Annotated in this window: 43 protein-coding genes and 1 pseudogene; 23 read left to right on the top strand and 21 right to left on the bottom strand. The window is 45.1% G+C overall.

The features are described 5' to 3' along the window. Positions 1–382: 382 nt before the first annotated feature. On the bottom strand, positions 383–721 hold the full coding sequence (locus R8269_RS19960) for a hypothetical protein (protein WP_025500824.1): 339 nt from the start codon (positions 719–721) through the stop codon (positions 383–385). 231 nt (positions 722–952) lie between these two features. Here R8269_RS19960 and R8269_RS19955 point away from each other — a divergent pair, with 231 nt between their 5' ends. Next, entirely contained in the window at positions 953–1,537 is a 585-nt protein-coding gene (locus R8269_RS19955) for a flavodoxin family protein (RefSeq protein ID WP_318222645.1), read from the top strand. A gap of 63 nt (positions 1,538–1,600) precedes the next feature. Here R8269_RS19955 and R8269_RS19950 read toward each other — a convergent pair whose 3' ends face one another. Further along, on the bottom strand, positions 1,601–3,226 hold the full coding sequence (locus R8269_RS19950) for an ABC transporter substrate-binding protein (RefSeq protein WP_318222644.1): 1,626 nt from the start codon (positions 3,224–3,226) through the stop codon (positions 1,601–1,603). 141 nt (positions 3,227–3,367) lie between these two features. Here R8269_RS19950 and mpaA point away from each other — a divergent pair, with 141 nt between their 5' ends. After that, positions 3,368–4,078, top strand: a complete 711-nt coding sequence (mpaA, locus tag R8269_RS19945) for a murein tripeptide amidase MpaA (protein ID WP_017821883.1) — start codon at positions 3,368–3,370, stop codon at positions 4,076–4,078. A gap of 19 nt (positions 4,079–4,097) precedes the next feature. On the opposite strand, the gene R8269_RS19940 is transcribed toward mpaA, so the two are convergent. After that, positions 4,098–4,949 (bottom strand): SIS domain-containing protein, encoded by an 852-nt coding sequence (locus tag R8269_RS19940; RefSeq protein ID WP_021707579.1) that lies wholly within the window; start codon positions 4,947–4,949, stop codon positions 4,098–4,100. Between the two features lie 242 nt (positions 4,950–5,191). On the opposite strand from R8269_RS19940, the gene murQ reads away from it, so the two are divergent. From murQ to R8269_RS19925, 3 genes are all read left to right on the top strand, one after another. Beyond that, entirely contained in the window at positions 5,192–6,094 is a 903-nt protein-coding gene (gene murQ, locus R8269_RS19935) for an N-acetylmuramic acid 6-phosphate etherase (protein ID WP_017821881.1), read from the top strand. A gap of 28 nt (positions 6,095–6,122) precedes the next feature. Then, entirely contained in the window at positions 6,123–7,577 is a 1,455-nt protein-coding gene (gene murP, locus R8269_RS19930; RefSeq protein WP_017821880.1) for a PTS N-acetylmuramic acid transporter subunit IIBC, read from the top strand. 148 nt (positions 7,578–7,725) lie between these two features. Beyond that, positions 7,726–8,781, top strand: coding sequence for a porin (locus R8269_RS19925; protein WP_025768709.1), 1,056 nt, complete (start codon positions 7,726–7,728; stop codon positions 8,779–8,781). 208 nt (positions 8,782–8,989) lie between these two features. Here R8269_RS19925 and R8269_RS19920 read toward each other — a convergent pair whose 3' ends face one another. Beyond that, a complete protein-coding gene (locus R8269_RS19920) occupies positions 8,990–9,901 on the bottom strand; it encodes a LysR family transcriptional regulator (protein ID WP_262659792.1) in 912 nt (303 codons plus the stop codon). A gap of 88 nt (positions 9,902–9,989) precedes the next feature. Here R8269_RS19920 and catC point away from each other — a divergent pair. After that, positions 9,990–10,649 (top strand): annotated as a pseudogene (gene catC, locus R8269_RS19915) (type C chloramphenicol O-acetyltransferase). Positions 10,650–10,705: 56 nt separating this feature from the next. Here catC and R8269_RS19910 read toward each other — a convergent pair. From R8269_RS19910 to R8269_RS19895, 4 genes are all read right to left on the bottom strand, one after another. Continuing rightward, a complete protein-coding gene (locus tag R8269_RS19910) occupies positions 10,706–12,385 on the bottom strand; it encodes a DUF342 domain-containing protein (protein ID WP_258669829.1) in 1,680 nt (559 codons plus the stop codon). A gap of 228 nt (positions 12,386–12,613) precedes the next feature. Continuing rightward, positions 12,614–14,638 (bottom strand): tRNA(Met) cytidine acetyltransferase TmcA, encoded by a 2,025-nt coding sequence (locus R8269_RS19905; protein WP_318222643.1) that lies wholly within the window; start codon positions 14,636–14,638, stop codon positions 12,614–12,616. A gap of 105 nt (positions 14,639–14,743) precedes the next feature. Continuing rightward, positions 14,744–15,718 (bottom strand): ParB/RepB/Spo0J family partition protein, encoded by a 975-nt coding sequence (locus R8269_RS19900; RefSeq protein ID WP_318222642.1) that lies wholly within the window; start codon positions 15,716–15,718, stop codon positions 14,744–14,746. Positions 15,719–15,725: 7 nt separating this feature from the next. Beyond that, the gene (locus R8269_RS19895; protein ID WP_005374503.1) at positions 15,726–16,943 is read right to left on the bottom strand and encodes an AAA family ATPase; all 1,218 of its coding nucleotides are present in this window, start codon (positions 16,941–16,943) and stop codon (positions 15,726–15,728) included. 1,238 nt (positions 16,944–18,181) lie between these two features. On the opposite strand from R8269_RS19895, the gene R8269_RS19890 reads away from it, so the two are divergent. Next, positions 18,182–20,152 carry a replication initiator protein RctB domain-containing protein gene (locus tag R8269_RS19890; RefSeq protein ID WP_005374502.1) on the top strand — a complete coding sequence of 657 codons (1,971 nt, stop codon included), beginning with the start codon at positions 18,182–18,184 and terminating at the stop codon, positions 20,150–20,152. Between the two features lie 289 nt (positions 20,153–20,441). On the opposite strand, the gene R8269_RS19885 is transcribed toward R8269_RS19890, so the two are convergent. Genes R8269_RS19885 through R8269_RS19875 form a run of 3 tightly spaced genes read right to left on the bottom strand, consistent with a single transcriptional unit; the run spans position 20,442 to position 22,692 of the window. After that, positions 20,442–20,909, bottom strand: coding sequence for a transcriptional regulator (locus R8269_RS19885; RefSeq protein WP_256901204.1), 468 nt, complete (start codon positions 20,907–20,909; stop codon positions 20,442–20,444). Then, complete coding sequence (locus R8269_RS19880; protein ID WP_017821873.1) at positions 20,909–21,841, bottom strand: ATP-binding cassette domain-containing protein; 933 nt, start codon at positions 21,839–21,841, stop codon at positions 20,909–20,911. The genes R8269_RS19885 and R8269_RS19880 overlap by 1 nt, the downstream gene beginning before the upstream one ends. A gap of 2 nt (positions 21,842–21,843) precedes the next feature. After that, complete coding sequence (locus R8269_RS19875) at positions 21,844–22,692, bottom strand: ABC transporter ATP-binding protein (protein WP_318222641.1); 849 nt, start codon at positions 22,690–22,692, stop codon at positions 21,844–21,846. Positions 22,693–23,053: 361 nt separating this feature from the next. Between R8269_RS19875 and R8269_RS19870 the strand changes: the two genes are divergently transcribed. Both R8269_RS19870 and ribA read left to right on the top strand, forming a co-directional pair. Then, positions 23,054–23,251 (top strand): PA3496 family putative envelope integrity protein, encoded by a 198-nt coding sequence (locus R8269_RS19870; protein WP_005374493.1) that lies wholly within the window; start codon positions 23,054–23,056, stop codon positions 23,249–23,251. A gap of 238 nt (positions 23,252–23,489) precedes the next feature. Further along, on the top strand, positions 23,490–24,551 hold the full coding sequence (ribA, locus tag R8269_RS19865; RefSeq protein WP_017635221.1) for a GTP cyclohydrolase II: 1,062 nt from the start codon (positions 23,490–23,492) through the stop codon (positions 24,549–24,551). A 68-nt stretch (positions 24,552–24,619) separates the two neighbouring features. Here the strand turns inward: ribA and R8269_RS19860 are convergent, their stop codons facing one another. Next, complete coding sequence (locus R8269_RS19860; RefSeq protein WP_005374490.1) at positions 24,620–25,375, bottom strand: substrate-binding periplasmic protein; 756 nt, start codon at positions 25,373–25,375, stop codon at positions 24,620–24,622. Positions 25,376–25,443: 68 nt separating this feature from the next. Here R8269_RS19860 and R8269_RS19855 point away from each other — a divergent pair, with 68 nt between their 5' ends. The 3 genes from R8269_RS19855 (at position 25,444) to R8269_RS19845 (ending at position 28,504) form a co-directional block, all read left to right on the top strand. Beyond that, the gene (locus tag R8269_RS19855; RefSeq protein ID WP_005383197.1) at positions 25,444–27,342 is read left to right on the top strand and encodes an ATP-binding protein; all 1,899 of its coding nucleotides are present in this window, start codon (positions 25,444–25,446) and stop codon (positions 27,340–27,342) included. A gap of 100 nt (positions 27,343–27,442) precedes the next feature. Then, a complete protein-coding gene (locus R8269_RS19850) occupies positions 27,443–27,652 on the top strand; it encodes a DUF3283 family protein (protein ID WP_005374484.1) in 210 nt (69 codons plus the stop codon). 135 nt (positions 27,653–27,787) lie between these two features. Then, positions 27,788–28,504 (top strand): YebC/PmpR family DNA-binding transcriptional regulator, encoded by a 717-nt coding sequence (locus tag R8269_RS19845; RefSeq protein WP_005374482.1) that lies wholly within the window; start codon positions 27,788–27,790, stop codon positions 28,502–28,504. 72 nt (positions 28,505–28,576) lie between these two features. On the opposite strand, the gene rodA is transcribed toward R8269_RS19845, so the two are convergent. Continuing rightward, positions 28,577–29,659: a rod shape-determining protein RodA gene (rodA, locus tag R8269_RS19840; protein ID WP_005374481.1), complete on the bottom strand. Its 1,083-nt coding sequence runs from the start codon at positions 29,657–29,659 to the stop codon at positions 28,577–28,579. 393 nt (positions 29,660–30,052) lie between these two features. Between rodA and R8269_RS19835 the strand changes: the two genes are divergently transcribed. The 8 genes from R8269_RS19835 to R8269_RS19800 all read left to right on the top strand — a co-directional run bounded on the left by R8269_RS19835 (position 30,053) and on the right by R8269_RS19800 (position 37,371). After that, positions 30,053–30,721, top strand: coding sequence for a hypothetical protein (locus R8269_RS19835; protein ID WP_005383200.1), 669 nt, complete (start codon positions 30,053–30,055; stop codon positions 30,719–30,721). Positions 30,722–30,730: 9 nt separating this feature from the next. Continuing rightward, positions 30,731–31,429 carry an ABC transporter ATP-binding protein gene (locus R8269_RS19830; RefSeq protein WP_005428878.1) on the top strand — a complete coding sequence of 233 codons (699 nt, stop codon included), beginning with the start codon at positions 30,731–30,733 and terminating at the stop codon, positions 31,427–31,429. Continuing rightward, on the top strand, positions 31,417–32,685 hold the full coding sequence (locus R8269_RS19825; protein ID WP_258474548.1) for an ABC transporter permease: 1,269 nt from the start codon (positions 31,417–31,419) through the stop codon (positions 32,683–32,685). Before R8269_RS19830 ends, R8269_RS19825 begins: the two co-directional genes overlap by 13 nt. Beyond that, on the top strand, positions 32,678–33,463 hold the full coding sequence (locus R8269_RS19820) for an outer membrane lipoprotein-sorting protein (RefSeq protein WP_258474547.1): 786 nt from the start codon (positions 32,678–32,680) through the stop codon (positions 33,461–33,463). Before R8269_RS19825 ends, R8269_RS19820 begins: the two co-directional genes overlap by 8 nt. Positions 33,464–33,508: 45 nt before the next feature. Then, a complete protein-coding gene (locus R8269_RS19815; protein ID WP_258474546.1) occupies positions 33,509–34,837 on the top strand; it encodes a hypothetical protein in 1,329 nt (442 codons plus the stop codon). Further along, positions 34,838–35,860: a sensor histidine kinase gene (locus tag R8269_RS19810; protein WP_318222640.1), complete on the top strand. Its 1,023-nt coding sequence runs from the start codon at positions 34,838–34,840 to the stop codon at positions 35,858–35,860. A gap of 15 nt (positions 35,861–35,875) precedes the next feature. Continuing rightward, positions 35,876–36,667 (top strand): LytTR family DNA-binding domain-containing protein, encoded by a 792-nt coding sequence (locus R8269_RS19805; RefSeq protein WP_318222639.1) that lies wholly within the window; start codon positions 35,876–35,878, stop codon positions 36,665–36,667. Between the two features lie 68 nt (positions 36,668–36,735). Beyond that, positions 36,736–37,371 carry a DUF2268 domain-containing putative Zn-dependent protease gene (locus tag R8269_RS19800; RefSeq protein WP_318222638.1) on the top strand — a complete coding sequence of 212 codons (636 nt, stop codon included), beginning with the start codon at positions 36,736–36,738 and terminating at the stop codon, positions 37,369–37,371. A 397-nt stretch (positions 37,372–37,768) separates the two neighbouring features. Here the strand turns inward: R8269_RS19800 and R8269_RS19795 are convergent, their stop codons facing one another. The 4 genes from R8269_RS19795 to R8269_RS19780 all read right to left on the bottom strand — a co-directional run bounded on the left by R8269_RS19795 (position 37,769) and on the right by R8269_RS19780 (position 41,411). Further along, entirely contained in the window at positions 37,769–38,221 is a 453-nt protein-coding gene (locus R8269_RS19795) for a peptidylprolyl isomerase (RefSeq protein ID WP_318222637.1), read from the bottom strand. Positions 38,222–38,368: 147 nt separating this feature from the next. After that, complete coding sequence (locus R8269_RS19790) at positions 38,369–40,030, bottom strand: methyl-accepting chemotaxis protein (RefSeq protein WP_318222636.1); 1,662 nt, start codon at positions 40,028–40,030, stop codon at positions 38,369–38,371. A 175-nt stretch (positions 40,031–40,205) separates the two neighbouring features. Next, on the bottom strand, positions 40,206–40,592 hold the full coding sequence (locus R8269_RS19785; protein WP_318222635.1) for a DUF393 domain-containing protein: 387 nt from the start codon (positions 40,590–40,592) through the stop codon (positions 40,206–40,208). A 24-nt stretch (positions 40,593–40,616) separates the two neighbouring features. Beyond that, positions 40,617–41,411: a DUF4344 domain-containing metallopeptidase gene (locus R8269_RS19780; RefSeq protein ID WP_206949189.1), complete on the bottom strand. Its 795-nt coding sequence runs from the start codon at positions 41,409–41,411 to the stop codon at positions 40,617–40,619. An 862-nt stretch (positions 41,412–42,273) separates the two neighbouring features. On the opposite strand from R8269_RS19780, the gene gltS (R8269_RS19775) reads away from it, so the two are divergent. Continuing rightward, on the top strand, positions 42,274–43,509 hold the full coding sequence (gltS, locus tag R8269_RS19775) for a sodium/glutamate symporter (protein ID WP_005374448.1): 1,236 nt from the start codon (positions 42,274–42,276) through the stop codon (positions 43,507–43,509). 100 nt (positions 43,510–43,609) lie between these two features. Here gltS (R8269_RS19775) and R8269_RS19770 read toward each other — a convergent pair whose 3' ends face one another. Genes R8269_RS19770 through R8269_RS19760 form a run of 3 tightly spaced genes read right to left on the bottom strand, consistent with a single transcriptional unit; the run spans position 43,610 to position 45,665 of the window. Next, positions 43,610–44,440 (bottom strand): hypothetical protein, encoded by an 831-nt coding sequence (locus tag R8269_RS19770; protein WP_206949190.1) that lies wholly within the window; start codon positions 44,438–44,440, stop codon positions 43,610–43,612. Further along, on the bottom strand, positions 44,440–45,297 hold the full coding sequence (locus tag R8269_RS19765) for an ABC transporter ATP-binding protein (RefSeq protein ID WP_005383221.1): 858 nt from the start codon (positions 45,295–45,297) through the stop codon (positions 44,440–44,442). Before R8269_RS19765 ends, R8269_RS19770 begins: the two co-directional genes overlap by 1 nt. Continuing rightward, positions 45,294–45,665: a GntR family transcriptional regulator gene (locus tag R8269_RS19760; protein WP_005374444.1), complete on the bottom strand. Its 372-nt coding sequence runs from the start codon at positions 45,663–45,665 to the stop codon at positions 45,294–45,296. Before R8269_RS19760 ends, R8269_RS19765 begins: the two co-directional genes overlap by 4 nt. A 413-nt stretch (positions 45,666–46,078) precedes the next feature. On the opposite strand from R8269_RS19760, the gene gltS (R8269_RS19755) reads away from it, so the two are divergent. Beyond that, positions 46,079–47,305, top strand: coding sequence for a sodium/glutamate symporter (gene gltS / locus R8269_RS19755; protein WP_005374443.1), 1,227 nt, complete (start codon positions 46,079–46,081; stop codon positions 47,303–47,305). Positions 47,306–47,459: 154 nt separating this feature from the next. Further along, positions 47,460–48,326 carry a glycerol kinase gene (locus tag R8269_RS19750; RefSeq protein WP_258634761.1) on the top strand — a complete coding sequence of 289 codons (867 nt, stop codon included), beginning with the start codon at positions 47,460–47,462 and terminating at the stop codon, positions 48,324–48,326. Between the two features lie 90 nt (positions 48,327–48,416). On the opposite strand, the gene nagB is transcribed toward R8269_RS19750, so the two are convergent. Continuing rightward, positions 48,417–49,217, bottom strand: coding sequence for a glucosamine-6-phosphate deaminase (gene nagB, locus R8269_RS19745; RefSeq protein WP_005374441.1), 801 nt, complete (start codon positions 49,215–49,217; stop codon positions 48,417–48,419).

Genomic DNA, 49,217 nt, shown 5'->3' with positions numbered 1-49,217 from the left:
GTTCTTTTAGTTGTTGATTTCATAACACTCTCCAATTTTGGGGGGTGGAAAGTGTCAACCTTATTTAGGACGGCACAATAACCCACTAAAAAGCCGATGTATCTACATCGGCTTTTTAATATCACTTGGTAGTCACAAATAACCCAAAGTTAATGGAGAACAACAGTGAAGAGACAAAACGTATAAACTGAAAGGTCACCGCTGTATTCTTTCATGATAAACACATGACACACCGCCGAAACCAAAAGCGCCACTTCAACCAAAGGAAGCTTCTTATTTACGAACCTTAAATAAATACAAAAAATAGAGATGGTGCAAGCAAAGAAAAAATCGTCACTAGTTCCATCTTCCTTAAAATACAAGGACATGGTTTTAGTTAAGCTTATATTTTTAGCTTCATTATGAGCCACCCACTAATATTTAGCGAGATAAGGGCATAAAAGAGGTAAAAAACAAGACTGACCGAAACAAAAAGTAGTGCATGCACTTTTTCTTCTAAGCTCTCTGGATGAACATTCATATCCACATCAAACACACCCGCTATAAAGTGTGCAAATACCGTGGAAGAGGCTGTAGAAAGGCCTCCTACCATAATGATAATAATCCCTCGCCTTAAGAAACGATGAAATGTACTTTTCCCGCCTTGGATCAGGTCTGAGTTTACATATTTTAATCTATTTTTCCGCCTATTACTCATCACTAGTATCGGTACCTTTATCATTGTTTCCAAGAGAGTTTTCTACATCTTTAAGATCTTCCTTTAACGCTTTTATACACGATATTCATCGTCGTTGCATTCACTGTAGTTATGCCGTCGACTTACCCTATAAGAAAGCTCTTTAGATACCAATTCGTACTTTATCTATCTCAAATCTCTTCTTGACCTCAACTTATCTTGAGGTTTTAGCCTTAGTCGCACGATTAAAAATCAACAATGAAAAAAGGAACCATTGTGTCCAAAATTGCGATTATTTATTTCTCTAAAACCGACGTTACTGGTCAGCTTGCTCGCGCGATTGCCGCAGGCGTTGAACAACAAGGCATTAAGCAGCAAGATGAATGTGAAATCCTCGCTCACCGAATTGAAGGCAGTGAGATTATTGAGGGACGTTTTGTGAACCCTAAACTAATGGATGAACTTGCTGAGTGTGATGCGATTATCTTTGGCTCACCGACCTATATGGGCGGTGTAGCAGCGCAGTTTAAAGCATTTGCAGATGCAAGCAGTGAATCTTGGTATTACCAAAAATGGGCGAGCAAAATCGCGGCTGGCTTTACCAGTGGTGGGGCAATGAATGGCGACCAATCTTGCACATTACAATATCTACAAACGCTCGCTAACCAACACGGCATGATGTGGGTCGGGTTGGATAAGATCAGCAATTCTGGGGAGCAAAACCTGAATCGTTATGGTGTACAAGGTGGTATTGTTGCACAAGGTGGTGAAGGTGGTCAGTTGCATGCTTCTGATGTTGCAACGGCGGAGTATCTTGGCAAACGAGTCGCTATGCTCGTGAACAAGCTCTCCACTCGCTAACAATAAAAAGAAGCCCCGTAAGATACATCTTCGGGGCTTCATATTTATCGTTTGTTTTGAGCGCTACTTCTTGATGTAGAGGTCTTTCGAGTAGATACGACCTTCTACGTTGTTCTTGGCAAAACCGCCAACCGTAGGACGAACCAAACGCGCTTGCATGTAGTAGTAAATCGGTGCGATTGGCATATCCGCCGCCAACAATTGCTCGGCTTGATCATAGAAACCTTGGCGCGCTTTCTCATTGGTTGCGGCCAATGCACTGTTCATCGCGTTGTCGTACGCTTCACTGCTGTAACGTGCAAAGTTACCCGAGGAACCTGAGCGAAGTAAGCTCAGGAAAGTAGACGCTTCATTGTAATCACCACACCAGGAAGCGCGCATCACATCGAAATTGCCTTGTTTACGCGCCACTAAGTATGACTTCCACTCTTGGTTTTCTAACTCCACGTTTGCACCGAGATTTTTTTGTAGCATCGACGCTATCGCAACCGCGATCGATTTGTTTGCCTCACTGGTGTTGTACAACAATTTAAAATCGAGCGGCTTGTCTTGGCTGTAACCCGCTTCTTTTAACAACTGACGCGCTTTCTCGTCACGTTGTTGCTGACTCCACTTACTGTATTCAGGCGGCGTCGCATCAAACCCTGCGGTGTACTGATGCGCAAAAGTATAAGCAGGAAGGTTGCCCACTTGCGTGACACCATTCGTAATCACATCGCGCATGATGGAGTACGACACCGCTTGACGCACTCGCACATCATCAAATGGCGGACGAGTGGTATTGAACGCGTAGTAATACGTGCACAATAATGGCACCACCGTGTAAGCCTGCTTGTAATCTTGTTTAAGCTTCTGCGCCATATGAGTCGGCACATCTGACGTGATATCCAGCTCTCCTGCCGCATAACGATTGATAGACGCGTTTTGGTTTTCAAACGGAATATAAGTCACTCTGTTTAGATGCGTATCTGCGCTGTCCCAGTAACTTGGACTCTTAACCAGTTCAATGCGCTCATTCACGACCCACTTATCCAATGTGAATGCACCGTTGCTAACAAATTGGTCTGGATCACTCCACGGCTTGTCGCGGTTTTCCACTGTCGCTTGATGCACTGGCATCATGGACGTGTGCCCAGTCATAGCAACAAAGTACGGCACTTGACTGTCCAACTCAAAACGTAGGGTGTATTTATCCACTGCCTTGATACCGAGATCGTCCAAAGGCTTTTTGCCCTCTGCTACATCGGCGATGTTTTTGATCTTGGTGAGTTTGAGATACCAAACATTTGGAGAAGCGGTCTTCGGGTCCACCGCTCGGCGCAGTGAATAAACAAAATCATCCGCTGTCACAGGCTCGCCATTCGACCATTTCGCGTCTTTGCGCAAGTGAAAAGTAAAGGTTTGGTTGTCGTTGGTTTCCCATGATTCTGCCACACCGGGAATAATGTTTCCGTCACGATCTTGAATCACAAGCCCTTCAAATAAGTCACGAATCACATGCATTTCTGGCAGACCTTCGGCTTTCGCTGGGTCAAGCGTCGCCGCCTCTGCGTCATTCGCACGTACTAAATGCTGTTCTGCGGCAAGTTGAATACCTTTAGGTAAGGTCTCCGCAGCAACTGATGTAGCAAGAAAAGGGGTGAATAAAGAGGAAATCAGCAACGCCGTTGAATGTTTTTTAAAATCCATATCGTTTTTCGTTCTCCTAACGCGTCTTGTGAAGCAAGTGCCACAATTAACATTTCAACCATTGACGAGTTTAAACGGTTCAGTTTAGCTAGGTGTAATTAGCTTAGATATTGATACTACTTCATCAATCAGGAGATTACGGTGAGTCTAATTCCAAGAACGGAAAGAGCGGCATTTTTAATTCGGCCAACATCATACGGTCAATCCGTGCTTGGTGCGCCATTACTGTATTTTCCGGCTCAAGTCGAAAGTGCTTTGCGAGGTTTGATTTTGGCAGGCACTCACGGGGACGAGACGGCCTCGATTGCAGGTTTGTCCTGCGCGCTAAGAAGCTTGCCTGCTGAAAACTTACGACATGATGTGATTCTGTCAATGAATCCTGACGGCAACCAACTAGGCACACGCGCAAATGCAAACCAAGTGGATCTCAATCGCGCGTTTCCAACCCAAAATTGGACTGAGCATGGCACAGTGTATCGATGGAGCTCTCACACACCCGTTCGAGACGTACAGGTGAAAACTGGCACTAAAAACCAACTAGAGCCTGAAGTTAGCGCATTAATTAACTTGATTGAACTGCGCAAGCCAAAGTTTGTGGTGTCGTTTCATGAACCGCTTGCTTTTGTGGATGATCCCAAACATTCCGACCTTGCCAAATGGCTCGGCGAGCAGTTCCAACTGCCAATCGTTGACGATGTCGACTACGAAACACCCGGCTCATTCGGCACTTGGTGTAGTGAACGTGATTTACCTTGCATCACGTTGGAATTACCCGCGATTTCTGCCGATCTCACCATTGAAAAACATCTCTCTGCTTTTATTGCTTTGCTGAGGCACGATCCGGATCTCTAGTCCGCTGTTGGTTAAGCGATCATGTGAGGATCTGTTTGATGTCGGTACTGATATCGCTGATCAACTGACGGGCACTGTCGTCTCTTTGCTGAACCAAGATGATAAACAGCAAATCGGTGATCACGTTTTGCGCGGTACGCGAAGCAATGGATGAGCTGCGATGTTCCGTTTCATTGGCAATCGTATCAAACGTAATATCGGCAATACCGCGCAAGCGACTTCTCCCAGGAGCAGATAACGCAATCACCTTCGCGCCCTGCTCTTTTGCCGCTTCTGCCGCGACGAGAATTTCTTTGCGTTCGCCCGAATACGAAATCGCAATCTGCACATCTTCTGAAGAGAGGGTACGAGCAACAGCAATCTGCACGTGGCTGTCTTGTTCGGAAAGCGCCGTAATACCGAGTTTAAGCAGTTTAAAGCTTAAATCCTTCGCGGTCAGGGCTGAGCCCCCAATCCCGACCACTTGCACTCGACGCGCTTCGCTCAACCATTTCACCGCTTGGTGACACGCTTCATAAGACAGCGCATTGGTGGTTTGAAACATAGCATCTGTTTTTGCTTTCACCAGTTTCTGTGAAATAACCGCGATGGGATCATCTGCCAAAATATCACTGTGCAACGGTGTCGACTGCATCGCATGCTTACGGCCAATCTCTTCATTCAGAGCTAACTTAAACTCGCTGTAGCCTTTAAAGCCAATACGCTGAGTAAATTTCACAATGCTCGATTGACTCACTTTTACTTGCGCCGCAAGTTCTTGGCTAGTGAGCAGCGCCGCCTTTTCTGCGTTTTCAACAATCCAATCGCCGACCAAACGACCACTTTGCGAAAGCTGAGTACGCCTCGCGACTATCTTATTGACAACTGACACAACAAAAACCTCAAAAAATTTAAATAATTTATTCCAAAACAAAAATAATTGGAGTTTGATTTAACTCCATGATTATTCTAACCAAGCCAGTTTATATCGGATGTAATAGACATATATTTTCTCTCATTATTCCAAATTTCTCCTGCACAAAGAATAACCTCAAGTGTGATTTTTATCACCAAAACAGAATATTTTATTCCATAGAATCGCCCTCAGATTGAACATTACGAAGAGTGTAAAACATGAAAATTGATTTAAGCCGATTGGTGACAGAAAGCCGTAATCCAGTCAGTGCAGAGATTGATACGCTTTCGACCATCGAGATGCTGCAAGTCATTAATGAAGAGGATCAAAAAGTCGCGCTCGCGGTCAAAGCAGTGCTACCACAAATTGCAAAGACGGTTGATGCAATTACTGCAGCGTTCGCCAATGGTGGCCGTTTGGTTTACATGGGAGCAGGCACATCAGGCCGCTTAGGAATTCTTGATGCGAGCGAGTGTCCTCCTACCTACGGCACGCATCCAGATATGGTGATTGGCTTAATTGCTGGTGGACATCAAGCGATTTTAAAAGCGGTAGAAAACGCAGAAGACAACGCGAAAATGGGTCAAGACGACTTAAAAGCACTTCACCTCACCAAGCATGACGTGGTTGTAGGCATTGCAGCGAGTGGCCGTACACCTTATGTACTAGGTGGTTTGGAGTACGCTAAATCCATCGGAGCCACGACCGCATCTATCGCTTGTAATCCAGAATGTGCCATGGCAGAAGCGGCCGACATCGCGATTCTGCCGATAGTTGGCGCAGAGGTTGTCACTGGATCTTCTCGCATGAAAGCTGGCACCGCACAAAAACTGGTGCTAAACATGCTCACGACAGGCGCAATGATTCGTAGCGGTAAGGTATTTGGCAACTTAATGGTGGATGTAGAAGCCACTAACGCCAAGCTCATACAACGCCAAACCAACATTGTTGTGGAAGCAACCGACGCATCAAAAGAAGAAGCAGAGCGAGCATTAAATGCCTGCGGTCGCCACTGCAAAACCGCCATCTTAATGATTTTGGCCGATTTGGATGCCGAACAAGCCAAATCACGCCTCGCCGCGCACAACGGCTTTATTCGCGCAGCACTAAATAATAACTAAATAATCCGAGTTCTGAAGGATAGACCCTATGGCAAAAATAACTTCAAACACAGTATCGCAGTTGCTGTCCGCAGTGGGTGGCAGTAGCAACGTAAGCAAATGTGGTAACTGTATGACGCGTTTGCGTTTATCGCTCGCCAACAATGGCTTGGCTGATCAATCAGTTATCAAGCAAATTCCCGGCGTAATGGGTGTGGTGGAAAGCGATGAGCAGTTTCAGATCATTCTCGGTCCCGGAAAAGCTCAACAAGCGGCTGAGATGATGAATCAATTGATCTACAGCTTAACCTCTGGTGACAGTGAAGAAGCAGATATGCCGCAACAAGATCTTTCTGCCGTCGCAGCCGAGCAGAAAAAACAGATGAAGAGTAAGCAAACCAGTGCGGTTCAGCGTTTTTTAAGCAAGTTTGCTACCATCTTTACGCCGTTGATCCCTGGTTTTATTGCCGCTGGTTTGTTGCTAGGTTTTGCGACGTTATTGGAACAGATGTTTGTTCTCGACCAGACACCAAGCCAGTTTATGCTGGATTTGATCGCCTACATGAAAGTCTTTGGTAAGGGTCTGTTTGCTTTCTTAAGTATTCTGATTGGTTACAACGCGCAGCAAGCGTTTGGCGGCTCTGGTGTTAATGGTGCCATTCTCGCCTCTTTGTTTGTGCTGGGTTACAACCCAGAGGCTACATCCGGTATTTACTCTGGCATGAACGAGTTTTTCGGCTTTGCGATTGATCCGCGCGGCAACATTATCGGCGTACTTTTGGCGGCGATCATCGGTGCGCAAGTCGAGCGTAAGGTTCGTCAATACATGCCAGATGATCTGGACATGATCTTAACGTCCGTTATCACTCTGTTGATCATGGGTGCGGTAACCTTCTTGATCATCATGCCAATCGGCGGCGAGCTGTTTAAAGGGATGTCTTGGTTGTTCCTCAACTTGAACGATAACCCATTAGGCGCTGCGATCTTGGCAGGTTTGTTCTTAATTTCTGTGGTATTTGGCATCCACCAGGGTTTTGTTCCAGTGTACTTCGCATTGATGGAAGCACAGGGCTTTAACTCGCTATTCCCTATCCTGGCGATGGCTGGTGGCGGTCAGGTTGGCGCGTCAATGGCGCTGTATTTCAAAGCCAAAAAAGACGCTCTACTGCGCACTCAAGTTAAAGGCGCTATTATTCCTGGCCTTCTAGGCATTGGCGAACCATTGATTTACGGCGTGACATTACCACGCGTAAAACCATTCGTTACCGCTTGTATTGGCGGCGCTGCGGGCGGCTTCTTTATCGGTTTAGTTTCTTACCTTGGCTTACCAGTTGGTCTTAATACGGTGTTTGGCCCGTCCGGTATCGTGGCGATTCCTCTCATGACATCTGAAAATGGCATCTTCCCGGGCATGATGGTGTTTGTTGCTGGCCTGCTTATCTCTTACATCGTCGGCTTCCTCGCGACTTACTTCTTTGGCTGCAAAGACGTCGATTTAAGCTAAATCATTCTTCCCCTATAGGAATGGACTAGCTCGCGCCCTTGGCAAACAAGGGCGCACCCTCTCTCTACTCCACGACAGTTTTTCTTATTCCGTTACTCGGAAGGGGCTTTGTCGTACCTAAAACAATAGAAATGAAAGGTCGTTAATCATGAAAAAGCACATTTTGACTCTACTTCTCCCTACATTGATGGCATCAAACGCAATGGCAGCGCAGCTGTATCAAGCGGAAGATGGGTCAGTTTTAAATATTTACTCTCGTCTTGGTTTCAATGTCACCAGTAAAAATGACGAGCACGGCGATGCAAATGGCGAGTTTGATGGCCGTATTGGTTTAAACGGTTCACAAACCATCAACGAGTACGCGTCGATCATCGGCCAAGCGCAATACCAAGTGGGTGCAGCTGAATACGCAAACCAAGTAAACGACAAACCGTCTCTGACCGCACGTTATGTATGGGCGGGGATTGATGCGAAAGATTATGGTCGTATTACTGGTGGTCGCGTGGCATCTGGATTGATTATGTTTACCGACATTGGTGATGTGTTCGCCTCTTCCGATGTTTCTATGGCGCGCCAAGCGAATAAAGTCGACAAAACCGCGACGCAAGTTTTCCGTCAAGATGGCACGCTGCAATATCAAAACAGCCTAGGTAATGTCGATTTTTCTGTCGCGTACATTTTAGGAAACAACACTTCTGAGCTCGACTACGGTTACAACGCTGCACTGCGTTATACGCTAGACATGGGGAATTTGGGTACCTTGGCACCAGTGATAGCGATGCAGAAGAATAAAGGTGATGCACGTGAAAGCAACGACACCGATTACACATTCTGGGGCGCAGGTACGCGTTACTACCTAGGTGATTTGATGTTGGGTGCGTTGTACTCGGAAGATGAACTAGAGGGCTATTACTCACAAACCAGTACCGACAAAGTGATGGAACTAACGGCGGTTTACAGTGTAAATGACAAATGGGTACTGCGTGCTGGTTATCGTTCTTTAGAAAACAGTGATGGTGACGAGCTAGAGCTGAAAGATACAACGCTAGAAGTGCAATACAAACTGACGCCTCGTTCTTCTATCTACACAAACTACGTTGATCGTAACGGCTCGCGTGGCTACAGCAATGGACAAGAAGTCTCGTTTGGCGGTGCGCACGCAGACGAAAGCTACTACCACTTAGGTCTACGTTACGAGCTGTAAGCACGATACCTAATGTAAGTTAGCTGAATCCATGAGCTTCTTCTGTGTCCGGTCAGTAGTTATTGCCTTTAATGCTGATTTGAAGAAGCTCACCCTCGCCATATGTTTTCTTCGTTACCTGTTTTAACAAACACGCCTGCATCAGGGAAGCTGGTGACAGTGTTTTCGCATTCCTTTGCTTCCTCTATTGTCACTAAGTTTGCTATTGCTACTCGCCGACAGAATATATGTTCCTAAAGTGATCAATGAACGCTCGCGTTCTTCTTGGTAAGTGCTCACGTTTTGGGTAGAGCAGATAAAGCGGCAAAATCGCATCCGTTTGCCATTCTGGCAGCAAACTCACGAGTTGTTCTTTTTGTGCAGGGTCGAGTTTAGCCAGTGCAAATTCATCTAACATGGCTACACCACAGCCAGCCAAAGTAGCATCCAACATGGACTGGACAAGATTAAAACTCAGCGTACTTTCTAACTCAATGCTGCACTGCTGTTGAGTTTGCTTATGCGTAAACGTCCACTTGTCTAACACCAAGTCACGACTTTTATAAAGGATGTGCTCTAAGTCACCAAGATCCTCTGGCGTACTTACATTTGGTTTATCAGCTAAATACGAGCGATGAGCGATCGGTTTACAGTGTAAAGTGCGTAGCTGATGGCCGACGTATCCCTCTGGAGGAGTATCGGTAAAGTAGAATGCGATATCAAACCCAGCCTCAATCAAGTCGAGAGGTGTCTCTGTGAAGACCACTTCGACGCTCACTTGTGGATGTTGCAATCGAAACTCGATCAATGTTTGGCTGAGTAACGCGGCTCCGAAAGAAGCAGACGCCGCTATTCTCAATTTTCCCGATACGATCTCGTTTGCTATGACTTGCTCATTGATCTGCTCAGCACCTTCGAGCAGTTGCTTTACCTGCTGATAAAACCGAAAACCATCGTAGGTCAAATTAAACTGGCGCGTAGTTCGCTGAATAAGCTGCACCGACAATATGTCTTCAAGCTGTTTAAGTTGCCGACTTACATGCGCATTCGAACAATTCAGTCGCTTTGCTGTGCCAGCAATACTTCGCTCCTCGCACAAAGCGACGTAAAGTGGTACGTAGCTGAGCCATTTTATTTCCATACAGTAATTCTGAATCTCTAAAATCAAACTACTGAAAATAATAGAAAGCCTCTAAACTCTGTACAACCTAAATTTGAAAGGATGAGTTATGAGTGTTTTCGACACGTGGTTAAAAGGTCAAGTCATTAAAGATCACATCACTAATCCCAATATCATCGTTGGCGATTACAGCTATTACTCGGGCTTCTATCATCAAAAAAGCTTCGAAGAGCAAGCGGTACGCTACTTGTTGGGTGACCCCGTCACACTTCAAGAATGGCAAAGTAGAGAAACCGATAGCATCGACAAATTAATCGTTGGCAAGTTTTGTTCTATCGCTTCTTGAGCCACCTTCATGATGGCAGGAAACCAAGGTCATCGCATTGACTGGATTTCGACCTTCCCCTTCTCTCCTGAAGAATTTGGAGAAGGCGTACAAGACGGTTTCGAGCGTGCCGGAGACACAGTGGTGGGAAATGATGTTTGGATTGGCGGTGAGGCGATGATCATGCCCGGAGTAAACATCGGCGATGGAGCCGTCATCGGAGCACGCGCCGTAGTGACGAAAGACGTGCAACCTTATTCTGTGGTGGTTGGAAACAACCAAGTCGTACGTCAACGATTCAGCGATAAAGAGATTGAAACTCTACTCAATATCCAATGGTGGAACTGGCCAATAGAACACATTAAACAAGCAATGAAAGTAATGTGTAGCAGCCAAGTGGGTGCGCTTGCGGACTACTATCAAGAGCACATTGTCGATTTGTAGATAAACAAAAGCCCACACATCTTGTTGCGACGTGTGGGCTCAGTGAGTAAGAAAGCTTAAACCGCAGCGACGTCCTCTTCTTCCAAGTTCGCCGAGACTTTAATTTCGTATTGATTGAAACGGAACGAACAACCGCCATGAGTGCGCTTTGTCGTTACTTGTTCGTCGCCAAACTGCACCGTCACGCGAGTGAAGACACGCTCTTTGGCTTCGACAATATTTTCTTCTAACGCGACTTCAAAGTCATGTTCCGTTTGTTCTAGCTTTTGCTTTATCGCTTCAAGCTGCTCGTTGTTTTGTGTTTTCATCACGTCAATCTGAGCTTGTTCTTCGTCGGTACGTTCGGCTTTAGGACGTTTCTTAAATTCGAGCTCTTTACGAATCACATCCATCGTGCCTTCTTGAGCGCGTTTGTATTGTTCTTTAAGCTCTGCTAATCGTTCCTTAAATGCAGAATAGCGTGCGAACGCTTCTACCTTAGTGGCGGTGTCGCCTTCTACGCCCAATTGTAAGCACACCACTTTGCCACCGACTTTTGCATCTCCGCCGCTGAGCGTGCCGTTCCTACCGTTCGCGTCTAGCACCGTCAGATTACGCCCACAAACAATATCGTTATTCATGCTGTGCACCGCCAACTCAATATCTTCGCCGGCTTGCAAATCACAATATTGGGCGTAGCTGGCACGAATCGAACCTTTGGCTTTGACGTGACAACTCTTTGGCTGGCCATCACTCACGGTGTGGCCAATGATCCCTTTACCAACTTGGATGTCGTCTTGCGCTTGTACGTCAGCCGATTCAATGAAGCCGCCTACAGTAATAGAACCCGTCGCTTTAACAATCATGCCAGATTCAATGTTGCCACCGATAATCACATTCCCTTTGAATTTCACGTGGCCTGTATTCACGCCAACGCTATTGAGGCAGAGTGCGTTATCAACTTCAATGGTTTTGTCTTTAATTAGAGGCGTACCGGATACCGATGCAATCAATAGGTTTGGGTCGTGCTTGCTTATCTCGGTGCCCTTGCCTGGCTTCATTGGGCTGTCTTTTCCAGCTTGTGGAGGAATCACTCGCCCTTGAACAGTAAAACCTGGCGTACCTTTGGTCGCAGGCGTGCGGCGCATCACCTCATCGCCTACGTCAACCGCGATAGTTTCACCGAGGTTACGTAAATCAATTTTGTCGCTAGCAGATTGGCCGTCTTTGGGTTTGAGGATGCGTTTGGTGATGTCTTTAACGAGAGGAGTAAAAAGAGCGTCTTTGCCTTTGATAGGTTGCTTACCAACCGCTACAGGTTGAGAAAAAGTTTCGCCGGGTTTGAGCTGAGTGCTGACAACCAACACTTTCTTCAAAGCCAGTTTGTTGATGCCTTTCGAAACTCGCGCTTGAGCAAGGGCTTGAACAATCTCGGGGCCACGTAAACCTCGGCCTCCGTAAGCACCGACAACGTTCATACTGGCGAGCATGTCATTATTCGACAATTCGACCTCAACTTGTGCGTTGCGTTTTTCTGCAATGACGATGCCTTCGTAAGCTTCAGCTTTACGTTCTTTGGCGCAGTTAATGAACCTAACGACTTCCCCCTCTACAACAAACATCTTTTCGGCGTTCATTACTACGAGCTGCTCGTTTAATTCATTTTGATTTAGCTCACCACCGAGATCCACTTCACCCGGAAGACGGGCTATCACCTTGGTTTTATCTTCAGATAACTCAAGACACAGCTTCCACATACCCTTACCACTATGCATCCCATCAACACTTTCAGTCTAACCAAATCCGTTTTCTGAACAAACCCCGCATTTCTTATTATAGGGCTCACGTCACTAAAGAAAGTAATCCATCAATAACGGTTAAACAGCATATTAAGAGAAAACTCGATTTAGCCTAAAGCTCAATCAAAATACACGCTGAAACAAAAAGGAGCTGGATTTACAGTGTAAAATCAGCTCCCAGTAATTTCATTTACAGTGTAAATCGCTCCAAATGTGTCTTACTTCGTCCCTTAACTGCTGCTCAACTTGCCTTCTTCCAGGTAAACCAAATTGCTGAGCACATTCAGTCCAACTACGGTTAAGAAAAAGCTTACTGATCATCAAGTCGGAAGCGGAGTTCAAACCTAAGTTAAGTAACCACTGCTGAAGCCACACAGACACAGACTCATAACTGTTACCACCATCAGCATAACATTCAATTAGTAATAACTTAGCGGGATGAAGTGGACTCATTCCCAAAGGTTGCGGCAATAGAGCTCGAAAAATAGGGGCTTCTAATTTTGGATAGACGTCAGCCACATTGTTAGACAACATTTCTTCAAATAGCGCCTGAGATTGGTCGACCCAAGCCGTCTGTTGGGAATCACAAGGTTTGACCATCAAGACTGAATAACAACCGCTAGCAGCATCGCGCATTGACCCTAAGCGAATTGTACGGAAGTTCGATTGTCGCCAGAAATAGAGCAACTCTTCCGTCGCACCAAAACTCGTGGATAAGTAGGCAATGTGTTTAGCAGCCATTTGCTCAAGTTGCTGCAGAATTTTTTGACCAATGCCTTTGCCTTGCAATGCTGGATGAACCGCAATTCTCATGACTCGCAGCGTCGATAGATTCGCGACATTCGGGAATCCTAGGTGGTTTGCAATCGTAATTGGGGCTAAGTGTCCTTTAGGACGACGCTTACCAAGCTGGATTTCTTCAATCAATTCATCGTCAAGGCCCCCCTCTTCGACCGCTAATATCACCCCCAGAACCGCATTATCTTGCTTAGCAAAATAGAGCTGACTGTTGTCGTCTTGCAAAAGGTGAATCAAATCATTCGGCGAGGTCTGATAATGAGCATTCACCAAAAGAGCGAAGCACTCACGCAGCAAACTAGGCTGCGATATCAAATTGTTCTTATCGGCTTTAGAAAGGGAAATTGAGTCGACCTGTTTAAGTTGATGGTGCGTTAACTCCGCATCCAACAAAAACGTGTCATAGAGCCATGATTCAAGCGCATCATTCATGCTCCAGCGGATGGGCTGTGTCATGTGCCATGTTTTCATTCCCGAACGCTGTTTCTGAAGCCAATCAACAAATTTAATCGTAAAGCCCCGGCCACAACCTTCATAACCATGAACAGTCGTAGAAAAAACGAGTCGATGATAATGTTCGGTAATGCTTTTGAGCATAGGAACTGGAATTGCAGCCGCTTCATCGACAAGTAACAAATCACATTCAGGTCTGCTCGATAGAAGTTCGTCAGGAGCAATGAATTGAATGGCTCCCTGCCCTGATTCTAATCTGTCCTTCCTAATACGCTGCGCATTAGGAAGTAGCCGCAAAGCATGTTGGTAAACAGGCTCAACGGCTTTTATAGATGGTGCCGTAATTAAGATTCTAAGTGGCTTCTGCTGTAATAAGCTCGCACACGCAATGCCGAGGGCACTTGTTTTTCCGCGCCCACGATCAGCGGTCAAAACTAACGGTCGCTTTCGATGTCCAGTTACCACCTTTTCAATTAGAGAAATGGCATGTTCTTGTTCCGTGTAGTGGCTTTCTTTTTCTGCCTGCTTGATGTCTGGAGCCATTGGCAATGGTTTGTCTTGCTCAATAACAACGAGCTTCTCCCATTGTTTATGCATCCATTGCTGAGCAAAATTCGCATTTTGTCGCAGCTCAGTAATGACAATAAGAAAACCGCCGCCAACCAATGAGCCAAGCGTGGCGGTAAAACTATTTGCGTCAAAGCCATTTCGAGCATCAAACAATAGAACGTCACACTCTCTGCCTAGCAACATGTGCCCTTGTTTAGACGAAACGCTGGATACGTTTTTCAAACCAAAATCACCAACAGAAAACCAACGTTGATGGCGCTGCGTTTTATGGAACTCTGACATCAACGCATTTTGCCAAGAAGCCTCGCCTTGAATGACAACACCAATCCTTTGGAAAGATTGGTGAGCTTGATATTGAAGTGATGAAAGGAAATCAGATTGTGTCTGCATTTTGTCTATCCAACGTTGAACTGACGTAATGGTATCACATCTTTAATTTGACGCTTCTCAGATATAAAAAAACCGCCCGGAGGCGGTTGATTCAATCATCATTTGTTATTGCAGTTTGGTTTGTACAAACGCAAGAATCTCTTCCATTAAGCTGTCGTCAACTTTCTTCAAGTTCAACGCCAGGCTGCTACCTTTTCGGCTATAGCTTGCTCGACCTTTTACTAAGTCGACTTTTTCCGTCTTCTTGCCAGGTTTTGCTGGTGCAAGTTCAGTAATCCAATTTTCGATGCTTTCCGTGACTTCTTTTGTCAGACGAGCAACGCCTTGAGCTGTGCTTCGCTGCCATAAAAACCCTTCGCTAGAGCGACATTTATCTAACAGCTCTTGCTGCTGCTCTGGCGTCAGCGTTGAAAACTGTTTGTGCAGTTTCACGATAGTTGGACGACCGAGATCGCCAACATTCGGATACGCTTGAAGCAGTTCTAACGGTAATGCTGCGGCTTTTAAAGCGCCACTTACCAACGCTTCACTGCACTGGAACATTTTTGCCAATGCTTTCTGATCCTCAGCTTCACCACTATCAAGCTTAGCCTGCATCTCTTTCCCTTTTTCATATAAAGAGAGCGGCTTGTGAGCATTTGCCACATCAGACAAAAACTTAGCATGGTCAGTATTAATGTTGTCAGCAACATAAACCAAAAAGTCTTGTTCGGCGAGGATACAAGACATGCGACGACGGCTACCATCTAAAACTTCAATCTTGCCATCTTCAGTTCTACGACCCACTGCTGGATATTGTTGGCCACGCTCTTTGAGTGTGACTAAAACATCAGATAAAGCATGTTCGTTTAAGAACGATTGCTCACGAGCGTTATCAACAAATACTGTTGTTTCTGTCGCAACTTTATTTGCAGGAATACGCACAAGTTCAAACTGAACAATATTTTCACCTGCAATTGCTAGTTCAATCGTTTGAGCTTTCTCTTTTGCCGCAGTTTGCGCCTCTTGCGGAGTCACAACACGACGCTTATTCGTTTTGCCAAATAATTTCGCGTTTAATTCAGACGTTTTCAAAGCCATTTACTTATTACCCCTGATTCAATGACGGCCAATTAGAGTGCAGCACACGCTCTAATTCCAGTGCGCTTTTATGAACAGCGTCTTGCGCGGTGGCTAGTGTCTTCTTACCGCCTTCAAAATCGCTTACTGTCAGATCAAATACTGTGCTGTAGGTATCGGCACAGGTTTCAAACGCACGGCTACGAGGAATAGTAGCCATCATAACTTGGTCACCTAGAAGATAGTTCATTTCAGTTAAAACAGAAACTTGCTTCTTATTGTCGTCCTCAAACATGGTTGGCATCAAGCGAACAAACTCAAGACCATTCCAGTCCTCCGGGAACATTTCATATACCGTAGGCAAATGCTGGAAGAAGTTTACTGTTGAAGCCCAGTCCAGACGCTTAGCCGCACAAGGAATTAGCAAGGCATTTGATGCATACATCGCATTCCATACTAATGGGTCAACGTGTGGACCGGTATCAATCATAATGATATCGAAGTCATCAGCAATTTTATCAATCAGTTGCTCTTTCAGCAGACGGACGATATCGAGTGATGGGTCTTCAGATAGCGTTTGCCATGCTTCCGCATTAAACATCGCGTCTTCTGGAAACGCTGAAATCGACTTTAAGTTCGGATATTGCGTTGGCAGCAATACGTTTTTACGTAAAAATTCACTGTCAATTTCCACACCATCAGGCACGTTACCCAACATAATGTCTACCGCAGAATAGATATTATCATGCTCTGCCATGCTGATTTGCGGGTTGAGGAATAAACGTAGCGAGCCTTGTGGGTCTAAGTCGATTAAACAAATACGGTATCGTTTATCCAAATTTAGCGCTAAACATGCCGCTAAATGAACCGCGGTCATTGATTTACCTGTACCGCCCTTTTGGTTCTGCACATTAATAATCCAAGGTTTGTTACCTGAATTCTTTTTACGCTCATGAAATTTAGGCACTTCAGCCGCATCCATGAGCATGTGTGCTTCTTCTAACGTAATTGAATAATGATTCGCGTTGTTTTTAGTAAATTGATGCCCAGCGGCTTCCATTTTACCAATCGCGTCGTCGAGCTTACGGCGAGTTAGACCAGAACGGGTTTCCATCATCGCTTTCGACATTGGTGGGAAGTAGTTATCGCTTCGCTCTTCTAAAACAATTTCAATACGGTCAGCTTGAACCTGCTGAGTCAGCTCCGCTAACTCAAGAAGGTTTTCAATCGTTTTTTCTCTTTTCATGCCAAATTCCGTTGGAAGGATTTATAACTGCAATTGTACAGCAGTAAAGACCAAAAACAACAAAAAGGTGCACAAACATTTTGAATTACCATCACATAAAAAAACACCCAAATCGACGCTTTTATGATTTATGGTCAAAAAGATAACTATTTTTAATCAAATAATCTTCTCATAAGTGGACACCTAAACTTAAAAATAAAAAGTGTTACAGCGTCACTCATTTACAATGTAAATCAATTCTCTACCGGAACGATTATAATCTTAAGCTAAATTACGGATTATGTTAGACCAACCTAATTTAAACGAAAAATAGTAAGTAATATCGGAACAATAAAGACCTGAACACCTTGATCATGTCTCCGAACAAAATAGGGCAGTTCCAGCGAAACATCTATGGAAGTATGATCAAGGTATACTTATGATCATGCTTCCGTGTTAATAAACAAATCCGAAAGCATGATCATGGAAAAATTGAGCAGAGTACGGTGTAAACACGTAAATAAAATAAGATCCATTAATCGGAAATATGATCAAGCCTTAGAATCTCTCGGAAGCATGAGTTTTCTTCTCTGATTTACGGTTGAGTGCAGACAGAATGGGGGATTGAGCAGAAATTGACGGTATAGAAGCCGGAACAATGAAATTGCTCAAGTTGCTATGATAAATCACGCTCTCATGATCATGCTTCCTGTAAATAAGCAGAGACTAGGATTTACTTCTAAATATGAGCGACTTGAATGTATTTTAATCAGATGAGTGATATCTCATCAATATGGACGCCAGAACGATAGATATATTGGCTCTTGATCATCGATCCGAGTATAAATAACATCACCAATGCACAATATAATCATCGTGAAGATCATTATTAAATACTGCATCTGTGGATAACCTGTAAAAACATCATGATCATCGTTTCAATACTCTTTTGATCATCTTTTCATAACCTTAATGATCATGCTTACGAATAAATATGATCATGCTTTCAGGTTATTGTTGATCATACTTTCAGACTTCTTATGATCATAGTTCCGAAATACATGGGAATAATAGTCTTATAGAACAAATGCTTAGCGAAAAACTTCAAGCCAGATCATTAGATCATATAATCAATTAAGATCAGATTAATCAAAAAGATCAGTTATTTAAAAAACAATCTTTTTTCTTTATTTATGATCTGTTTTTCTTTATTCTTCGGAACCATAGCACAACTACGGCTAGTGTGATCTGGATCTAAAATGACGGCTGATGAAAAAATTCTGATTAAAGCACCGAGAAGCCACAAAGATGGCCATCTTTTTGAGGTACATGAATCCTCTGCGGATTGGGTAGAGCAGTACCAACATTTCAAAGGGGTGACCAAAAGCATCTTAGAGTTGCTTAATCTGATCTCATTACGAGGCTTCAGCAGCAAGGATGGTTTGGTTTCAACCACAGAGATTGTGGAAGCAACAGATGGGCAACTCACACGCGCAGCCCTGCAACAACGTTTGCGCGCGGCAGTAAATATTGGTTTATTTACTCAAACTCCAGTGCGTTTTGAAGAGGGACTTGCTGGTAAAACGATGCTACATAAATTTGTGAATCCCAATCAGCTTATATCTGTGTTGGGAGCAACAAGTCTTGTTACCGACAAAGTTCGCCAGAACGAGAAACAAAAACGTTCGAAAGCATTGGCTCAGACTCAAGTAAACAAACGTTTGTTGAATGAGCACGGGTTAAACACACCTCCCACGATGAAAGATGAAGCCGATCAATTTGTTGTATCTCCAACAAATTGGGCTGGGATAATTGACCAAGCACTTGCGCCACCAAGAACTCGAAAAAGTTATCAGAAATCCATGGTGTCGATCTCTGGCACAAAAGCCGTTATTGAGACGCGATCATCCAAAAATATCATGACTGTGGATGATCTCATGACCCTGTTCGCTCTCTTCACGTTAACGGTTCAATATCATGATCATCACAAAGATCAGTATCAGCTTGATGCGGCTCACGTACCAAACAAAACGCCGCTATACATCACTGATATTTTGTCGCTCAGAGGCAAAAAAGACAGTGGCCCAGCTCGTGATTCCATTCGCGATAGCATTGATCGCATTGAATTCACTGATTTTCAGCTCCATGAACTTACTGGACGTTGGCTAAGTGAAAACATGCCAGAGGGCTTCAAAAGTGATCGTTTTCGTTTTCTTGCTCGAACCATCACAGCCTCTGAAGAGGCACCAGTGGAGGGAAGCGATGGTGAAATTCGTATCAAGCCAAACTTATATATTTTAGTTTGGGAACCTTCGTTTTATGAAGAGCTGTTAACGCGCGATTATTTCTTCTTGTTTCCGCCAGAGATCTTGAAACAACATACTTTGGTGTTTCAACTGTACTCTTTCTTCCGTAGTCGCATGGTTCGTCGTCACACGGATTGCATGCTATTGAGTGAGTTAAACCAGAAACTTGCACGTAACATTGAATGGCGTCGGTTCTCAATGGATCTGATCCGTGAGCTGAAACGCTTGTCAGACGGCAAAGGGACAGACGATCTTTTTGTGGTGAACTTATGGGGCTATCACTTAACGATCGAAACCATGATCGAGAATGATAAAGTGATGGATTACCAGATCGACATCAAATGTGACGTCGAAGAGGTGCTGCGTTACTCACGTGCTCGTACAACCAACGCAGGCAAGCGCAACATGGCGCCTACGCTGCCAAACCCGCTTCGTAATGAGATGGTAACCCGACAGCAGCTTGAGGAGCTCTCAGGCATCATAGACGGCGAATTTGAGCCCATTCAACGCAAAGCACCGTCTCCAAGAGGAAATTTAGGGCGACGCGTGAAGCAAAGAAAACATTTGGTAGAGATCAATGCTGATGAGATCACCATTACTCTATCTAAATATACCTCACCAGAGGCTCTAGAACGCAGTATAACGGCTTTGTCTGCGATGACAGGGCACTCGTATGCCTCAATCAAAGAAGAGTGCTCAGATTACATAGAGAAGCTCGATTGGCTAAGGGTAGGGGATGAGCCGATTCCTTATGAGACATTAAGTAAAACCGTCGAGCTGTTTAACACCCAGAACGATGTTAAGCATCTTACCATCGAGCGCTTGATTGCGGGGTTAGCGGTGCGTCGGAAAGTTTGTCGTCAAATCTTCGATGGTCACATGGATGAAATGGTATTTCGTGCCTTGGATGAAATGGCGATTTAAAAGTGTCGCTTGATGTGTATCAAGCTATAGGTGTGATGTATCGGTTTGAAATGTAACAATGTCTTTCGATGATAAAAAACAGACTTAACTCTTACAAACCACTGACATTAGAAGCCAAGCCTAATACTACTATTTATCCCGAATAGACAACCTTTTGTCCTTTCTGATGATTAATAGATTGGCTCATATTGTTACATTCATTCTGAATAGACTTCGCGAGTTTCTCCTCAGGAAACTCGCTTTTTTTTGCCTAAAATTCCGCTAATTAAGCCTTGATCATTTTTCCGGACTAATGAGGTAAACCTTGATCATGCTTCTTAGGTTCATTCCAGTGTAATGAACGCATCAACGCAACATGTGATTCGATTAAGCTATGGGCTTGTTCCTGCCACTTGTTTTGATCACACTGCTGATTACAAAACTCTAACGCCACAACGGTGAGATGCTGAAGTCGTCTCAAACACCAATCTTTGATCAGAATATCAGTCGAGACTTGGCATGCTGCTTGTTCAAGCTTTGCACTCGTATAAAGCAAGGTTTGATATGCTTTCTGAGGGTCTTGGTAGCTTGCATATTGAAACACGCGTAAACATCCATCCAACCAGCAAGTAATCGCTTTACTTTGAAGATCGCTCAATTCGGGGCCAAACACGTCATCAGGCACCTGATATAAGATCGTTTCCAATTTTTCTACTTGATCATGTTTCCGCTGTTCGTACCACATGGTGATTTGATCTTGCCAAGTACTCAAATCCATTACGCTGCCTCAGTCCATTGTTTTACATAGTGATTTGGCCCTATTTGATCAAATTCGTCGACAATTATGCTGCTACGTTGACGAATTTCATCGGCATCTATCGAATAGTTTGGCTCATTTTTCACTAAGTTACCAAAAGGTAAGTCAGGATCAGGAACGGCAGAAATCAACAGCTTAGTATAAGGATGCTGCGGATTCTTAAGTATTGAATGAGTGTCGCCCCATTCAACGATTTGCCCTTTGTACATTACTGCGGTTTCTTCCGCGATGTAGTGCGCAGTCGCCAGATCATGAGTGATGTATAAAAAACCAATTCCCAGTTCTTGCTTCATCCGTTGCATTAAATTTAACACTCCCAAGCGAATAGAAACATCCAGCATAGACGTAGGCTCATCCGCAAGAATGATTTGCGAACCTACCGCTAAAGCCCTTGCTAAGTTTACTCGCTGACGTTGCCCACCACTGAGTTCGTGAGGGAACTTATTCAATGTCTCTTCAGGTAGTTCCACCAGCTTTAGGAGCTCTTCCAAGCGGGCTGGGATGTCGCGCTCGTTTTTGACTTGTTTATGAATTTTTAAAGGACGTGTTAGGTGATGGCGAATGGTATGAGTTGGATTGAGAGAGCCAAACGGATCTTGAAACACCATTTGTACTTTACTGCGATATTCTTGTAGAGCCGATCGTGACGTGATCTCATTTATGTCAGTGCCATTGAAAAGGATCTCGCCTTCCGTTGCAGGATAGACTTTGGTTATTAAGCGAGCGCAAGTACTCTTACCGCAGCCTGACTCTCCAACCAGAGCCAAGGTTTTTCCTGCGTACAGATCAAAAGTCACTCCTTGAAGCGCACGAAAGGTTTCCTCTTTCGCTAAACCACCGCCTACTTTGAATTCTTTAATCACATTTTTCATTTGGATGATAGGCTGGCTCATGGTTACGCTCCTTGTAACTCTGGTTGTTTGTGGACGTCATGGATGTTTGGGAAAGAAGCCCATAGCTTTTGCGTGTAGGGGTGTTGAGGATGATTGCGTATATCGTATGCTCGATTGACTTCGACGATTTCTCCGTGACGCATGATTGCAATTCGATCACATAGTTGGCTCATGAGTGCTAGGTCATGAGTGATAAAGAGGACTGAAAAACCGAACTCATCTCTAAGCTGATAAATTTGCTGTAAAATTTCTCTCTGTACCACTACATCTAATGCTGTTGTGGGTTCATCCATAATGATCAGTTTTGGATTTAGAGACAAAGCAATGGCTATCACCAACCGCTGACGCATTCCTCCTGAAAATTGGTGAGGATATTCTGCTAAGCGTTCTCGAGGAATATTGACCAAGTCCAACAACTTTTCTGCTCTATCTTTTGCTTGAGCGTTAGTGAGGCCTTGATGGTGTCGTAACACATCTGCAAATTGCTCTTGTATTGTTAAGACAGGGTTGAGTGAGTTCATCGCGCTCTGGAACACCATGGCGATTTCACTCCACCTTAGAGCGGTCAGTTCAGAGTCTGAGATACTACGGATATCTTTGCCATCAAACCATATTTTACCGCCAGAAATGAACGCTGGCGGCTTATGAAGACGATTTATTGAGAATGCGATTGTGCTTTTACCACATCCAGATTCACCGGCAAGACCAAATATTTCGCCTTTGCCGATATCAAAGCTGACGGACTTTACCGCATTAAAATCACCATTATCAGTGATGTAATCGACGCACAAATCTCGGATCTGGATGACCGGGTCATTGTGGTATGCATGACTTAAGTTAATACCATCCATATAAACACCTAACCAATCTAAAAGATAATTATTATCATTATCAGGTGTGGCGGTTTTTAGAAAGTATCAAACCATGAATCAGTGAAGTGACTCGAAAGTTAGGTTAAACAGGAAGTGGTGTAATGCGTCGTTGATAAAACTAAAGAAGAGCAGAATTGAGAGCTAGATCAGCACACTTTTCGTAGGGGGAATTACTCAAATTTAATCGTAAATTTGTCCCTTGGCAAAACTTAAATGATGAATCTATTAAGGAGTTAACGAAAGGGCGGGAGGGGTCACATTTCCCTACAGTTTTTCTTACCACCTTGTTCCGGTTTTGCTATAGATTACGCATCGAAAACATGGTGTGTTCGGAGGAAATATGTCCATTAATTCTATCGACCATGACGAGATGACCAACATCGCTCACAAATGGGAATTACCTGATGAGGAAACCGTTGTGAAGCCAGAGAAAACAGTGAAATCAGCAGAAGCCAGAAGACGCATTGAAGCGTTACGTGAGATCCGTGAAAGTGGGTTGACCATTGAAGAAGCAAGGGAGCTTGGCTTGATACACTGATCGCCTCAGGTTGGTTTAGCAACCCATAGGGTAGTCGACGGACTGCCCTTTTTATTTTTTCACTCTATTACTCTCTTATTCAAACTCTCCATTTATCTGTCTTGCGCCTCAAAAGCACGAGTTTCACACTCACGTCCCGTCCCGAAGAAGTTTGACAATCTGACCTTGTGTTACTAGATATATCAGTAGCGATATGCTTTTTGTTGATTATCGCAACCACAAAGCAAGGAGCGCAAGTATGGTTGATCAAATCCTTTTTTATGAGCCCGATGAGCCCCACGGTTTTCTCTCAAATTTTTGCCATGCCCCAGTCAATATCTCCTCCCAAACTTGGCCCACCAGCGAACATTATTACCAAGCCCAAAAGTTTCTCGATGCTCAGTTGCAAAGTAAAATTCAGCACGCAAGCACCCCTGACGAAGCGTTTGCTTTAAGCCGCAAATACGAACACTTTGTCAGAAGCGATTGGGACGATATAAAGTTGGCTGTTATGGCTTTCATCGTTAGGGAAAAGTTTCTACAAAATCCACCATTAGCGCAGCAATTAATGAGAACGGGTAACGCTTGCCTAACAGAGCATTCTCATAAAGATGCCTTTTGGGGAGACGGGGGAGATGGTAAAGGAGAAAATCATCTAGGAGAGATTCTGATGAATGTGCGGGCAGAGCTGAGACATGTTGAGCCTTACAATCTCGTGAAGTTTATCGATAAAGCCAAATTGCCCACCCAGTGGGGCACATTTATGATGTACGGCTTTATTGAAGCCGCGACAAATAAAGAGCATCTTGCTCTGGTCTATGGTGAGCCAACAAAAAGTGCAGCTCCACTTATTCGGTTGCATTCGGAGTGTCTTACCGGAGATGCTCTATTTAGCACGCGTTGTGACTGTGGTTTTCAGCTTAATAGAGCGCTACAAAACATCGTCAAAGAGGGATGTGGCGTGCTGCTTTATTTACGTCAAGAAGGGCGTGGAATCGGCTTGATTAATAAAATTCGTGCCTATCACTTACAAGATGATGGCGCAGATACCGTGGAAGCAAATGAGCGTTTAGGTTTTGCCGCTGATATGCGTGATTACGCGTTCTGTAAAGGAATGCTAGAGCATTTGGGGATTGACGCTGTGCGTCTAATGACGAATAACCCACGCAAGCTCGCCGCCTTAAAAGCGGTTGATATTAACGTCATTGAACGAGTGCCATTACAAGAAGGGAATAACCCAAGTAATCAACATTACCTGCAAACCAAGGCGAGTAAATTGGGGCACATGTTTGATCCTAAGTTTGTTAACCACACTAAGTAAGTGCTACAGATTTCCCAGAAACAAAAACGCCAACGTATCATCGTTGGCGTTTTTGTTAATGAGTTGATTCATTGATACTTTTGAATGATTTCATCAATTTCCCCTGAGGCTTTTAATTCAACGAGTCGTGTATTGATGTAATTTTGAGTTTCTGGTTGCATTTGAGGTGAAAAAGCTAGGTAGATTGAGTAGTCAGGAATAACCGAGCTGAAAGGCTGTATCTGAAAATTCTCTAACGGCAAATTGAGTCGCTTTAAGTTGTAAAGGACTCGGGATTCCATCTCGACAAAAGCTGTATCTCCAGGGGTTCGGCTTATCACTCGGTATGCGGCGTTGTAGTCTTTCACACGCATTTCATTGACACTGCCATTTTCAAAGAACGGTGTTAAATTTGGATAATCAAACCCCAGCAGTAATACAATAGAACGACCATGCATCGTATCCATATTTTTGAATTCTAAAGGCTTCTCGCTACTCGACACCAGTACATGTTTTACAGTGTAAATGGGCTCCTCAGATAAATTTTCCGATTGCACCTTGCCCCAGTTCGGGCTGCCATAAGTTAACCAGTTTGGCTCAGCGCCTTCTTCCAATATGGAAATCATACGTTTAAATGGATAAGTATGATAATTCACTTGGTAATCCGACTCCGCGAAGATAGCGCTGACGATATCGGTCACAATTCCGGAGTGCATTTGTCCCTGTTGTTCAATTTGAAATGGTCGAGCTTGTTCAGCAATGACGTAATAGTTCACTTGATTTGCGGTCACATGAGAACTTACAACAATTAAGCTAAAAGCCAATCTAAGTAGAAGTCTTTTCATCGTATCCTCGATTATTATTTGTGCGTAGCTATATTTAGAGTAGCGCAAGTTTATCGGAGCGGTTTCATATGGATGAAAAAGAGCGATCTCAACGTCGTTTTAGTATCGGCAACCAACTTATGTTGGCGGTATTAACGTTGAGTTTAATCTTTACGGTCATCATTTCTACAGTGAGCTTATATCGAGTTTTTCACGAAGATTTAGCCCATTTAGATGTTGAATTAAAGCAGGTTGAGTCTAGCTATTTATCGAGCTTTTCTGCGAGTTTGTGGGTAGAGGATAGGGAGCTGTTGCTGACACAAGCTCAAGGTGCAATGCGTATGCCCTCGGTGGACTACTTACGTATTGCTAGTGAAGACGAAGTTATCATTGAATTAGGTTCGGCGCTTTCTGAGGATGTTGTCGAGAGAAGCTGGCCGATGCAGTATCGGGTCGGCGATAAAACGTATGATCTCGCGATATTAACGGTTCAATCGGATCTTAGCGCGATATATGAAGATCTTTGGCAGCAGTTCTTTTTTCTACTTACGACAGAAGCGATCAAAATTCTTGTCCTCATCATTGGTGTTCTTTGGGTGGCGTTTCGCTTGTTGGTCAATCCGTTACAATTGCTGTCTGGTGCGGTGAGCGATTTTCGTGGCGGTACAGTGCCGAGTAAAGTGACTCTCCCTAAACGATGGTGCTTTGATGAAGTGAGTGTTTTGGCAGAGAAATACAACCGAAGTGTTGAGAAAGTGAAAGAGCACCAGACTGAGTTAGAGGCTGAACGCGATAGGGCAGAAGTCGCTAATCGTAAAAAAAGTGAGTTTCTTGCCACTATGAGCCATGAGATCCGCACACCGATGAATGGCATTATTGGTGTGTCGTCGTTGCTCAATGACACCGACCTCGATCCCCAGCAAAAAGAGTTTGTAGAGATCATTGACAGTTCTTCTCACTCACTAATGACGATAATCGACGACATTTTGGACTTCTCTAAAGTTGAAGCTGGCAAAGTAGAGCTGGAATACACGAGCTATGATCTTCGCGAGCTACTTGACGATGTCATCAGTTTACATAGTGTCAAAGCCAAGCAGAAAAACTTACAGCTGCTCAGCGATATTGATCCTCACTTGCCAATGGAAGTGCAAGGTGATGCCACACGATTGAAACAAGTTCTGAACAATTTGTTGAGCAACGCGATTAAATTTACCGAGCGCGGCCATGTGAAGCTTCTTGTAGCGTTATCTCGACTTGATGGAGAGACCGCTCATATCCGGTTTCGAGTTGTGGATTCTGGTATTGGTATTGCGAAAGAGCACCAACAAGCAATCTTCGAACGCTTCCAACAAGCTGATGGTAGTACCACCAGAAAGTATGGTGGGACAGGGCTTGGTTTGGCGATAGCTGCACAGTTGGTTAACTTGATGGGAGGGGAAATACAACTAACAAGTGAGCTTGGGCTGGGAAGCTGTTTTGAATTTTCGATTCCTGTTGCTGTAATAAATGCGCAATCGACCTATACCGACCAACTTAATGTATTAGATTTCCGGAAAGCGGAAGACAACGAAATCAGCCCTCAAGATAATGATAAACCTTGGGTACTGGTTGTTGAAGATACCATCGTCAATCAGAAGGTAGTTCGCATCATGTTAGAAAAACTGGGTGTGCGAGTGAGTGTCGCCAACCATGGCGAAGAAGCATTGCAGCTGTGTGATCAGCAGCCTTTCGATTTGATTTTTATGGACTGCCAAATGCCTGTGATGGATGGGTTTATTGCTACGGAACGAATTCGAAAAATGGGAGAGTGGGGGAAACACGTTCCAATTATTGCGCTAAGTGCCAATGTCATTAAAGAGGATCAGCAACATTGCTTCGATGTTGGGATGAACGAGTTCGTGGCTAAACCCGTTACCAAGACTCGATTACAACAAATATTCGAACAGCATTTACCAAAAGCACTGAAAATCAGCGCTGTGCCTAAATAGTTAACTTGAAATCGATCAAGTTAAGTGCGTTTCTATTCTGTAATTGTAACTCTGTGTGATATAGTGCCCGGCTAGTATTTAAAGTACCTTGAGGCTGTGAATGTCGTTTAATCTATCCCTATTGCCGCCTGACGAAAAAAACAAAATCGAACTGGATAAGCAGGCGTCGTTTTTGGTTTGGAAGCTCAGAGAGGCCAAATCTGGTCCTGAAGCAATAGAAGAACAGTTGTCCAAGATTAACGATGCTGATGAAAAGGCGTTTTTCCAGCAATCGGTCGAAAAGTACAAACGAGTAATGGGTGTCGCTTAACGCGAACCGTGGCAATGGTTCAATCCAATGCGACGAATGAGGTAACCTCCCTATTCCTTTGCTAAGCGAAATTGAAAAGGTTTCGCTTTTTGCTAAAATCCTTCGCATTAAATTTGAATTTAGAGAGACATCCCGATGGGAAGAAGTTTTGAAGTGCGCAAAGCCTCTATGGCGAAAACTGCAGGCGCGAAAATTAAAGTTTATTCCAAATACGGTAAAGAAATTTACATGTGCGCGAAAAACGGTGGTGGTGATCCAGACATGAACTTGTCTTTGAAACACCTGATCGCAAAAGCGAAAAAAGACCAAGTTCCTGCGCACGTTATCGATAAAGCGATCGACAAAGCGAACGGTGGCGGTGGTGAAGACTACACTCCAGCACGTTACGAAGGCTTCGGCCCTGGCGGTACTAGCGTTATCGTTGACTGTCTAACAGACAACGGCAACCGTACTTTCCAAGATGTACGCCAATGCTTTGTGAAAGTCGGTGCGAAAATTGGTGTTGAGGGCTCGGTTTCTCACATGTTCGACCACCAAGCGGTATTCCAGTTCAAAGGCGACGATGATGAAATCATCCTAGAAACGCTAATGATGGAAGACGTAGACGTTACTGACGTTGAGCTAGAAGACGGTGTTATCACTGTATTCGCACCTCACACAGAATTCTTCAAAACAAAAACTGCGCTTAACGGTGCATTCCCAGATCTAACGATCGATGTTGAAGAAATCACATTCGTTCCGCAAACTCATACGCCTGTATCGGGTGAAGATGCTGAGAAGTTCCAGAAATTCCTAGATCTTCTAGATGACTGTGATGATGTTCAGCAGGTTTACCACAACGCAGAGCTGTAATTAATTCGCTCATATCGTTGTAAAAAGGCTTCTTTAGGGAAGCCTTTTTTGATCGCTTTTTCTCAAGCAGAGCTATGCGTTACGATATTTGGAATAACACAGCGACATGATTACACCAAAACAGATACCTTGAGTTAGCATCGCCGTGCCGCCATAGCTAAAGAAGGGAAGTGGGCTACCCATTACTGGCAACAAGCCACTCACCATGCCCGTATTGATAAAAGCATACAGAAAAAAGCTCATCGCTAATGCGCCACTTACCAGCCGACTAAAAAAGTGGTCAGACTGACATGCAAGCAACATAACGCGTGCAGTAATAAACAAGTACAATGCGAGTAAGACTAAACTGCCAACAAAGCCCCATTCTTCTGCATAGGTCGAAAAAATAAAGTCCGTATGACTTTCTGGAATAAAGCCAAGTGTTCCCTGCGTTGCATTCATCCAACCTTTGCCTTTCATACCGCCTGAGCCAATCGCAATCAAAGATTGGATGATTTGGTAACCCGAACCCAGTGGATCGGACTCAGGGTGCAAGAACTGTGTTACACGGCTCTTTTGATAGGTTTCCATAACGAAGAACCATAAAATAGGTGCTAACGTTAAAATGCTCGCAATAAACCCGCAGATTATTTTCCAGCTCATGCCAGCCAAAAACAAAACGAACAATGCATAAATGATGGTAAAAACTGCACCGTCTAAATCCGGTTGTAGCGCGATTAACCCGGCAGGAATCATTGTAATAAGTAAGCAAAACGCAATTTTCCGACTGTCTGGTCGACCTCCTTCAATATGAAGCATCCAGGCGATCATGATTGGAATGGAAAGCTTGATTAGCTCAGACGGTTGAAAGCGGAAGAAGCCGATATCGAGCCAACGTTGAGAGCCATTGGTGCTATCACCAAATAAAGCGACAGCAAGTAGCAGAGCAACCGCAATAATGTAGAGATATGGAGCTGAGCGCTGATAGCTGGACGCTGGAATCGAGGACATGGCCAAGATGCAAACTAATGTCAGTCCGCAGCGCGCCAAATGTTTGAAGAGCATCGCCTCATTAAAGCTACTGGCACTCCAGAGAGTGAGCGAACTTAACAGCATGATCGGAATGATCGCCATGAGTAGTGGCAAATCAACTCTTGGGAAATAACGCTTATTCATTTTCAACGACCTAATAACGCACCTATTTTGAGTGCGAAAACAACTAAAACTCGAAGAGTTCAAACTATTCCGATGCTAAGAATCTCGATTTGGAAACAACAGACACCATGCAAAGGTGTGTAAGAAAGGAGAGTGCGACACTGTCTGTTATGGGTAGCTGTGGGATGGATAAATACACTAGCCTCAGATTTTAAGCCAGTGTTTTTATTGTTACTGCCGTAAAAATGTAGCGTTACGAATGAACGGAATTGTATTTTCTGTTTAAGTGAATGTCATTCATCCTCTCTCAATACCATTCACTCCGCATAATTGCCATTGGTCGCATGCAAAAGCAGCGTGCGATCTTCTCCCTTAATCTCAAACCATCAAATCACGTTCAACTAAGGACAGTACATGATGGTTTCTCAATCTCGCTCAATCAAAGCTCTTAAACTGGCAAGTACGTTTATCGCCGCATTTGCACTCAGCAGCAATTTGGCTCTGGCTAATCCAAGCGAGCGCACACTCAGTCAATTCAACCAAGCAGCGCAGGGTGACTCTGGCTTAGTTGATACCGTTTACGGCGAACTATCCAAACAACTCGAAGAGCAGGGCGCAACGCCGGTGACCTTGGTTTACTTGGGCAGTGCGGAGACGTTGCAAGGTCGTGAGGCGTTTATGCCTTGGAACAAGATGAAGTTCACCGAGCGCGGTCTTGCCACAATCCAAAAAGGCTTGGATTTAATGGCGAATCAGCCAGTACCACTGCAAGAGCAACAACGCTTACAAGGCTTGCCGGAATACCAGCTAGCTACCGCCATGGCAGCTACTACGTTTACCTCTCTGCCAGACATGTTCAATCATTTTGAGCGTGGCTACGAGCTGTACCTTTCTCTGCTCGATGAGCCGAGTTTTAGCCAACAACCTTTCGCGGCTACTTCGTGGATTTACCGTTATGCCATTGAAGCTGCATTGCGCGCTGAAGATGTTCAACAAGCCAAAATATGGTTAGCGCAAATGGAGCAATTGGGCGACAGCAATCTAGAAACGCAAACCGCGAAAGCGTTGCTAGCCAAGTATTAGGGAGGCGTCATGATTGTTTTTAATCAACTTAGCCGCGATTACGCCCTTGGCAGCCAAACGGTGCATGCATTGCGAGATGTGTCTGGTGAAGTGTTTGCCGGCGAAATGGTGGCATTATGCGGACCGTCTGGTTCAGGCAAAAGCACCCTACTTAACGTGCTTGGCATGCTGGATACTCAATACCAAGGTCAGGTGACATTTGCAGGCAGCCCATACCCAACCGGACAAATGCAGGCTGCAAAAATGCGCCGTGAAAAGCTTGGTTTTGTATTTCAAAAATTCAATCTTGTGCCCGTGATGACAGCGTTAGAGAACGTGGCGTATCCGCTACACCTCAACGGTTTTTCAAAAGCGGAACAAACCGAGCTCGCTACACAAATGCTAGAACACGTTGGCTTGGGCGAGTTTATTCATCACATGCCCGATAACTTGTCGGGCGGTCAGCAGCAGCGTGTGGCAATTGCTCGTGCGTTAGTACACAAACCGGCGTTGGTGATTGCCGATGAGCCAACCGCAAGTCTTGATAGTCAAACTGCTAACAAGGTCATCGACATTATGAAAGGGCTCGGACACGAGCTTGGCACCACTTTTATCGTCGCTACACACGACCCTCGTATGGCATCTCGCTGCGATCGCACCATTGAATTGGTGGATGGCAAAATCACCCAAACGCACGCAAGTGTGGAGGAGGTTTCATGGGCAAGCTAATTCCTGTTTCGGTTCGCCTTGCTTGGTTGAACCTGCAACGCAATCGCCGCCGCAGTTTATTGTCGATGCTGATCATCGCCATTGCCGTGTTTGCGTTAACCAGTGCGGGTGGTTTTGGTCTGTATACCTACGACAGTTTAAAAGAGTCGACAGCACGTGACACGGGGCATCTGACGTTAACCACGCCGGGTTACTTCGCTAAAGAAGAAGAGATGCCACTGAGTAACGGTTTAACTCACGCCGACGACATCACCAAGCAATTGATTGGCTTAAACGAAGTGCGAGGCGTGCAGCCGCGAGTTGAGTTCAGCGGTTTGATTTCCAACGGCAACAAGTCCTCGATCTTTATCGGCATTGGTGTTAACGAACGAGAATTCGATATGAAAGGCCCGTTTTTGGACGTGCGTGAAGGGCAAACACTTTCCAACATTCATGTATCGCGTTATGACCCTGCAGAGCCAGAGGTGATGCTCGGCGTTGATTTGGCGAACAACCTAAGCGTGCACGTTGGCGATTGGATTACCTTGCTAGCGACCACTACCGATGGCGCATTGAATGCGTATGACTTCAAAGTACGTGGCATCTACTCAACAGGCGTGCCTGAGCTTGATAAACGCCAGCTTTACGTACACATCAACAGCGCGCAATCGCTGCTCGGTTCAGACAAAGTCAGCGCGTTATCTGTCTTTCTGTTCGATACCAGTTTAACTAACCAAGTCGAGCAACAAGTCGCTTCGGTTCTGAGTAAGCAAAAGCAGAACTTTGGTGACCAAGATATTGAGATTACGCCTTGGCAAGAACGTGCGTTCTTCTACCTCAAAGTGAAAGATTTGTACGACCGTATCTTCGGCATCATGGGCGCAGTAATGGCGTTGGTGGTCTTTGTTGCGCTGTTCAACACCATGACCATGTCGGTCACCGAGCGTACACGTGAAATCGGCACCTTGTCAGCACTTGGTAGCTACCCTCGCGAAATCATTGCTGGGTTCTTGCGCGAAGCAGGGTTACTTGCGGTGATTGGCAGCTTAATTGGCGCTTTGTTTACAGGGTTAGTTACCGTCTTACTGATGGTCGTGGATGTGCAAATGCCACCACCACCAGGACGTACAGAAGGTTATCCATTGACGATTTACTTCTCTTGGGAGCTGGTGGCTATAGCAGGATTTGCAGTAATGATGATTTGTTTGATTGCAGCGTTTTTCTCGGCGCGCAAAGGGGTGAACAAGCCAATTACGGAGGCACTGATTTATGTTTAATTTCAAATCACTATTACCAATTGCACTGCTGATGGTAACTGGCGTTGCAAGCATGAATGTCAGTGCGAATGAAACAGCACTAGATGCACAGAAAGTCGCGCAATTGATTGAAAAAGCCGACAGCTACCGCTTGCAAGATGACTCCTCCAAAGTGGTGTCACTGGTGCGCTTATATCAAGACCAAGAGTTAGATAAAACTCGCCTTTACCACGTGTACACGCGTCCAAATCGTGAATCGCTGGTGGTGTTCAAATCAGCAGTCGAAGCTGGGCAAAAGATGCTGATGATGGGCGACAACTACTGGCTGCAAATGCCAAAGAGCCGCCGTCCGATTCGCATTACGCCAATGCAGAAGCTGCTTGGTGAAGCGTCTATCGGCGACATCTCAACCCTGACGTGGAGCCAAGATTATCAAGGTGAATGGAAAGCGACAGAAACCGTTTCGGTAAACGGGGAAAGTGTCGCGGCTTATCACCTTGCTTTAACCGCGAAAACCAAAGGGGCAAGCTATCAGAAGATCGATTTGTGGTTGTCTGAGCAAGATGCGTTTCCAATTAAAGCTGATCTCTACTTGCGCTCTGGCAAACTCGCCAAGCAAGCGCAATACGGACGCGCAACTGACAATGGCGAAGACTATGTCAGTGAGATGACCTTGCTTGATAGCATTCAGCCGAGCAAAAAGACCGTTATCGAGTATCAAGAAATCGTGCCTTGGCAGCTGGATAACAAGTTCTACAACCCAAGTTATTTGCCGAAAGCCAACACGACTCAGCTTTAGTCTGAACTTTGTAAAGAGAACCATGACAACGAGCAAGGAAGTCACATGAAATCGCACCAGCCTAACCTTAACAAAAGCACCAGTCTATTGATTGCTGCGTCGTTGTATGTGGGCGCGGCAGCCCCAGTTTTTGCCAATGACGAACTGAGTTTTGAGTGGGATTGGGCTGTCAGTTACGAAACGGCCAAGCAGCGTGACAGCGCATTTATGCAGGCGCAGGGCAGTTCTCGTGATTCACTGAATGCACTGTTGGATGTGCAGGTGAACTATCAAAACTTCAGTGGCTTGTTTGCTCTGTACAGCCAAGGTTTGTACCTCAATCAACAAGGAGAGAGTGAGTGGTGGAGTGAAGCTGATAACCAACTGCTGATTCGTGAACTGGCTTGGCTAGGGGAGTGGCAAGTCGGTGATACCACACTGGATGTGAGTTTGGGTAAGTTGCGCGTGGATTGGGGCGTGGGTTATGGCTACCGACCTTTGGATCTGTTTAAGCCTTATCGACAAAATCCTGTTGGCTTAGTCGCAGAAGAGGGCGCGGGTGTGTTTTCACTTTCACACTACGATATGTCAGGCGAATGGACCGTAATTGCGACGGACTCAAGCTGGGGGCAACAAGACCAAAGTGCACTTGATCAAGCCGCAGAGCAACAAGGTGTTGGTATTCGTCGTTATGCGCTGGTGGGTGATACCGAGTATCAACTTATTGGTTATTACGATGATGTGCGCCGAGGTTTGCTTGGCTCCAGTGCCATTGCTGTGTGGGATGAATCCATCGCCATGCACAGTTCCATGCTGTGGCAAAAGCAAAGTGTCGGCTATCAGTTTCAGCAGGATGATCTTTACCGACCCGTTTCGGTTGAGAAGCAGGGCAGCGCATTCCAAGCCTTAATTGGATTGAACTGGGCAAACCAAGCCGGACACAACGTGATTGCCGAATATTGGTACGACAGCCGAGCATGGTCGAAAAGCGAATGGCAACAAGCAATAGAGCGTGGCGAACTACTCTCTGAAACCATTAATCCCCAAACGTCTCTACTTGCGACAAGCTACGCCCAAGGGTTTCAGCACGCCAATATCGTTCAGCATAACGTAATGCTGCACTGGAGTTGGGATGTGGAAGCGTGGGCTGCATGGAACGGTAAAGCGGATATGGGCTGGCTAAGTGATGTAACCCCCACGTTGGATGTGATGTTGTCGCCCCAAGATGGTGGTGTGATTGTCACGCAGTGGCTTAACTACCAATGGATTGATACTGGCGATCAAAGTGTAGAAGTGGAAGTTGCCGCACGCTTTTTAACCGGAGACGACCAATCTGCTTACGCACAAATCAATGATAAGCATATGATTGTATTTAACATCAAAGGGAAATTCTAAATGTGTTCAGCAAAATCAGTGGTGAAAAGTGGATGGCCGCGTAGCTTATTAGTGACCACGGCATTTTGTCTCTTTATCGCAGCAATGACGCTCTCGGTTTGGGGCGGTCCATTCTACATTCATGTGGCGGTTAGCTTTGGATTTGGCTATTCGGCTATCTTCTTCTCATGGCTTGTCGACCGCCTGTTTCCTACCATTCCTCGTTTGGCGGAAGTGGCTATCTCGCTGACGGCATGCCTACTGTTTGGTGTGGTGAACGCCCAGTTTTGGCTTGGGGAATACTTCGGTATCTCAAGTATGCTGTCGGTTGGTCTCATGGGGTTGTTATTCAGTGCCATGTGCTTTTTCTATTTCTATTCACGCGAGCAACATGCGATCGCTCAAAGAGAGTTGGAAGCCATCAAACGCGAGAAAGCAGAGCAAGATCGTGCGCTGTTGTTGAGTCAGCTTAAGCAGATGCAAAGCCAGATTGAACCGCATTTTCTATTCAATACCTTGGCGAATATCAGCGCGCTCATGTCGCAAGATGTCGATAAAGCCAAGCTGATGCTAGAGCAGTTAACCGCGCTGCTGCGTGCAACGCTAAAAAGCTCACGCGAAGAACACACCACCATAGACAATGAAACGGCGTTAATTGAGGCGTACTTAGGTATTCAGCAAACCCGTTTGGGTGAGCGACTCAGTTACAAGATTGAGGTGGAAGAGGGATTAGGCAGAACCGAGCTACCGCCGATGATGCTTCAACCCTTAATCGAAAACGCCATCATCCATGGTATTGAGCCAAAGCGAGAAGGTGGTGAAGTCAGCTTGCTCATTAAGCGCGAACAGCAGAACTTGAAGATTGAAGTCAGAGACACAGGTGTTGGCTTGAATCACGTTAGTGGGCACATGGGCTCTGGCGTGGGTCTAAGTAATCTCAAGCAGCGAGTTGAAGCTTTGTTCGCAGGGCAAGGAGAGGTCTCTATCAGTGAGTCTGCTCAGGGTGGAGTTTGTGTTCGCTTGCGCTGGCCGATGGAATCGTAATCAAGGAAGAAAGGAATGAATACAGGGTTTACTGCCATTATTGCTGATGATGAACCGCTATTGAGGCGTCATCTTGATAAAAGCCTAGCTGAGGTGTGGCCAGAGCTAGAGGTTATAGCCAAAGTCGCCGATGGTGAACAAGCGTTGCAAGCCATTGAGCAAAGCCAACCTGACATCGCGTTTCTTGATATTCGTATGCCAGTTTTGGATGGCATGACATTAGCGCAAAAACTCAATCAATTCGCTAATCCACCTTTGATTGTGTTTGTCACCGCGTACGATGATTACGCAATCAAAGCTTTTGAGCAAAATGCCGCCGATTATTTGCTCAAGCCTATCTCGGATGAGCGCCTCCTGACGACGTGTGAAAGAGTGAAAGCACGCCTTGCTAAGCGAGAGCAAGAAAGCAGTAATGTGCAGATGAGCAGCCTATTAGAGCAGTTGCAGCAATTATCTGCGCCACAAACGCCACAATATCTTCAGTGGATCAAAGCGACGCAAGGGGAAGACATTCATCTGATCGCCACGTCTGATGTGTTGTATTTCAAAGCGGAAGAAAAATACGTTTCTGTGTATGCCCAACAAGGACAAGGTAAAGTGCAGGAGTATTTGATTCGTACATCGTTGAAAGAGTTGATAGGGCAACTTAACCCAGAACAGTTCTGGCAAGTGCACCGTTCAAGCGTGGTGCAAGTGTGCAAAATTAGCAAAGTAAACAAAGACTTTGCTGGCAGAATGTTTGTGCACGTTGGAGAAACTAAGCTCCCTGTGAGCCGTGCATCTCAAAGCTTGTTCAAAGGGATGTAATCGCTAGAACTGCTCACTCTTTACACTGTAAACTCGCTACTCTTAACCCAAATTATCAAGGAAGATAAATGAGTTATCGTGTAACCCTGTTAAATGCGACGGGAGAGTTGTCTCCAATCTCTGAGTATTTGCATCAGAAACTTGATGATCTGAGCTCACCACTTTCTAGTTACTTTGATTTGAGTAACGTCGACCTGACTGTTAGCCCGTTTGATCGCAATGACGTACCGCAGACGGGGATTGGTGGCTATTGCTTAAGTGCCTATCGTGTAGAGATTCTGCTTGATACTCAACGTGCTGATATTAAAAACGTTATTGAGAAAGAACTGGCTGCGGTGTTAGCGCATGAGTTGCATCACCTGTTCCGTATGCGAGCGGGAGAGAATGGCGTTACACTTGGTGATGTGCTGATTATGGAAGGGTTAGCTTGTCATTTCGAACGTAAAGTGAATGGAGGCATCACTCCGAGCTTGTTTGAGCAAATCAAAGATCAAGATTGGCGCCCTTTCTATGCTGAGATGAAAGACAAGCTGACCAGCTTAGATTACAACTTCGACGCTTACTTTCTTGGCAGCGATGAAAGCCGCTGGCCGAAATACATGGGGTATTGGGTTGGGTACAACCTTGTTGCTGAATATCTGGCTGATTTTCAAGGCTCTGAACTGGATTTGGTTGGAGCCAAAGCTGAGCTTTTCTATCAATAACTTCGGCACAAGCCAAACTATACCCAAGTAACCTCGAGATGCTAGGTTCAGCGAGAATGACTTGGTTTGTAGACGCGGCGGCGATTTAAAGGTTTGGTGGGCCCAATTCGAGAATCGACAACAAAGTATACAATCCAAGACCCTTACTATTTGTAAAGAGGGCCCTTTGGGAGCGTGTCATTGGCTCGACTTCTGTGTCAAACAACTTGGAAAGAGCTGGCTATTACGCTGCGTTGTTTTCCTTGACCTCGAATCAATGACAACGCTCTGAATCCTGCATCTTGAAGTCACTTGGGTATAATCGGCTGAGTCATAAAAACAAAAAGCGCCTAGATCATAAGACGTTAGGCGCTTTCTTCGTTTTATAACGACGATTTCTCCGCAGAGGCGAATGGGCTTATTCGTTGACTGTCACTTTCTCGATAATGATTGGATCGCATGGCACATCATCGTGGCCAAACTTAGAGGTAGTTTTCACTTTCGCGATGCGGTTTACGACATCCATACCCGCAGTCACTTTACCAAACACGGCGTAGCCCCAGCCTAGGTTGGTGGTTGCGGAGTGGTCTAGGAAATCATTGTCTTCTAAGTTAATGAAGAACTGTGCTGTTGCAGAGTGCGGAGCATCGGTACGCGCCATTGCGATAGTGCCAACAAGGTTCTTTAGACCACGGTTTGCTTCGTTCGCGATAGGGGCGCGTGTTGGCTTTTCTGCCATGTCTTCGGTATGACCGCCACCTTGGATCATAAAGCCGTCGATAACGCGGTGGAAAATGGTGCCGTCGTAGAAGCCATCTTCACAGTATTTTTTGAAGTTCTTTGAGCTAACTGGCGCTCGTTCTAGGTTCAATTGAAATTGGTGGTCATAATAATCATCTTGTTTGCCCTTGTGGGTGCTAAGTTGGCGGCATTATAGCTAAGTCGCATTATGATAGCAGAAATAAAAACAGCGACGTTTTGTCGTCGCTGTTTGCATGATGTAAGGGTGAGGAAGGCTTTAAACCGTAAAGCGACCGACCAAGTCGTACAGCTCGTTAGCTTTGTGGTTTAGGTTGCCACTACCTGCGCGGTTCTGATTCGCAAGGTGCGCCGATTGGCTGCTTTGTTGAGAGATCACCTCAATACGTTGTGAAATCTCTTGCCCAACTTGGCTTTGCTCTTCGGTTGCCGTTGCGATCAAGGTGTTCATGTCCATGATGTTAGCAATTGCGGCTTGGATTTCTTGCAGTGCGGCAGAGGCTGCTCGTGCTTCCTCAACCGTTGCTTCACCACGCGCTTGGCTTGAACCCATGGCTTTCACTGCTGCATCCGAGCCAGACTTCAACTGCTCAATCATTTGGTGAATTTCACCTGTGCTGTCTTGAGTGCGACTCGCCAGTTTACGGACCTCATCGGCAACGACTGCGAAGCCGCGACCTTGTTCGCCTGCACGGGCTGCTTCAATGGCTGCGTTCAGTGCCAATAGGTTGGTTTGCTCGGCGATGTCTTGAATCACTTCTAGCGAAGAAGAAATGTTTTGTACATCGCTCTCTAAACGAGAAATCACCGTACTGGCTTCCGACACTTCTAGTGCGAGCGCTTCGACAGAGCTCGCTGCGGAATCAACAATGTGTTTTGCTTGCTGTGAGTTATCATCAGCGTCTTTGGCGGATTGCGCTGCTTGGTTAGCGTTGCTGGAAATCTCGTGCGCCGTTGCTGTCATCTCGGTCATTGCCGCAGCGACTTGTTCGGTTTCTTCACGTTGACCTGAAGCCAATTCGTCCACTTGCGACGCTCGCTGTGACATGTCGTTGGTCTCTGAAACCACTTCTTGTCCTACGTGGCTAACACTCTTGATGATGCCTTGCAGGCTTTCAACGAAGATATTGAAGTTACGGCTAAGCTGGGTGAACTCCGGTACGCTTGATTCTTCCATGCGTGCGGTTAAGTCGGCATCGCCTTGCGCGAAAGAGTGAATTGAAGCATCAAACTGCTCGATAGGCTTCATGATGCTGCGGTTAACAAACACAGCGAAGACCGCGACGATAGCAGCAATCGAGACACAGAACAGAGCAATAGCCGTCAGTGTGGTGTTGAGGGCCTGATGCGCGGCTTCTTCCATGTTTGCTAAAATGGCGTCGATATCATCAGTGTAGAAGCCTGTACCCAACATTAAATCCCATTCAGGAATAAAGACCGAGTAGCTCAATTTCGGTAGTGCTTCGTTCTGACCGAGTTTCGGGAAGTAATAAGTCGTGAACTCACCAGTTTTGGAGTTTTTGATCAAATCCTGAATCAGGTAATTGCCCTTCTTGTCCTGCAAGTTATAGAAGTTCTCTCCGACGCCTTTGGTGTTTTTACCCACCACGACACGCACGCCTTTTGAATCGTAGCCAAAGATGTAGCCAGATTGACCGAACTCCAACTGTTTCAAGATAGGCAGTGCTTCTTCAAGTGGGGCATTTTGAGCGAGTAGTGGCTCGACAGCGGAGCGCGCCATTTGGACGTAGTTTTTGAGCTCGGCTTTTTTCATCTCCATCATTTGACTTCGAGTCTGCTCAATCTCGTGTTCGTTGTAGGCTGTGGTTTGTAGGTAGGTGAACCACATCATGCCTATTGCCATGGTTAGAATTGGAATTATTGAAAGGATATATAGTCGTTTTCTGATCGTCAGATTCATAGAGACGTCCTTCTCTCGGCGCAGCGTTACAAGTGACAAGCCGAATAAGCTTGCCTGATAAAATTATTAATACTTATTGTTGTAATGCTTAGAGATTAACCGAGTTAATCAATCAGAAGTACTGGAAGTTTATAAATTTAGACTAAGGTCGTAGCATTTTTAAGCAGGATCACAATTAACGTGAACACGAACCGTTATTGCAGCGAGAAGTGCCCGTTAACCAGTAGGAGACGCGGTAACGGTTTTTGGCAAATTTGAGGTAAAGCCAATCCGCAACAGGTTTGACAGCGCGCCAACGCAGCGGTGCATACAACCAACCGCGACCGACCAATTGCCATGCACGATGAGTCACGTCCAACCCCAGCAGAAGTTCCCCCTTTTCGTTGAGGGCGTGCAAAATGGTGTTGGCTTGTTCAGGATCGATCTGAGGATAATCTGCGAATGCATCACTATAGATATCGACGGTTTTGATTTGCTGCTTGGCATCGCGTTGTTTTAGCGCCTTCATCTCTTTGGCACAAAGCGGGCAGGTTCCGTCATAAAATATGGTGAGTTTTGTCATTGCGGTTTTCTTGTTTGAGATTTTCTAATCGCTTTTACGTGGCGAATTTTCTTTTGGTTCATTGTTTTGCAAGTAATGCAGCCAATTGTTGCGAATGTTGCTGTAATTGAATTGGCAGAACTCTTTGCGATCACGCAGGTAGTCTTTTTCTACTTCATCGAGTAAGGCTTTGTATTGCTCAGGATCACTACCGTACACCAGACATAACGTTGAAAAGTAACGCTGCAAATCAAAGCTGTGTTCGTCAATGTACTCGCCAAAATCGTAGTAGTCCGGTCTGTCGTCGGATTCGAATGCGAACATGTCGGCGGCGCTAATGGCCATATCTGCGCCATCTTCTAGGAAGTCAATCATTAAAATAGTGGCAAAATTATCGACCGCATCTTCTTCTTTTCCGAGAACAGGGATGCTTTGATCTTCGATGTAAGCATGTCCAGCTTCATGAAGTAAAGTGTGCAATAACGTATCTAGCGCCCCTGTTTTTGGAGATTTTCCGAAGCGTTCTTCATACTGATTATTGGAGAAGTAATTGAGCGACTCCAAATAAAAAGTGTAAGGAACGTATATTGTGTGTGTATCAGGATCATACATTGGACCATCTTCTCCGCCGTAAACCAGCGTGAGAGCTTTATCAAATGGAAAGTAGGCCTGAGATAGCTCAGCAAAGATGGTGTTTACATCGCTGCTTTGAATAGATTGTTGGGCTATTTTTTCATGAGTTGTCTCTACGGGAGAATATTGAATACGAATGTTTTCAGATGCTGTAGCTGATGAGGCTATGCTGAGTAATAGCGCAGGGCAAAGCGAATGAATGTTCATGTGGGACTCTTGTTATTGAATAACTTGTATAAAAAATTATACATGTTTTTGTCTGATGCATAGTTGGGGTTGTACTCATTAGCCAAAGTCGGGACGTCGGTCTCGAAAAGCAATCATGATAACATCGCATATTTCGGCTGCTTGGTTCTCTAGGGCGTTTATCAAGACCTCTTGGATAAGAACGGCGGTGAAGTTATTAGCTATGCATCGTATTCTAAGAAGCTTACTGAGTAACTGTGCTTCGATCTTTATCTGTGAAAATGATAATAGGCAGTTAATCATTGCAAGGTTTAACTATGGGGTTGGTGAATGTCACTGAATTGAAGAAAATTATCAGCGATATGTTATAATCCTGCTCCGTTGTGACGAAAACGTTTGTTGCAGCCTGAGAGTTTCCTTGGATTCGGCTCGTTTATACACCATGAGCCAGAGTTGAAAAGCTACGACAGGAACAGGCAAACCCAATTGTTTTGAACGCGCTCTCGGCGTTTAGCGGTTACAACGGGAAGGAACTTTGTTTGATAGTAATTGACACATTCTGTTTAAGTAAGGGAGCCCGAAGTGGTTCAGAAAGTGTCACCCAGAATTTACTCACAACACGACAGCCCAAGCGATAACGCACAGGTATTGCGAGGGGCCATTTGAAGGAGCTGTATCAGCTCCTTTCACATTTAAGGGCTTGCTAACAGCGTAAAAACTGACACATCGCTTAAGGAGCGCCCCTTAAACTAGCCTAAGGCGCATCTACACCAACTTTTTGAGTATTTTCGAAATAATAAAGCGAGAAAATTTGCTATTGAACGAAGGTTAAACTAACACTCATTCATTACGGAGAATGAAGAGAACAATAATAAGAGGCGATATGAATCATTTAATATCTGTAGGTGCACTGGAGTCCTTCTTGGTCGCAATCAGTGTGCTTTTCCTGGGGCATTTTATTAATGCTAAGCTACCGATTTTAAAGAAATTCAACATACCTGAGCCGATTGTAGGTGGTCTTATTGTAGCCTGCATGATTACTGCTCTTCATTTCAACGGCATCGATTTAGAGTTCGACTTGCCATTACAAAATACGTTTATGTTAATGTTTTTTGCGACAGTTGGTTTGGCCGCAAATTACACTCAGTTGATGAAAGGAGGTGCGAAGGTTTTTATCTTCTTAGCTGTCGCATCGTTTTACATCATCATACAAAACGGCGTTGGCGTTTCACTTGCGGCGGCGCTCGGTTTAGATCCTTTGATGGGGTTAATTGCTGGCTCGATTACTCTGTCAGGTGGTCATGGTACAGGTGCTGCGTGGTCACAAACCTTTCAAGACGTGTATGGATTGGATAACGTCTTAGAAATTGCAATGGCATCAGCGACTTTTGGTTTGATCATCGGCGGTATCATTGGTAGCCCTGTAGCGCAGCGTCTGGTGGAAAAGAACAGCATAGAGTCTGAGTATGGTCGTGGTGGTCGAGATGCCAAAACTCACGAGAAGTTCCCGGAGTTGGTGACTTACAATGAATACGAAGAAGATAAAGTAACGGCGAAAAAAGTGGTGGAGAAACTCTTCTTCCTACTGATCTGTGTTACTGGGGCCAAGTATGTCGAGCAATGGGTAAGCACGTATGAAATCTCATGGCTGATGATTCCAGACTTCGTATATGCGCTATTCATTGGTGTGATCATTACGAATTTCTTGGAAGTGACCAAGATTCGTAAGTTAGATGCCGAAACGGTCGATATGTTAGGTACGGTATCGCTATCTCTGTTCTTAGCGATGGCTCTGATGAGCTTGAAGTTATGGAATATCTTCGATCTAGCGATTCCATTCTTGGTTATTTTAGCTGTGCAGTCTGTCGTCTTAGCAATCTTTACGTACTATGTTACGTTCAAAGTGATGGGAAGCAACTACGATGCTGCTGTTATTGCAGGGGGGCACTGCGGTTTTGGCTTGGGTGCAACCCCAACAGCCGTAATGAACATGGGTTCGATCGTTAACCGATTTGGCCCGTCGCCACAAGCATTTATGGTGGTGCCAATTGTGGGCGCTTTCTTTATCGACATCGTCAACTTAATTATCTTGCAAGGCTACATTTCATTCCTTGGTTAAAGTTAAGTGGATGAGCTCCTAGAGGCGAAATAAAAACGGTCACAACACTGGTTGTGACCGTTTTTTTATGACTTGGTTTGGTCGTTTATTGAACGAAGAATTATTGGATAGTTCGGCTGAACTTGAGGCTAGCTGTCCAACCAAGAATACCAATGAAGGCGTAAATGCCAACGTTTAACCAACCCGCTTGAGGAATGGCATTGAATGGGTTTGGTGTAATAATGGCGTGCAGCGGAAGGTAAAGCACTTCGGAGAAAAACTGATCTAGCCCGTAGAAACCAAAAAGTGCGATAGGCATCCAACGCAGCGCATAAATGGCGATAAACAAAATGACCAGTGGTGAGTTCACTTTTTGTGAAATAGCCATCGCAGTTAATGCCAGCGGTAACAGCAGAATACCGGCGAAAAAGATTCTGATTAAAAACTCTCCCCAATGCAGCAGCACGTAACCTAACGAGGCTTGGCGGTACAATAAAGCCAATTGGTGATCAGTAGAGATGTTCAGCAACCACAACATTGAATTTGCAGCGAGTACGAGCACCGAGCAGACGAGCGGAATCACCAATAAGCCAAATCCTAGCTTCACTAAATGGGTTTTTATGTCACTGACAGGCATACTGCGCCAAAACATAATGCTGCCTTCCGCCCGTTCTTTGCGTAGCGTTCTTGGGAAGTACTGAACGGCTAACAATATAGACAGCAGCCCTGCTCCTCCGGAAATCAACATATTGACGTCATCACCAAGCTCTTTGTGAATGTCACTGACATCGCCACCAAAGCTCATTTGGAAAAACATATTGTGTTGTAGAGTGTCGTTACTCATTAAACTCACAAAGAGAATAACTCCACACGCCAACACAAACAGTGGAATACGTAAAACAAGAGGGTTTTCTAACCACTCTTTTTGCAACATCGCGACAACTGAACGCATTACGCTGCCTCCTTCTGCAATGCTAAAAATAGATCCGCTAACTTCACCCCATGGATGGAACCCATTGTTTCTGCTTGTTGGGCATACTGGGCTTTGAGTAACCATTTCGTTGAACCGAGGCCTTTTTGTGACGAGAGTGGGTTCATCGCTTCAATTTGTGTGCGGTGCTCGTCGTTGGCTTCAAGAATGAAATAGTCTTCACTGATACTGTCCATCGAGGTTTGCAGAACGGGGCGACCATGCTTAAGAATCAGAACATCTGTCAGCAAGTGCTCAATCTCTGATACTTCATGACTGGCGATGATCAACACGCGCTCGCCGTCGTGAAACCATTCCAATAAGTGACGATAAAACGTCTCGCGATACACGAGATCTAACCCGAGTGTCGGTTCATCCAATATGAGGATTTGGGTGTTGGTCGCGATCACAATCGCGAGGTGTAATTGCACCTTCATCCCTTTGGATAAAGATTTGATACGCGCACGAGGTTTGATGTCCGTTTGACGAAGTAGCGTATCTGCTTGGGCGCGATTGAACCCTGGATGCACGCCCTCGGTATAGTTAAGCAGTTGAGCAACGGTCATCCAATCTGGCAGAACGTTGACATCCGAGATGTAGGATAAGCTCTGCATTATCTTGTCGCGTTGCATAATGGGTTCAAATCCGTTGATACGAATAGTGCCCTGATATTCATGTGCACCGAGTAGGGCATTAATAAGCGTTGATTTACCTGCGCCATTATGGCCGAGTAAGCCAAGTACTTGTCCTGCATGTAGGTCGAAACTCACTTCATGCAGTGCTTCTCCTTGTTGCTGATATTGCTTGGAGACGTTGTTTACACTGACTAATGCGCTCATTGGTCACCTTTCAAGTGTGGTTTTAGTTGTTGAATGAATTCGTCGAGTGACATATCCAGACGCTGTATTGTGTCGGCTATCTGCGGAATTTGTTGCTGAAGAAAACGTGCCTTCTCGTCTGCGAGTAATTTGAGCTTTGCTCCTGAAGCGACAAACATACCTTGACCGCGTTTTTTCTCCACTAGCCCGTCATCAACAAGCAATTGATAGCCTTTCATAACGGTGAGGTGGTTAATTTTCATATCTGCAGAGATGCTACGGACGGAGGGCAGAGCATCGCCTTCTTGCCAGACACCTTGCAGTATTTGCTGCGTGATCTGGTCTGCCAACTGTCGAAATATCGGTTGGCGATCATGCCAATTAGTCATGAGTGAATCTCTTGGTTGAGATGGTGTTATATATATGTATAACACCTAGTGCGTTAGAGAGAAAGTAATAATTTAAAACCTAGTGTATCCGCCTGTCTCATTCGCTCTAAATATCCACCTATGTGGTCGTTGTTTTGAGGTTTTGTTTTATATGGAAATTAATTGCTTCTCATAAGTTGAGAAGTGTTGTTTTTCTCTTCCCATCAATACACTTATCGCCTGTTCTAAATGAATCTTCTCACTGAATGATAATTAGCATAATTTTAGGTCTGCCTATTTCTTACTTGATGAGAATCAATGGTCAAAGAGGCCTAGAAAACAAAAGTTTCGAGAGGCAATCTGACTGGCTTAGGCACCTATCTCACGTTGAGCGCGTGCTCAATGAATGAGAAAGAGTAGAGTAAAGAGGTCTCATGAATCAGGTAATATCTATCGGCCCACAGGAGTCGTTCCTCGTCGCAATTTGCGTGTTGTTTTTAGGGCAGTTCATCAATACCAAGTTACCAACCTTAAAAAAATTTAATATTCCAGAGCCAATTGTTGGTGGTCTAGTGGTCGCTTGCGTCATCACGACGATGCACTTAAACGGTGTGGATGTTTCCTTTGATTTACCACTGCAAAACGTCTTTATGCTGATGTTTTTTGCAACCGTTGGCTTAGCGGCAAATTACACCCAACTGATTAAAGGCGGTGCGAAGGTTTTCATCTTCCTAGTTGTGGCATCGGTCTACATTCTTATCCAAAATGCGGTCGGCGTGTCCTTAGCAACAGCGTTGGGGTTAGATCCACTCATGGGGTTGATCGCCGGATCCATTACGCTTTCTGGCGGACATGGAACTGGAGCTGCGTGGTCGCAAACTTTTCAAGAAATGTATGGTTTGCATAATGTTCTAGAGGTGGCAATGGCTTCTGCTACATTTGGCTTGGTGATGGGCGGGATTATTGGCAGCCCTGTTGCACAAAAGCTACTAAACAAACACAACTTGGAATCGGAATACGGACGCACCAATCAAAGTCATCAGAGTTTCCCTGAACTGGTGACGTACAACGAACATGAGGAAGATCGTGTCACAGCGAAAAGAGTCGTTGAAAGCTTGTCCATCATTCTACTTTGCGTGACAGGCGCGAAGTATCTCGAGAGTTGGGTAAGCAGTTTTGACATCAAGTGGTTAATGATTCCCGATTTTGTTTATGCGCTGTTTATTGGTGTTGTTATCACTAACATCATGGAAGTGACGAAGGCGCGCAAGGTTGATTTAGAAACCGTTGATATTCTTGGCACGGTTGCACTATCTCTATTTCTTGCCATGGCCTTGATGAGTTTGAAATTGTGGAATATTTTCGATCTTGCGATCCCATTCCTTATTATTCTTGCTATTCAGTCGGCAGTGTTGGCGATGTTCACTTACTACGTAACATTCCGCATGATGGGAGGCAACTACGATGCGGCGGTGATCGCTAGCGGACACTGCGGTTTTGGGTTAGGTGCTACACCGACTGCGGTCATGAATATGGGCTCCATCGTGAGTCGATATGGTCCATCACCACAAGCATTTATGGTGGTTCCAATTGTCGGTGCATTCTTCATCGACATTGTGAATTTAGTGATTTTGCAAGGATGCATCGCTTTTATTAGATAACATTCGCTTTTTTACCGAAATAGCAAAGCCAGCACCTATACGCTGGCTTTGCTATTTGTAACACGAAATCTTGTTTGCCTGACTTCAAGCCGTGAAATCAATGCGTTACTATGACGACATAGTGTTCAATTTTGCAGCAGCATGAGGTACCCACATGTCTGAAAAAATATCGACGTCGGCATTAGCGAAAATGCGCAAGGTAGAAGCTAAGCTGCTGTTTGCCGATCTCAAACGTGCAGGCTACATCGTTCGCCAAGATGAAAAGTGGATTTTGACCGAAGAAGGGGCAAAGTTTGGCGGTGAGTATGTGGATCACCTTAAATTTGGCCAGTTCATCGTCTGGCCGACCAACTTACATATTGAGCTGACTCCCAGCTCAGGGAAAACATTGAGCGCGACACAACTGGGTGAAAAGCTGAAATTGAATGCGAAGCGCATGAATCAGCTTTTGAGTGAACTGGGTTGGTTGACCAAATCCGAAGAGGGATGGAGTGTCACTGAAGCTGGTGTGCGCGCTGGTGGACAGCAAAGAACCGATAAAGAAACACAAAATACCTTTGTCGTATGGCACGATGTGGTGCTGCGTAACAAGCGTCTTAAGCAATCTGTCATTGAGTTTTTAGGGCAAGACGCGGAGTCACATTCTACGGATAAATCGTACTCAAGCTTTCGCCAAAAATTTGAAGCCAAGCACCGAACATTAGATGGGCATTACGTGCGCTCTAAGGGTGAGTTGCTCATTGACAACTGGCTGTACTTGGCTGGTGTAGTGCACGCTTATGAGCGTCAGTTGCCGATTGACCAAGATGTCACTAGCGATTTTTACTTACCAGGCGGTAAAGTCTATTTGCAATTTTGGGGAAGTGACGATGGGGAGATGGCTCAGGCCGACCGTGAGACCATTCGTACTGTTTATGAGCAGCATCATTTCAACCTTATCGAAGTCGAACCGAGTGAACTAGACAAGTTGGATGAAGTGCTTCCTAAGCGTCTTCGTCAGTTTGGTATTAAAGCTTATTGACGACTTAAGCCCGCTGTTCAGATAAGAAAAAACCCGTGTTCAACACGGGTTTTGTATTTTTAGTGTGTTTCTAGGCTGCCATCCTATGGGTTAAAAGCCTTTGATGTTTTCTGCTTCTAGCTCAGAGAAGTACTTCACTGTCTTCACTTTCAGTTCTTGTTGAGCTGGTTCGTCGCATACGATCACCGCTTTAGGGTGAAGTTGAAGAGCAGAAACTGTCCATAGGTGGTTTACACAACCTTCCACGGCTGCTTCAAGTGCCTGAGCTTTGTTATGGCCAGTGACCAAGATCATCACTTCTTCTGAGTCTAGAAGCGTACCAACACCGATAGTCAGCGCGTATTTAGGCACTTGGTTGATATCGCCGTCAAAGAAGCGAGAGTTCGCAATGCGAGTGTCTTCAGTGAGGGTCTTGATGCGAGTACGAGAAGAAAGAGATGACGCTGGCTCGTTGAACGCGATGTGACCGTCGTTACCCACGCCGCCCATGAACAGGTTGATCTTGCCGTAAGACTTAATTTTGTCTTCGTAACGCTTACATTCTGCGTCGTGATCGTCTGTGTTACCGTTCAGTAGGTTGATATTTTCTTCTTGAATATCAATGTGATTAAAGAAGTTGTTGTACATGAACGAACGGTAAGATTCTGGGTGATCCGCAGGGATGCCAATGTACTCATCCATGTTAAAAGTCACGACGTTTTTGAAGCTGACTTCGCCGGCTTGGTAAAGCTCGATTAGGGCTTTGTAGGTTGCTAGAGGAGTGCCACCAGTTGGTAGACCCAGAACGAATGGACGCTCAGCAGTAGGTTTAAAGTCGTTGATACGCTTAGCGATATGCGCAGCTGCCCACTTACCTACTTGTGCTGCTCGAGTTAACGGGATAAGTCTCAT

The organism is Vibrio sp. Vb0667 (assembly GCF_033391095.1).
The sequence above is the reverse complement of the archived record's forward strand: the minus strand, read 5'-3'. Positions and strand labels throughout refer to the sequence as shown.

Excerpts from the sequence above, each read along its gene's own strand:
- R8269_RS19960 (WP_025500824.1), bottom strand. The coding sequence starts at position 721 with ATGATAAAGGTACCGATACTAGTGATGAGTAATAGGCGGAAAAATAGA.
- R8269_RS19950 (WP_318222644.1), bottom strand. The coding sequence starts at position 3,226 with ATGGATTTTAAAAAACATTCAACGGCGTTGCTGATTTCCTCTTTATTC.
- murQ (WP_017821881.1), top strand. The coding sequence starts at position 5,192 with ATGAAAATTGATTTAAGCCGATTGGTGACAGAAAGCCGTAATCCAGTC.
- murP (WP_017821880.1), top strand. The coding sequence starts at position 6,123 with ATGGCAAAAATAACTTCAAACACAGTATCGCAGTTGCTGTCCGCAGTG.
- R8269_RS19925 (WP_025768709.1), top strand. The coding sequence starts at position 7,726 with ATGAAAAAGCACATTTTGACTCTACTTCTCCCTACATTGATGGCATCA.
- R8269_RS19920 (WP_262659792.1), bottom strand. The coding sequence starts at position 9,901 with ATGGAAATAAAATGGCTCAGCTACGTACCACTTTACGTCGCTTTGTGC.
- R8269_RS19910 (WP_258669829.1), bottom strand. The coding sequence starts at position 12,385 with ATGTGGAAGCTGTGTCTTGAGTTATCTGAAGATAAAACCAAGGTGATA.
- R8269_RS19905 (WP_318222643.1), bottom strand. The coding sequence starts at position 14,638 with ATGCAGACACAATCTGATTTCCTTTCATCACTTCAATATCAAGCTCAC.
- R8269_RS19900 (WP_318222642.1), bottom strand. The coding sequence starts at position 15,718 with ATGGCTTTGAAAACGTCTGAATTAAACGCGAAATTATTTGGCAAAACG.
- R8269_RS19895 (WP_005374503.1), bottom strand. The coding sequence starts at position 16,943 with ATGAAAAGAGAAAAAACGATTGAAAACCTTCTTGAGTTAGCGGAGCTG.
- R8269_RS19890 (WP_005374502.1), top strand. The coding sequence starts at position 18,182 with ATGACGGCTGATGAAAAAATTCTGATTAAAGCACCGAGAAGCCACAAA.
- R8269_RS19885 (WP_256901204.1), bottom strand. The coding sequence starts at position 20,909 with ATGGATTTGAGTACTTGGCAAGATCAAATCACCATGTGGTACGAACAG.
- R8269_RS19880 (WP_017821873.1), bottom strand. The coding sequence starts at position 21,841 with ATGAGCCAGCCTATCATCCAAATGAAAAATGTGATTAAAGAATTCAAA.
- R8269_RS19875 (WP_318222641.1), bottom strand. The coding sequence starts at position 22,692 with ATGGATGGTATTAACTTAAGTCATGCATACCACAATGACCCGGTCATC.
- R8269_RS19870 (WP_005374493.1), top strand. The coding sequence starts at position 23,054 with ATGTCCATTAATTCTATCGACCATGACGAGATGACCAACATCGCTCAC.
- ribA (WP_017635221.1), top strand. The coding sequence starts at position 23,490 with ATGGTTGATCAAATCCTTTTTTATGAGCCCGATGAGCCCCACGGTTTT.
- R8269_RS19860 (WP_005374490.1), bottom strand. The coding sequence starts at position 25,375 with ATGAAAAGACTTCTACTTAGATTGGCTTTTAGCTTAATTGTTGTAAGT.
- R8269_RS19855 (WP_005383197.1), top strand. The coding sequence starts at position 25,444 with ATGGATGAAAAAGAGCGATCTCAACGTCGTTTTAGTATCGGCAACCAA.
- R8269_RS19850 (WP_005374484.1), top strand. The coding sequence starts at position 27,443 with ATGTCGTTTAATCTATCCCTATTGCCGCCTGACGAAAAAAACAAAATC.
- R8269_RS19845 (WP_005374482.1), top strand. The coding sequence starts at position 27,788 with ATGGGAAGAAGTTTTGAAGTGCGCAAAGCCTCTATGGCGAAAACTGCA.
- rodA (WP_005374481.1), bottom strand. The coding sequence starts at position 29,659 with ATGAATAAGCGTTATTTCCCAAGAGTTGATTTGCCACTACTCATGGCG.
- R8269_RS19835 (WP_005383200.1), top strand. The coding sequence starts at position 30,053 with ATGATGGTTTCTCAATCTCGCTCAATCAAAGCTCTTAAACTGGCAAGT.
- R8269_RS19830 (WP_005428878.1), top strand. The coding sequence starts at position 30,731 with ATGATTGTTTTTAATCAACTTAGCCGCGATTACGCCCTTGGCAGCCAA.
- R8269_RS19825 (WP_258474548.1), top strand. The coding sequence starts at position 31,417 with ATGGGCAAGCTAATTCCTGTTTCGGTTCGCCTTGCTTGGTTGAACCTG.
- R8269_RS19820 (WP_258474547.1), top strand. The coding sequence starts at position 32,678 with ATGTTTAATTTCAAATCACTATTACCAATTGCACTGCTGATGGTAACT.
- R8269_RS19815 (WP_258474546.1), top strand. The coding sequence starts at position 33,509 with ATGAAATCGCACCAGCCTAACCTTAACAAAAGCACCAGTCTATTGATT.
- R8269_RS19810 (WP_318222640.1), top strand. The coding sequence starts at position 34,838 with ATGTGTTCAGCAAAATCAGTGGTGAAAAGTGGATGGCCGCGTAGCTTA.
- R8269_RS19805 (WP_318222639.1), top strand. The coding sequence starts at position 35,876 with ATGAATACAGGGTTTACTGCCATTATTGCTGATGATGAACCGCTATTG.
- R8269_RS19800 (WP_318222638.1), top strand. The coding sequence starts at position 36,736 with ATGAGTTATCGTGTAACCCTGTTAAATGCGACGGGAGAGTTGTCTCCA.
- R8269_RS19790 (WP_318222636.1), bottom strand. The coding sequence starts at position 40,030 with ATGAATCTGACGATCAGAAAACGACTATATATCCTTTCAATAATTCCA.
- R8269_RS19785 (WP_318222635.1), bottom strand. The coding sequence starts at position 40,592 with ATGACAAAACTCACCATATTTTATGACGGAACCTGCCCGCTTTGTGCC.
- R8269_RS19780 (WP_206949189.1), bottom strand. The coding sequence starts at position 41,411 with ATGAACATTCATTCGCTTTGCCCTGCGCTATTACTCAGCATAGCCTCA.
- gltS (WP_005374448.1), top strand. The coding sequence starts at position 42,274 with ATGAATCATTTAATATCTGTAGGTGCACTGGAGTCCTTCTTGGTCGCA.
- R8269_RS19770 (WP_206949190.1), bottom strand. The coding sequence starts at position 44,440 with ATGCGTTCAGTTGTCGCGATGTTGCAAAAAGAGTGGTTAGAAAACCCT.
- R8269_RS19765 (WP_005383221.1), bottom strand. The coding sequence starts at position 45,297 with ATGAGCGCATTAGTCAGTGTAAACAACGTCTCCAAGCAATATCAGCAA.
- R8269_RS19760 (WP_005374444.1), bottom strand. The coding sequence starts at position 45,665 with ATGACTAATTGGCATGATCGCCAACCGATATTTCGACAGTTGGCAGAC.
- gltS (WP_005374443.1), top strand. The coding sequence starts at position 46,079 with ATGAATCAGGTAATATCTATCGGCCCACAGGAGTCGTTCCTCGTCGCA.
- R8269_RS19750 (WP_258634761.1), top strand. The coding sequence starts at position 47,460 with ATGTCTGAAAAAATATCGACGTCGGCATTAGCGAAAATGCGCAAGGTA.
- nagB (WP_005374441.1), bottom strand. The coding sequence starts at position 49,217 with ATGAGACTTATCCCGTTAACTCGAGCAGCACAAGTAGGTAAGTGGGCA.